Annotated in this window: 53 protein-coding genes and 1 tRNA gene (2 of these 54 cut by a window edge); 24 read left to right on the top strand and 30 right to left on the bottom strand. The window is 36.7% G+C overall.

Annotated features, from left to right (window positions below; translation table 11 throughout):
* The 3 genes from ispG to LK994_RS02950 form a co-directional block, all read left to right on the top strand.
* On the top strand, positions 1 to 1,686 hold the 3' portion of the coding sequence (gene ispG, locus LK994_RS02960) for a (E)-4-hydroxy-3-methylbut-2-enyl-diphosphate synthase (protein WP_229761398.1). Its footprint begins 297 nt before the window's first position; only the last 1,686 of its 1,983 coding nucleotides appear in the window; its start codon lies beyond the left edge, outside the window; the stop codon is at positions 1,684 to 1,686.
* Positions 1,687 to 1,821: 135 nt separating this feature from the next.
* A complete protein-coding gene (nadB, locus tag LK994_RS02955; RefSeq protein ID WP_229761397.1) occupies positions 1,822 to 3,423 on the top strand; it encodes an L-aspartate oxidase in 1,602 nt (533 codons plus the stop codon).
* A 97-nt stretch (positions 3,424 to 3,520) separates the two neighbouring features.
* Positions 3,521 to 4,405, top strand: a complete 885-nt coding sequence (locus tag LK994_RS02950; RefSeq protein WP_262907867.1) for a lysophospholipid acyltransferase family protein — start codon at positions 3,521 to 3,523, stop codon at positions 4,403 to 4,405.
* On the opposite strand, the gene LK994_RS02945 is transcribed toward LK994_RS02950, so the two are convergent.
* From LK994_RS02945 to tsaB, 3 genes are all read right to left on the bottom strand, one after another.
* On the bottom strand, positions 4,402 to 5,805 hold the full coding sequence (locus tag LK994_RS02945; protein ID WP_229761395.1) for an MBL fold metallo-hydrolase: 1,404 nt from the start codon (positions 5,803 to 5,805) through the stop codon (positions 4,402 to 4,404). The two genes, LK994_RS02950 and LK994_RS02945, sit on opposite strands and share 4 nt — an antisense overlap.
* Positions 5,806 to 5,890: 85 nt before the next feature.
* On the bottom strand, positions 5,891 to 6,187 hold the full coding sequence (locus LK994_RS02940; RefSeq protein ID WP_229761394.1) for an ArsR/SmtB family transcription factor: 297 nt from the start codon (positions 6,185 to 6,187) through the stop codon (positions 5,891 to 5,893).
* Positions 6,188 to 6,328: 141 nt separating this feature from the next.
* Complete coding sequence (tsaB, locus tag LK994_RS02935; RefSeq protein ID WP_229761393.1) at positions 6,329 to 7,009, bottom strand: tRNA (adenosine(37)-N6)-threonylcarbamoyltransferase complex dimerization subunit type 1 TsaB; 681 nt, start codon at positions 7,007 to 7,009, stop codon at positions 6,329 to 6,331.
* 72 nt (positions 7,010 to 7,081) lie between these two features.
* Between tsaB and LK994_RS02930 the strand changes: the two genes are divergently transcribed.
* From LK994_RS02930 to LK994_RS02915, 4 genes are all read left to right on the top strand, one after another.
* Positions 7,082 to 7,462 carry a RidA family protein gene (locus LK994_RS02930; protein WP_229761392.1) on the top strand — a complete coding sequence of 127 codons (381 nt, stop codon included), beginning with the start codon at positions 7,082 to 7,084 and terminating at the stop codon, positions 7,460 to 7,462.
* A gap of 2 nt (positions 7,463 to 7,464) precedes the next feature.
* Positions 7,465 to 8,400 (top strand): NAD(P)-dependent oxidoreductase, encoded by a 936-nt coding sequence (locus tag LK994_RS02925; RefSeq protein ID WP_229761391.1) that lies wholly within the window; start codon positions 7,465 to 7,467, stop codon positions 8,398 to 8,400.
* An 89-nt stretch (positions 8,401 to 8,489) separates the two neighbouring features.
* Positions 8,490 to 8,963: a transcription elongation factor GreA gene (gene greA, locus LK994_RS02920; RefSeq protein ID WP_229761390.1), complete on the top strand. Its 474-nt coding sequence runs from the start codon at positions 8,490 to 8,492 to the stop codon at positions 8,961 to 8,963.
* 77 nt (positions 8,964 to 9,040) lie between these two features.
* Entirely contained in the window at positions 9,041 to 9,433 is a 393-nt protein-coding gene (locus LK994_RS02915) for an HIT family protein (RefSeq protein ID WP_229761389.1), read from the top strand.
* Here LK994_RS02915 and LK994_RS02910 read toward each other — a convergent pair.
* From LK994_RS02910 to ruvC, 3 genes are all read right to left on the bottom strand, one after another.
* Positions 9,411 to 10,100, bottom strand: coding sequence for a response regulator transcription factor (locus tag LK994_RS02910; RefSeq protein WP_229761388.1), 690 nt, complete (start codon positions 10,098 to 10,100; stop codon positions 9,411 to 9,413). The genes LK994_RS02915 and LK994_RS02910 overlap by 23 nt on opposite strands.
* 10 nt (positions 10,101 to 10,110) lie before the next feature.
* Positions 10,111 to 11,382 carry a sensor histidine kinase gene (locus LK994_RS02905; protein ID WP_229761387.1) on the bottom strand — a complete coding sequence of 424 codons (1,272 nt, stop codon included), beginning with the start codon at positions 11,380 to 11,382 and terminating at the stop codon, positions 10,111 to 10,113.
* Positions 11,383 to 11,470: 88 nt separating this feature from the next.
* Positions 11,471 to 12,043, bottom strand: a complete 573-nt coding sequence (gene ruvC, locus LK994_RS02900; protein ID WP_229761386.1) for a crossover junction endodeoxyribonuclease RuvC — start codon at positions 12,041 to 12,043, stop codon at positions 11,471 to 11,473.
* A gap of 83 nt (positions 12,044 to 12,126) precedes the next feature.
* Between ruvC and LK994_RS02895 the strand changes: the two genes are divergently transcribed.
* Together LK994_RS02895 and LK994_RS02890 are read left to right on the top strand one after the other, a co-directional pair.
* Positions 12,127 to 13,122, top strand: a complete 996-nt coding sequence (locus tag LK994_RS02895) for a lysylphosphatidylglycerol synthase transmembrane domain-containing protein (protein WP_229761385.1) — start codon at positions 12,127 to 12,129, stop codon at positions 13,120 to 13,122.
* Positions 13,106 to 13,915: a DUF3108 domain-containing protein gene (locus LK994_RS02890; protein WP_229761384.1), complete on the top strand. Its 810-nt coding sequence runs from the start codon at positions 13,106 to 13,108 to the stop codon at positions 13,913 to 13,915. The genes LK994_RS02895 and LK994_RS02890 overlap by 17 nt, the downstream gene beginning before the upstream one ends.
* Positions 13,916 to 13,919: 4 nt before the next feature.
* Here LK994_RS02890 and LK994_RS02885 read toward each other — a convergent pair whose 3' ends face one another.
* From LK994_RS02885 to LK994_RS02860, 6 genes are all read right to left on the bottom strand, one after another.
* Complete coding sequence (locus tag LK994_RS02885; protein ID WP_229761383.1) at positions 13,920 to 14,777, bottom strand: MBL fold metallo-hydrolase; 858 nt, start codon at positions 14,775 to 14,777, stop codon at positions 13,920 to 13,922.
* Between the two features lie 18 nt (positions 14,778 to 14,795).
* Positions 14,796 to 15,683 carry an FkbM family methyltransferase gene (locus LK994_RS02880; RefSeq protein ID WP_229761382.1) on the bottom strand — a complete coding sequence of 296 codons (888 nt, stop codon included), beginning with the start codon at positions 15,681 to 15,683 and terminating at the stop codon, positions 14,796 to 14,798.
* Positions 15,684 to 15,837: 154 nt separating this feature from the next.
* Positions 15,838 to 17,115, bottom strand: coding sequence for an MFS transporter (locus LK994_RS02875; RefSeq protein WP_229761381.1), 1,278 nt, complete (start codon positions 17,113 to 17,115; stop codon positions 15,838 to 15,840).
* Positions 17,116 to 17,169: 54 nt separating this feature from the next.
* Positions 17,170 to 17,961 (bottom strand): undecaprenyl-diphosphate phosphatase, encoded by a 792-nt coding sequence (locus LK994_RS02870; protein ID WP_229761380.1) that lies wholly within the window; start codon positions 17,959 to 17,961, stop codon positions 17,170 to 17,172.
* 82 nt (positions 17,962 to 18,043) lie between these two features.
* A complete protein-coding gene (locus LK994_RS02865; RefSeq protein ID WP_229761379.1) occupies positions 18,044 to 18,295 on the bottom strand; it encodes a DUF3098 domain-containing protein in 252 nt (83 codons plus the stop codon).
* Positions 18,296 to 18,357: 62 nt separating this feature from the next.
* Positions 18,358 to 19,239, bottom strand: coding sequence for a cell division protein FtsX (locus LK994_RS02860; RefSeq protein WP_229761378.1), 882 nt, complete (start codon positions 19,237 to 19,239; stop codon positions 18,358 to 18,360).
* A 249-nt stretch (positions 19,240 to 19,488) separates the two neighbouring features.
* Here LK994_RS02860 and leuS point away from each other — a divergent pair, with 249 nt between their 5' ends.
* The 3 genes from leuS (at position 19,489) to LK994_RS02845 (ending at position 25,518) form a co-directional block, all read left to right on the top strand.
* Positions 19,489 to 22,221, top strand: a complete 2,733-nt coding sequence (gene leuS, locus LK994_RS02855) for a leucine--tRNA ligase (RefSeq protein WP_229761377.1) — start codon at positions 19,489 to 19,491, stop codon at positions 22,219 to 22,221.
* A 252-nt stretch (positions 22,222 to 22,473) separates the two neighbouring features.
* Positions 22,474 to 24,420 (top strand): 1-deoxy-D-xylulose-5-phosphate synthase, encoded by a 1,947-nt coding sequence (gene dxs / locus LK994_RS02850; RefSeq protein WP_229761376.1) that lies wholly within the window; start codon positions 22,474 to 22,476, stop codon positions 24,418 to 24,420.
* 444 nt (positions 24,421 to 24,864) lie between these two features.
* A complete protein-coding gene (locus LK994_RS02845; RefSeq protein ID WP_229761375.1) occupies positions 24,865 to 25,518 on the top strand; it encodes a murein L,D-transpeptidase catalytic domain-containing protein in 654 nt (217 codons plus the stop codon).
* Between the two features lie 4 nt (positions 25,519 to 25,522).
* Here the strand turns inward: LK994_RS02845 and LK994_RS02840 are convergent, their stop codons facing one another.
* From LK994_RS02840 to mscL, 4 genes are all read right to left on the bottom strand, one after another.
* A complete protein-coding gene (locus LK994_RS02840) occupies positions 25,523 to 26,239 on the bottom strand; it encodes a pirin family protein (protein ID WP_229761374.1) in 717 nt (238 codons plus the stop codon).
* Positions 26,240 to 26,338: 99 nt separating this feature from the next.
* Positions 26,339 to 27,136 (bottom strand): segregation and condensation protein A, encoded by a 798-nt coding sequence (locus LK994_RS02835; RefSeq protein WP_229761373.1) that lies wholly within the window; start codon positions 27,134 to 27,136, stop codon positions 26,339 to 26,341.
* A 104-nt stretch (positions 27,137 to 27,240) separates the two neighbouring features.
* Positions 27,241 to 28,122, bottom strand: coding sequence for a DUF3078 domain-containing protein (locus LK994_RS02830; protein ID WP_229761372.1), 882 nt, complete (start codon positions 28,120 to 28,122; stop codon positions 27,241 to 27,243).
* A 76-nt stretch (positions 28,123 to 28,198) separates the two neighbouring features.
* Positions 28,199 to 28,576 (bottom strand): large conductance mechanosensitive channel protein MscL, encoded by a 378-nt coding sequence (mscL, locus tag LK994_RS02825; RefSeq protein WP_229761371.1) that lies wholly within the window; start codon positions 28,574 to 28,576, stop codon positions 28,199 to 28,201.
* Positions 28,577 to 28,710: 134 nt separating this feature from the next.
* Here mscL and LK994_RS02820 point away from each other — a divergent pair, with 134 nt between their 5' ends.
* On the top strand, positions 28,711 to 29,601 hold the full coding sequence (locus LK994_RS02820; RefSeq protein ID WP_229761370.1) for a DMT family transporter: 891 nt from the start codon (positions 28,711 to 28,713) through the stop codon (positions 29,599 to 29,601).
* On the opposite strand, the gene LK994_RS02815 is transcribed toward LK994_RS02820, so the two are convergent.
* The 3 genes from LK994_RS02815 to LK994_RS02805 all read right to left on the bottom strand — a co-directional run bounded on the left by LK994_RS02815 (position 29,596) and on the right by LK994_RS02805 (position 32,473).
* A complete protein-coding gene (locus LK994_RS02815) occupies positions 29,596 to 30,483 on the bottom strand; it encodes a sterol desaturase family protein (protein ID WP_229761369.1) in 888 nt (295 codons plus the stop codon). The two genes, LK994_RS02820 and LK994_RS02815, sit on opposite strands and share 6 nt — an antisense overlap.
* Positions 30,484 to 30,579: 96 nt before the next feature.
* Positions 30,580 to 31,143, bottom strand: coding sequence for a ribosome recycling factor (gene frr, locus LK994_RS02810; RefSeq protein ID WP_229761368.1), 564 nt, complete (start codon positions 31,141 to 31,143; stop codon positions 30,580 to 30,582).
* A gap of 202 nt (positions 31,144 to 31,345) precedes the next feature.
* Complete coding sequence (locus LK994_RS02805) at positions 31,346 to 32,473, bottom strand: glycosyltransferase family 4 protein (protein ID WP_229761367.1); 1,128 nt, start codon at positions 32,471 to 32,473, stop codon at positions 31,346 to 31,348.
* A 280-nt stretch (positions 32,474 to 32,753) separates the two neighbouring features.
* Between LK994_RS02805 and LK994_RS02800 the strand changes: the two genes are divergently transcribed.
* Together LK994_RS02800 and LK994_RS02795 are read left to right on the top strand one after the other, a co-directional pair.
* Positions 32,754 to 33,590, top strand: coding sequence for a transketolase (locus LK994_RS02800; RefSeq protein ID WP_229761366.1), 837 nt, complete (start codon positions 32,754 to 32,756; stop codon positions 33,588 to 33,590).
* A 42-nt stretch (positions 33,591 to 33,632) separates the two neighbouring features.
* Positions 33,633 to 34,982, top strand: a complete 1,350-nt coding sequence (locus LK994_RS02795; protein ID WP_229761365.1) for a thioredoxin family protein — start codon at positions 33,633 to 33,635, stop codon at positions 34,980 to 34,982.
* A gap of 8 nt (positions 34,983 to 34,990) precedes the next feature.
* On the opposite strand, the gene LK994_RS02790 is transcribed toward LK994_RS02795, so the two are convergent.
* The 7 genes from LK994_RS02790 to LK994_RS02760 form a co-directional block, all read right to left on the bottom strand.
* Positions 34,991 to 36,214, bottom strand: coding sequence for an FtsX-like permease family protein (locus tag LK994_RS02790; protein ID WP_229761364.1), 1,224 nt, complete (start codon positions 36,212 to 36,214; stop codon positions 34,991 to 34,993).
* Between the two features lie 95 nt (positions 36,215 to 36,309).
* Positions 36,310 to 36,678 (bottom strand): 30S ribosome-binding factor RbfA, encoded by a 369-nt coding sequence (rbfA, locus tag LK994_RS02785; protein ID WP_229761363.1) that lies wholly within the window; start codon positions 36,676 to 36,678, stop codon positions 36,310 to 36,312.
* A 130-nt stretch (positions 36,679 to 36,808) separates the two neighbouring features.
* Positions 36,809 to 37,660: a TraR/DksA family transcriptional regulator gene (locus LK994_RS02780; RefSeq protein ID WP_229761362.1), complete on the bottom strand. Its 852-nt coding sequence runs from the start codon at positions 37,658 to 37,660 to the stop codon at positions 36,809 to 36,811.
* 1 nt (position 37,661) lies between these two features.
* Positions 37,662 to 41,015 (bottom strand): isoleucine--tRNA ligase, encoded by a 3,354-nt coding sequence (ileS, locus tag LK994_RS02775; protein ID WP_229761361.1) that lies wholly within the window; start codon positions 41,013 to 41,015, stop codon positions 37,662 to 37,664.
* A gap of 549 nt (positions 41,016 to 41,564) precedes the next feature.
* Complete coding sequence (locus LK994_RS02770; RefSeq protein WP_229761360.1) at positions 41,565 to 42,974, bottom strand: bifunctional UDP-3-O-[3-hydroxymyristoyl] N-acetylglucosamine deacetylase/3-hydroxyacyl-ACP dehydratase; 1,410 nt, start codon at positions 42,972 to 42,974, stop codon at positions 41,565 to 41,567.
* A gap of 36 nt (positions 42,975 to 43,010) precedes the next feature.
* Positions 43,011 to 44,054, bottom strand: a complete 1,044-nt coding sequence (gene lpxD, locus LK994_RS02765) for a UDP-3-O-(3-hydroxymyristoyl)glucosamine N-acyltransferase (RefSeq protein ID WP_229761359.1) — start codon at positions 44,052 to 44,054, stop codon at positions 43,011 to 43,013.
* 93 nt (positions 44,055 to 44,147) lie between these two features.
* On the bottom strand, positions 44,148 to 45,335 hold the full coding sequence (locus LK994_RS02760) for an HD domain-containing protein (protein ID WP_229761358.1): 1,188 nt from the start codon (positions 45,333 to 45,335) through the stop codon (positions 44,148 to 44,150).
* A 183-nt stretch (positions 45,336 to 45,518) separates the two neighbouring features.
* On the opposite strand from LK994_RS02760, the gene porX reads away from it, so the two are divergent.
* The 5 genes from porX (at position 45,519) to LK994_RS02735 (ending at position 50,621) form a co-directional block, all read left to right on the top strand.
* A complete protein-coding gene (gene porX, locus LK994_RS02755) occupies positions 45,519 to 47,075 on the top strand; it encodes a T9SS response regulator signal transducer PorX (protein WP_229761357.1) in 1,557 nt (518 codons plus the stop codon).
* Between the two features lie 208 nt (positions 47,076 to 47,283).
* Positions 47,284 to 47,553 carry a hypothetical protein gene (locus LK994_RS02750; RefSeq protein WP_229761356.1) on the top strand — a complete coding sequence of 90 codons (270 nt, stop codon included), beginning with the start codon at positions 47,284 to 47,286 and terminating at the stop codon, positions 47,551 to 47,553.
* A 98-nt stretch (positions 47,554 to 47,651) separates the two neighbouring features.
* Positions 47,652 to 48,431 (top strand): MBL fold metallo-hydrolase, encoded by a 780-nt coding sequence (locus tag LK994_RS02745; protein ID WP_229761355.1) that lies wholly within the window; start codon positions 47,652 to 47,654, stop codon positions 48,429 to 48,431.
* Positions 48,432 to 48,469: 38 nt separating this feature from the next.
* Entirely contained in the window at positions 48,470 to 49,408 is a 939-nt protein-coding gene (locus LK994_RS02740; protein ID WP_229761354.1) for a helix-hairpin-helix domain-containing protein, read from the top strand.
* A 73-nt stretch (positions 49,409 to 49,481) separates the two neighbouring features.
* Positions 49,482 to 50,621 (top strand): acyl-CoA dehydrogenase family protein, encoded by a 1,140-nt coding sequence (locus tag LK994_RS02735; RefSeq protein WP_229761353.1) that lies wholly within the window; start codon positions 49,482 to 49,484, stop codon positions 50,619 to 50,621.
* Between the two features lie 2 nt (positions 50,622 to 50,623).
* Here the strand turns inward: LK994_RS02735 and LK994_RS02730 are convergent, their stop codons facing one another.
* Together LK994_RS02730 and LK994_RS02725 are read right to left on the bottom strand one after the other, a co-directional pair.
* Positions 50,624 to 50,776, bottom strand: coding sequence for a hypothetical protein (locus LK994_RS02730; protein ID WP_229761352.1), 153 nt, complete (start codon positions 50,774 to 50,776; stop codon positions 50,624 to 50,626).
* Between the two features lie 59 nt (positions 50,777 to 50,835).
* On the bottom strand, positions 50,836 to 53,073 hold the full coding sequence (locus LK994_RS02725; RefSeq protein ID WP_229761351.1) for a RelA/SpoT family protein: 2,238 nt from the start codon (positions 53,071 to 53,073) through the stop codon (positions 50,836 to 50,838).
* A 78-nt stretch (positions 53,074 to 53,151) separates the two neighbouring features.
* Between LK994_RS02725 and LK994_RS02720 the strand changes: the two genes are divergently transcribed.
* The 4 genes from LK994_RS02720 to LK994_RS02705 all read left to right on the top strand — a co-directional run bounded on the left by LK994_RS02720 (position 53,152) and on the right by LK994_RS02705 (position 56,366).
* A tRNA-Leu gene (locus tag LK994_RS02720) sits at positions 53,152 to 53,233 on the top strand.
* A gap of 100 nt (positions 53,234 to 53,333) precedes the next feature.
* Positions 53,334 to 54,704 (top strand): trigger factor, encoded by a 1,371-nt coding sequence (gene tig, locus LK994_RS02715; RefSeq protein ID WP_229761350.1) that lies wholly within the window; start codon positions 53,334 to 53,336, stop codon positions 54,702 to 54,704.
* Positions 54,705 to 54,972: 268 nt separating this feature from the next.
* A complete protein-coding gene (locus tag LK994_RS02710) occupies positions 54,973 to 55,665 on the top strand; it encodes a ClpP family protease (protein WP_229761349.1) in 693 nt (230 codons plus the stop codon).
* An 80-nt stretch (positions 55,666 to 55,745) separates the two neighbouring features.
* Complete coding sequence (locus tag LK994_RS02705) at positions 55,746 to 56,366, top strand: ClpP family protease (protein ID WP_229761348.1); 621 nt, start codon at positions 55,746 to 55,748, stop codon at positions 56,364 to 56,366.
* 78 nt (positions 56,367 to 56,444) lie between these two features.
* On the opposite strand, the gene LK994_RS02700 is transcribed toward LK994_RS02705, so the two are convergent.
* Positions 56,445 to 57,413, bottom strand: coding sequence for a zinc metalloprotease (locus LK994_RS02700; RefSeq protein ID WP_229761347.1), 969 nt, complete (start codon positions 57,411 to 57,413; stop codon positions 56,445 to 56,447).
* Positions 57,414 to 57,491: 78 nt separating this feature from the next.
* Positions 57,492 to 57,671: the 3' portion of an ATP-binding cassette domain-containing protein gene (locus LK994_RS02695; protein ID WP_229761346.1), read on the bottom strand. 1,041 nt of this gene lie beyond the right edge of the window; the window shows 180 of its 1,221 coding nt (coding positions 1,042–1,221); the start codon falls outside the window, past its right edge; its stop codon occupies positions 57,492 to 57,494.

Here is a 57,671-nt window from a genome sequence, read left to right as displayed (position 1 = left end):
CCTAATGCTGCAGAGATAGCCGCCACTATTGTAGAGAAGGTGAGAGTAAATCCGGGCAACTATGTTGATAAGAAGAAATTTGAACAAATCGAATATACCGATGCTGAGTACGCTGAAGAAATAGAAAGAATAAGAGAGCGCTTTACTCCATTAGTTAAAATTTGTAAAGAGCATGGTACGGCTATGCGTATTGGCACTAACCATGGAAGCTTGAGCGATAGAATTATGAGCCGCTATGGGGATACTGCTATGGGCATGGTAGAAAGTGCTATGGAATTTTTACGCATTGCCAGAAGCGAAGAGTATCACAATATTATTTTGAGTATGAAAAGCAGTAATCCATTGGTGATGGTACAGGCTTATCGATTGCTCATTAATCATATGATGGAGGAATTTGGAGAATGTTATCCATTACACCTTGGCGTAACCGAGGCCGGAGATGGAGAAGATGGAAGAATAAAAAGTGCGATCGGTATCGGAACATTATTGGAAGATGGTATTGGAGATACAATAAGAGTATCATTAACTGAAGATCCTGAATTTGAAATTCCGGTGTGTAAAGACCTGGTGAAACGATACAATGGCTTTCAACTTGCAACCCCCAACCTCCAACCTCCAACCTCCAACTTGCCTTATTCTCCGTTTGAATACAAAAGAAGAGAAACAACTGTTGTTTCAAATATTGGAGGAAAACATGTGCCGGTGGTGGTGGCAGATTTTATGTTAGCTGAAACGATTGTTCATAAAGACTTACAGGCGATTGGTTATACATATAATGAAATAACAGATAAATGGAATATAGGCGATGCTGCGGCTGATTACATTTATACAGCCAATAAGCTGATAGATTTTGCTTTGCCGGGTACATTGAAAATAATTTGTGATCATGCTACTTGGCTGACTCTTGACGATAAAGAAAAATATTTTCCATTATATCAAGGGGCAGCATTTTTAAAAGCTGATCAAAAATCTTCATTGATAAATTTTGTTGCAATTGATGCTTCAAATTTTGAAGGAGCTGTAACAGATGCAATAAAAAATGATTCAACAGTTGTGTTGTGTATTTATTCTTCAGTTAAAAATGCAATGCAATCTGTAAGAAAGCTGGTTGTGGATTTGATGAAACAAAAAATTAACTGTCCTGTTATATTAACAGTTGAAAGTAATGACACAAGTATTGATGAACAATTGATTCACTTCAGTGCAGAATCGGGTGCATTATTTTTAGATGGGATTGGTGATGGTATCTGGTTAATGAATGACCCGTCTAAACTGGAAGTAAAAAAAGTTTCTGGCAGAACGTATCTGGAAACAAAAAATAATCATCAGTTCATTAACAATACATCTTTCTCAATTCTACAAGCGGTACGTACAAGAATATCCAAAACAGAATATATCAGTTGTCCGAGTTGTGGCAGAACACTATTTGAATTGCAGGAAACAACCGCGAAGATCCGTGCGGTTACCAATCATTTGAAAGGATTGAAAATTGCCATTATGGGGTGTATTGTAAATGGTCCGGGGGAAATGGCAGATGCTGATTTTGGATATGTGGGCAGTGGCGTAGATAAGATCACTTTGTACAGAGGAAAAGAAGTAGTGAAAAGAAATATTGATAGTGCTATTGCGGTGGATGAATTGATAAATTTATTGAAAGAGAGTGGGGTTTGGGTGGAAGCAGGATAAGTTAAAAATCTAAAACAGTCTCTAACACTTTTGTTTTTGAATGTTAACTTTTGACTTTGATGAATAATGGTATACAGTACAAGTGAGTGACACAACGATGCTGAGAAATGGTATTCAGCTGGTAACAAAAAAATTATGAAAACAGACTTTTTAGTAATTGGAAGTGGTATTGCTGGATTGACCTATGCGCTTAAAGTTGCACAGGATTGTCCTGATAAAAAAGTAACCATTCTTACCAAAACACAGAGCGACGAAACTAATACTAAGTATGCTCAAGGTGGAATTGCCGGTGTGATGGATTTTGATAAAGACAGTTTTAATAAACATATTGAAGATACTTTGATTGCAGGCGATGGTTTGTGTAATAGAGAGGTGGTAGAGATCGTTGTTAAAGAAGGTGTAGAAAGAATAAAAGAAATAATAGAATGGGGGGCTCAGTTTGATAAAGAACCAGATGGGGATTTTAAATTAGGTAAAGAAGGAGGGCACAGTGAGTCGAGAATACTGCATCATAAAGATGTGACGGGAAAGGAAATGGAAAGGGCTTTGTTAGCAACGATAGCAAAAAAGAAAAATATAGAACTGATCACACATTGTTTTGTGTTGGATATCATCACTCAGCATCATCTTGGTTATTTGGTTACAAAATCAACTACTGATATAGAATGTTATGGCGTGTATGTATTGAATTTGGTTACCAATAAAATTGAAAAAATACTTTCTTCTACTACATTGTTGGCAACAGGTGGCAACGGCCAGGTTTACAGAACAACCACCAATCCTTCAATTGCTACAGGAGATGGTGTGGCAATGGTTTACAGAGCAAAAGGACGGATCGAGAATATGGAGTTTATTCAATTCCATCCTACAGCATTGTATGAACCGGGCGTGCTTGGACAAAACTTTTTGATCACAGAAGCAGTACGTGGAGATGGAGGGATTTTGCGGAATAATAAAGGTGAAGCTTTTATGGCACGCTATGATGAACGTAAGGATCTGGCTCCTCGTGATATTGTTGCCAGAGCAATCGATAATGAAATGAAAATAAACGGTACCGAATATGTTTATTTGGATTGCCGGCATTTTAGTAAAGAAAAATTTACAGAACACTTTCCTAACATTTATGAAAAATGTTTGAGCCTGGGAATTGATATTACAAAAGATATGATACCAGTAGCGCCGGCAGCTCATTATAGTTGCGGTGGTGTGAAAACAGATGAATGGGCCAGAACTTCCATTAAAAATTTATATGCAGCAGGTGAATGTGCCAGCACCGGATTGCATGGGGCTAATCGCTTAGCCAGCAATAGTTTGCTTGAAGCAATGGTATTTGCACATAGAGCATATCTGGACAGCGTAAAGAATGTTGAAAACAAAAAAACGCTTATAGCAGAAATACCTGACTGGAAAGCTGATGGAACATCTTTTCCAAAGGAGATGATCCTGATCACACAAAGTCTTAAAGAATTGAAGTTACTGATGAGTGATTATGTGGGGATCGTTCGTAATAATGAACGTTTACAAAGAGCAAACAGAAGATTGGATCTGTTGCATGAAGAAACAGAAGCTTTGTATGAAAAAACAGCAGTTTCACCTCAATTATGTGAACTGCGTAATATGATTACAGTTGCATATCTTATTGTAAAATCAGCAGAATTCAGACACGAGAGTGTGGGATTGCATTTTAACACTGATTATCCAGAAAAAAGCGATAAAATACAAAATATTGTATTGTAGTTTTTGTGGCAAATCATTGCTTTGTCGTGTCAGTTTCTGATATATTACTATACAGCATATCTTTGTGCCACAACGCAGCCTTTAATTTCAACGCATCATGTATTATATTGTTTACGGTTTACTTTATTTGATCTCTCTGTTGCCTTTTTTTATCATGTACAAGCTAAGCGACTTTATTGCTTTCTTGTTATACCGTGTTTTTAAATACAGAAAGGCCGTTGTGTTAAATAATTTACTCATAGCATTTCCTGAAAAATCTGATCGGGAAAGAAAAAAAATAGCTAAAGAGTTTTATAGAAATTTCTGCGATACGTTTATTGAAACGATCAAGGTACTGTCTATGAGTGATAAAGTGTATGACGAAAGATGTACAGGCAATTTCGAACTTATAAATGGTATAGTAAAAAAAGGAAAGAATATCCAGATATTTGGAGCACATAAATTTAACTGGGAATATGCCAACCTGGTGATGAGTAAAAATATTTCCATACCTGCTATAGGTATTTATAGCCCCATAGAAAATAAAGCAATGGACAGACTTTTTTTAAAGATCCGTTCAAAATATAATACAATATTGGTACCCACTGTTACTTTTAGAAGACAGATGCCTGAATTGATGAAAGGCCAATATTTGATGTATTTGTTGGCAGATCAGAGTCCATCCAGAATACAGCATGCCTATTGGCTTGATTTTTTTGGAAGAGAGACACCATTTGTAGCAGGTCCCTACAAATCAGCATCAAGGAGCAATACAACAATTATTTTTCTAGACTTCAGAAAAATAAAAAGAGGATACTACAGCTTTGATACCAAACTGGTGGTAGAAGATGCAGGAAATTATTCGCCAGAGCAATTAGCTATTATGTACAGAAATTTTGTACAAGATATCATACGTGAGCAGCCTGATAATTATTTATGGAGCCATCGCAGATGGAAACACACGTATAATGAAGAGTTTAAAAATAACAGAATCGAAGGTTAGTTTAATGCACTGGCTTCCTTTTCAGTTTTGATATTTTTTTCTTCGGATATGGCTTTCCAACCACCCAGAACATTTCTGAGATTGTGTACACCTTGTCTTTTTAACAAAGAGCAGGCAACAACACTTCTGTAGCCCCCGCCACAATGCAGATATAGATTTTGATTATCTTCAAAAGCTGCTATGGTGGCAAGATCCGTTAAATCATTCAACGGCAGATTAAGTGCATCTTTAACGTGGCCTACAGCATATTCTGTTTCTCTTCGTACATCTATTACCTGTAAATTCTTGTCATGTTTGATATCCATAGCTAATTCATCAGGTTCGATGTCGATGATCAGGTCAATTGTTTCTCCTGCATTTAGCCATGTATCAAATCCTCCATCAAGATATCCTTCTACTTTACTAAAACCAACTCTTGCTAATCTGACAACAGTTTCTTCTTCTTTTCCTTTTTCAGTAACAAGGATCATTGTTTTGTCAAATGGCAATAGGCTGCCGGCCCATTCTGCAAATCTTTCTTCAAGACCTATAAAAATGCTTCCGGGGATAAAGCCTTGTGTAAAAACAGCGGCCGGCCTTGTGTCTAAAATAATTGCGTCGCTATTGAATCTATTTTTAAATGTATTGATATCTAATGGTTGCAAAGCTTTATTTTTTATTGATTCAAGGGCTTCGTATCCTTCTTTATTTAATTGTGCGTTCACTGAAAAATATTTTGGTGCAGCTTCCAGGTCTGCTGTTATGGTTTGAATAAATGTTTCTTTGGTTTGTTGTTGTAAAGCGTAGTTTGATTGTTTTTCTTCGCCAATTGTACTGTATTTTTCAACGCCTAAATTTTTACCGCAACTACTTCCTGCCCCATGAGCCGGGTATACCAAAATATCATCAGCCAATGGCATGATCTTATTTTGTAAGGTGTCGTACATAATTCCTGCAAGTTCTTCTTTACTTAGATCTCCGCTGCTCAGATCAGGTCTGCCTACATCTCCTACAAATAGTGTATCTCCTGTAAAAATTGCATGAGCTTTTTTGTTTTCGTCCCGTAATAAATAACAACAACTTTCAATTGTATGGCCCGGGGTATGTAATACTTCTAATGAAATTTTACCCAGTGTAAAAGTTTCACCATCAGTAGCAATATGTACCGAAAATTTTGTTACTGTATTTGGACCGTAAATAATTGGAGCACCTGTTTTTTGATGAAGATCTAAATGTCCACTGACAAAATCTGCATGAAAATGTGTTTCAAAAATATATTTGATCGTGGCATTCCTTTCTTTAGCTAATTCAATATACTGCTCTGTATCTCTTAACGGATCAATGATAGCGGCCTCTCCATCACTTTCAATATAATATGCCGCTTCACTTATACAGCCTGTATATAATTGTTTTATAAACATATAAATTAATTAATCCATCAAAGATAAAAAACAAAAAGCGGATGTCATTATAACATCCGCTTTCAATTTTTTCCTTGCTTTAACACTAGGTAATCAGTTGATTCACAAATTCGTTAATTTCTTCAATACGTTTGTGGTTGATAACGTAGTGAATGAATTTACCCTCTCTTTGTGTATTCACAATACCGGCTTTTCGTAAAATAGCCAAATGTTGTGATGCAACAGATTGTTCCAATCTAAGACGAACATAAATTTCAGTTACGGTAAGTTTTTGTTCTTCATCAATCAATTTGATTAACTGTTGGCGTAACTTGTGGTTAAGTGCTCTCAGCGTTAAAGCTGCTTTTTTGACGTTGTAATAGTCAATTTTGTTAGCGATCATGTACAGATGTTTTAAACTACAACTCCGGTCAAGAGTTACAGTGGTTATAGGAATAAGGTTCTGCAAATATATTAATCATTTAATATCCTACATACTTTTTGTTGCATAAGTTTTGCCCTTTTTATTATATGCATCAAATTATCAAGCATTTGGAGAGAAAAATTCTTTTATATATAAAGGCTCAGAATAAGCAATATCTGCAAATTCTTTTGCTAAATATTTTTTAAAAGACAAATTACTCAATATTTTACTTTGTATTTCAATTTTATGAAATCCAACTGCTTTTGGATTAGCACATAGCCTACCCCATTTTTCGGCACCAGAACCAAAAAATAAAATTGGGTGCCTGTTAAAAAAATCTTCGAATGATAAGGGATTAAGTATTAAGGCACTAGGGTTTAATATAATTTGCAGATTTGAACCATAAATTGCAGTATATACCTCCATGCGTCTTGCATCGATCATCGGACATAGCAATAATTCAGGAATATCTGTTTGTAATTCATTGAGTGCTGATGCTGTTAATGCCTCAAGGGAATTAATAGTTATAAGTGGTTTATTAATAGCGTAGCAAAGTCCTTTTGCGGCAGCCATACCAACTCTAAGTCCGGTATAAGATCCCGGCCCTTCAATGACCGTAACAGCATCAATCTGTTGTATATCAATCTGTAAACTACTCAAAAGCTGTTTAATGGCCACTTGTAAAAAACTACTATGGTCTTTTGGTTCCCTATTTGTAAGTTCTTGCAACAAAGCACCATCCCTAGCAATGCTTACGCAGGCTGTTTCTAATGCAGTGCTAATATTTAATATAAGTGGCATATACTATCTTATGTAAATTTTTACAAAAATACGTCGTAGCAAAAAGATATATTTGTGTTTTATAAATAAAAAATGAGTAAAGAAATTATCAATACAGAAAGAGCTCCGGCACCTATTGGTCCGTACAGCCAGGCTGTAAAAGTGGGAGATCTATTGTTTCTGTCCGGACAAGTAGCCTTGATACCAGGCACTAATGATCTGGCAAATAAAGATATTGAGGAAGAAACGCATCAGGTAATGCAAAATCTGAAGAATGTGTTGGCAGAAGCCGGGATGGATTTGAGCAATGTAGTTAAAACAACGATATTATTAAGTGATATGGATTTGTTTGGCAGTGTAAATACCATCTATGCTCAATATTTTTCCGGCAATTTCCCGGCAAGGGAAACTTATGCTGTAAAGGGTTTACCCAAAAATGCGAATCTTGAAATTAGTATGATAGCCGCACTATAGAGATGAATACAAAAAAAGCAAGGGTGATTATTACAGCCAGTGCACATCAGTATTTGATGGATACGCTGGAACAAAAAGGGTATGAAGTGATGTACCTACCTCAAATCAATTACGAAGAATTGGCTGGATTAATTGCTGAAGCCGAAGGTCTGATCGTAACCACAAGATTACGTATTGATAAAAACATTTTAGATAAAGCAATAAAACTGAAGTGGATAGGTCGTTTGGGAAGTGGTATGGAATTGATTGATACAAATTATGCAGAAAGCAGAGGTGTAATATGTATGAGCAGCCCCGAAGGTAATCGTAATGCAGTAGCAGAGCATGTTTTGGGATTATTGTTGAATCTTACCAATAATATCTCAAAAAGTTTTTTAGAAGTGAAGAATCAGCAATGGCTCAGAGATGTGAACAGAGGCACAGAACTTTTTGGAAAAACGATCGGTATTGTTGGTTATGGTAATACCGGGAGTTCTTTTGCAAAATTACTGGCACCATTTAATGTTACTGTTTTGGCGTATGATAAATACAAGTTTGGTTTTGGAAAGGAGTACATTAAAGAAGCTAATCTGGAAAAAATATGCAAATATGCTGATGTGATCAGTTTTCATGTGCCATTAACAGATGAAACAAGACATATGGCCAATGATGCGTTCTTCACTTCACTACAAAAAAAGCCCTATTTTATCAATGCATGTAGAGGGAAAGTGGTTGATACTGCAGCCCTGATCAAGGCTTTGGAGGCAAAATTCATTGCTGGAGCGGCATTAGATGTTCTGGAAAATGAAAAACTGGAGACCTTAACCTCTATTCAAAAAGAACAAGTAGAATTTTTGATATCGCAGCCAAATGTGGTAATTACTCCACACATAGCCGGTTACAGCCATGAGGCATTTTATAAAATGAGTGCAGTAATTCTGGAAAAGTTGGGAGTTTAAAAAAAATATTATATTTGTGATAATATACAACGCCTTAGGCATTCCTGAGGCGTTGTATTTTTTTTTCTATTTACTATAAACGATTTGTTATGAGTGATACTAATTATGTAAAGAAAGACACTTTTGAAAAAATGAAAGAGGAGTTGCAACATATGAAAGGTGTTGAACGACCTGCAGCCAGCAGAGCTATTGCCGAAGCCAGAGAAAAAGGTGATCTAAAAGAAAATGCTGAGTATGACGCGGCAAAAGAAGCGCAAGGTATGTTGGAGGCCAAGATCAAATATCTGGAAGGTGTAATTGCTACGGCCCGTATTTTGGATGAAACAAATATTGATACCAGCAAAGTGTCTATTCTCACCAAGGTTACGGTAACCAATATGGGAACAAAAAAACAAGTTACCTATCAGATAGTTTCAGAAAAAGAAGCAGACCTGAAATTGGGTAAGATCTCTGTAACCTCTCCAATTGGAAAAGGATTGCTGGGTAAAGTAATTGGCGATATTGCTGAAGTGCAGGTGCCAGCCGGGCAACTTAAATTTAAAGTGGAAAATATTACCATTTAATTGTTATCAAATTTTTAAAAGGCCCTGTTCATTTTGAGTAGGGCTTTTTTGTTTGTAATTTTATAAAAAATATTTGTATGACAATCTTCTCTAAAATAATCGCCGGTCAGATCCCGTCTTATAAGATCGCTGAAGATGAAAATTTCTTTGCCTTTCTGGATATTTTTCCATTGGTACAAGGCCATGTATTGGTAGTGCCTAAAACAGAAACAGATAAATTTTTTGATCTGTCAGATAATTATTTGAGTAAGATGCTGGTATTTGCAAAACCCATTGCACATGCTATAGAAAAAGCATTTGATTGTAATCGTTGCGGAGTAAGTGTTGTAGGGTTAGAGGTGCCACATGCTCATTTGCATTTAATGCCTATCAATTCTGCGGATGATCTGAATTTCACCAATGAAAAACTGGAGTTGTCAGCCGAAAAGTTAAAAGAAGTACAACAGGCTATTCTGGCACATTTAGTCTAAAGCCAACACCATGAATTGTTTCTAAAATAATAGATGGGTCTGCTTTAAGATGCTTACGAAGTTTGGTAATAAATACATCCATACTTCTACCTAAAAAATAATCATCTTTACCCCAAACATTCAGCAATACTTCTTCTCTTTTTAATATCTTGTTGATATGCTTTGCAAAAAAATTCAACAGATCAGCTTCTTTTTGAGTTAAAGAAATTACTTCTTTGTCAATATATATTTTAAGTTCGGCGGTAACAAATCTTAGTTTACCGATAGTGTATTCCAATTGTGTGTCTGAGGACAATTTTTTTGATCGACGTAAAAAAACATCCATACGCATCAACAGTTCCTGCATACTGAAAGGCTTGGTGATATAATCATCGGCACCGGTTTTAAATCCTGTTATTTTATCACTTTCCATACTCTTGGCTGTAATAAATAAGATAGGGACAACATCACTTAACTGCCGGATCTTTTTTGCCAATGAAAAGCCATCTCTCACAGGCATGTTTACATCTAATAAACAAATATCAAATTCTTTTTTTTGAAATTGCTGCCATGCTATTTCTCCGTCCGGGCAATGAGTAACTTCATAGCCGGCGTCTTGTAAATTATCTTTTATTACAAAACTTAATGCCAGATCATCTTCTGCTAAAAGTACTTTTCCTTTACTCATGAAACGATATTTAGGTTGTTGGTAATTTTATAATAAAACAACTTCCTTTGCCCTGCTCACTGATTATTGTAATCTTGCCATTGTGTGCATCTACTACTTTTTTAACAAAATTCAAGCCAAGTCCGAAACCTTTAGTAGTATGCAATTCCCCCTCAGTAACCCGGTAAAAACGATCAAATATTTTTTTATGTTCTTCTTTGCTGATACCTACTCCATTATCTTTTATTGAAATACTGGCAGTATGTTCTTCTATAGATGCTATGATATCTATAGAAGGCTGCCTGGAAAATTTAATGGCATTTTCAATGAGATTTACGAAAGTCAGCAGTAAATAGGATTTATCCGCCGAAATAATACATTCTCCTGTAGGGAAACTAGTATTAATGATTGCCCTTTTTTCTTCTATCAGTGGTTGCAGGTCATTAATTGATTGTGCGATCAGTTCATTGATATTGACTTTTTCTTTTTGCAGCGGCAGGCTACTTCTGTCTGTATATGCTATTTCGAGTAGGCGTTGTACCTGCGCCTGCAAATGCGTTGTTTGATCATTGATGATATTGGCATAGGTCTTTAGTTTGTCCGGTTTATTGTTGATATCAGATTGTTGTAATACTTCAGATGCAATTTTCATTACCGCTAAAGGAGTTTTGAACTCATGTGTGAAATTGTTTACAAAATCCTTTTGTATTTCGTTTAAAAATTTCTGACGGTATAAATAAAAAATACTTATTCCAAAACCGATCAATACAATTAAAAGCGTGCCACTTGATACGATCCAGAAAAACATCTGTTTCAAAATGTACTGACTCCTGTGAGGAAAAAGATACATGATATAGTCATAGTTTCTTGAAAAGACCGGTAAACTTTTAGGGATGCCTTTTTTGTTGTAAGCATCCGGCAGGTCGATATAATTCTCAAAAATATATGCTTGCTTATGATTGTTGTAGACGCCTATTTTGCAGTCGGTGTATACATCAAAATCGGTGAATTCAGATTTGATGCTCATCCAAAGTGTATCAAGGCTTGGGATACAATCTACTCTGAATAAATAGATATCCGGGCTGGGATTTTCAATGATCGTTTGTTTATTATCAGAAACATCATTTACCAATTCCATATCATCATATAAACCACGTATGCTTTTTGAAACATTAATGTTGAATTGCTTCTCTTCATATAAATAAACCTTTTGCAGCCAGAATAATTGCACTGCAATGATCACGGCTATCAAAAGGGTGCTCACGAGCAGCACTAACCGTAATGTTTTGGAACGAATTGTCATAAAATGTATTCTGCAAAGTTTTTATTTAATTTCATCTCAACGCTGTTAATCTATGTTAAGTGGAAGTTAATAAAAAAGCAACGGTTAATTACTTTACGCTTTTACCAGACTTAATTCTTTCGGGATTTTTTTTCAGAAAATCATCCCATCCTTTTGATTTGCCTGCTCCGGATACTGATACAGTCTTTTCCTGAAAATAATGACACACAGCTACGGCTAATGCATCTGATGCATCTAAATAGGTTGGATTTTCTTCAAATTGTAGCAATCGTTGAAGCATCTTTAATACCTGCTCTTTATTCGCATTTCCATTGCCAGTAATTGATTGTTTAACTTTTTTGGGAGAATACTCAGTTACATCTAAACCATGTCTCATGGCGGCTGCAATAGCTACTCCCTGGGCCCGGCCCAGCTTAAGCATACTCTGTACATTCTTTCCAAAGAAAGGAGCTTCAATGGCAAATACATCCGGTTTGTATTTAACAATGAGACCACTAACTGTGTTATAGATCAATTGTAGTTTTTTATACGGATCTTCAACTTTGCCTGGTTTTAAAACCCCCATTTCTACTAATTTTATAGTGCTTCCTGTAATTCTTATCAAGCCATAGCCCATGACAACTGTGCCGGGATCAATGCCTAGAATTGTTTTTGATGTCATGTATAAGAGAAATTTTGTTTTTAGGTTTACTGAATTGCCCCTTTTTTAAACTATACTTGTAGTATAAAAGTAATCAAATCGGGTTGAACAGGTATATCAAAATATTAATCAATTATTTTTTAGGTCCTCTATTATTTATCATACTTTCATGGAGTTTGTATCGGCAGATAGTTAATCAGCCCGATCTGCCAAACAGATGGCACGAAATAAAAGATAGTTGGCTTAATTGGAAATTTTGGCTGGTGATTTTTTTAATGTTTGTGAATTGGGGAATTGAGGCAAAAAAGTGGCAGCTACTCATTCATCATTTGCAGCGTTTTTCTTTTATTAAGGCTTATAAGGCAGTGTTGTCTGGCTGTAGTGTTACAATGCTTACGCCTAACAGGGTTGGGGAGTATGGAGGTAGAATTTTGTATGTTGAAAATGAAAATAGAATAAAAGCAATATCATTGACTATTGTTGGAAGTATCAGTCAATTGTTGATTACTTTGATCATGGGATGCCTTGGTTTATTGTTTTTAAGATTTTTTTCACAAAACAATAGCAACGCATTAAATGTTTTACCAGACTTTTGGAGTAATGTTCTAATTTATTTGAGTGTTGGCGTGACTGTTTTTTTGTTGCTGTTTTATTTACGTTTAGGCTGGCTGGTTAGAATGATGGAAAAAGTACCGGCTCTGCAAAAAGTAGTACGTCATATAAGTGTGTTGGATGAATTTAGCGATAAGCAGTTATTTACGATCTTGCTTTTATCGTTTGTGCGATTTCTGGTATTTGTTTTGCAATACGTTCTTTTATTACAGGTAATGCATGTTGGTATAGGAGGCTGGTTATGTTTTTGGTTAATGACGGTATTTTATTTAGTGATGGCAGTTGCACCAACATTAGGTTTTGTAGAATTGCCTGTAAGGGCAAAAGCCAGTTGGGAGATTTTGAAATTTTACACCGGAAATGAATTAGGCGTAGGTGCAGCAGCATTAGGTATTTGGTTGATTAATTTAGTGGTACCGGCAATCATCGGTAGTTTGCTGATTTTGAGTATAAAAATTCTAAAAGAAAAAGATGAGAAACTTAATTAAAATATTTGTTCTGATAACAGGTCTTATGGCGTTTGCGCCAAAACAAGTACCGGGTGATGATTTTTGCGGAATTAAAAACACCGCATTTAAAGAAGGAGAAAGTGTTACTCTGAAAGTTTTTTATAATGCACTGGGGATGTATGTAGGTGCCGGCGAAGCCACTTTTGTTACTACACTGGAAAGGTTTAACGGTAAAACAGTTTACCATTGTGTGGGAGATGGAAAGTCGTATTCATTCTTTGATAATTTCTTCAGGGTAAGAGATCGTTATGAAACTTATATTGATACTTCAACAATGCTGCCGGTAAAATTTATTCGTAATGTAGATGAAGGCGGACACAAAATTTATAATAACGTAACGTTCAATCAGGGAGCTGGTACAGCGGTGAGTACAAATGGTATTTTCAAAACACCTAATTGCATTCAGGATGTGGTAAGTTCTATTTATTATGCTCGTAATATAAATTTCAGTAAGTATAACCCCGGAGATAAAATTCCATTCGACATGTTTTTAGACGATGAAGTGTATCACTTGTACATACGGTATCTTGGAAAAGAAAATGTAAAGACCCGCTACGGAAAATTCAGAGCTATAAAATTCAAACCTTTGTTGATAAAGGGAACTATGTTTGAAGGTGGGGAGAAAATGACGGCATGGGTAAGTGATGATCCCAATCATTTACTATTAAGAGTAGAAAGTCCGATCAGTGTTGGGACTGTAAAAATTGATATGTATGGGTATAAGAATTTAAGATACCCATTAACGTCATTGCAAAGTGTAAGAGGGCAATAGTTTGTTACAGGTCACTTAGTGTAAACGTATTGTTTGCTCTGATTCCTTTTTCAGTTTGATGAACTGTGCAGCATTCAATCAAAGGGTCATGTTCAAAAAAAAGTATATACTCCTTTTCTACCGCTGTTTGTAAAAATCGTTTCTTTTCTTCCAATGTTTTTATTGGAAACATATCGTACCCCATAATATAAGGTAATGGTATATGTGCAACAGACGGAAGCAGATCGGCCATAAATACAATTGTTTTGCCCTTGTAATTGATTATCGGTAGCATCATTGCTTCAGTGTGGCCGTTTGCAATAAAAAAAGATAGCTGAGGGATGCGTTCATCTGTTGCTAATTGTTTATTGTTATCCGAAACTTCAATAAATTTCAAGAAGCCGCTTTCCCGAATAGGCAAAATATTTTCTTTTAAAAAACTAGCTTTTTCTCTTTCGTTTGGTTCCGTGGCCCATTTCCAATGTTTTTTGTTGCTCCAGTAAACAGCATTGTTGAAAGCAGGAACAAGCTTGTCATTATCTTTTATGATAGCCCCGCCACAATGATCAAAATGTAAATGAGTTAAGACCACATCTGTAATGTCATCTTTTGTAAAACCATGTTTCGCTAATGATTTATCTAACGTGTTGTCACCATGCAGATAGTAATAACTAAAAAATTTTGCATCCTGTTTATCCCCCATGCCGGTATCGATCAGGATCAACCTATCACCGTCTTCAATTAATAAACATCGCAGTGCCCAGCTACACATATTATTTTCATCTGCTGGATTTAATTTGTTCCAGATACTTTTGGGTACTACGCCAAACATAGCCCCTCCATCTAATTTAAAGTAACCGGTATTGATAGAATACAATTTCATTTTACTGTATGCTGTAATTTATTTATTTATCCATGCTTTTTTATATTCCAAAATCGCATTTTTTACAAATGAATGATTTTTTTCAGTTACGGCCAGTATGTCTGTATAATAAATTGTTCTGGTGCAATTATTTTTTTTCATACTATACACGTAAGCATTGATGTCTTTCAGTACTTCAAAAGTTGATTCTTCCACCATTAAGTTACCAAAATTATCAAATATATAAATGTATTTGTACCCCTTTTTGATCAGGAGTGTGTACAGAGTTTCAAAACCCTCGTATTGAAAATCTTCGGATATTTCATTTTCCCAAAATAAGATCGGTTCAGAATTTGATAATATTTTTTCTGCAGATTTGATTACATCGAAATCAAACCCATCAGTATCCACTTTTAATAATATCACATTGCTGCTATCATCAATCAATTTATCTAACGGTATATGCGTAATAGTTGTCTGGCTTTCACTGAGCTGCAATGTAGCAGTTCCTGCAGCATGATGGTTCAACCCTCCTGAAAGATTGCCTGTTCCAACAAGTTGCTTAAAAGTATCCACTCTGCCTGCATCTGTAGGCGATAACTTGTTTAAGTTTCTTTTCAAATAATCGAAAAATATATCAGATGGCTCAAAGCACACTATTGGATTTGTGCAATTTTGTAACATGCTGATAGTGGTATCTCCAATATTTGCTCCAACATCAATAATAAGTTTATCATGGGATAAATTTTTAGCTAAAACCGGTAAAAATCTATCATACAATCTATGTGCTTTTTGAATAGCGGGTAAAGCAAAATTCGGAGGGATATCAATTTCATATTTGCCAATTTTATACCTGCCAGCTTTAGTGGATCGTATTTTCTTATAGATGTTAAAAATTATCGGAGGTATAAATTGTGAAACTTTCATTATTAATGTTGATCTTTTTCTTTATTACAAGAGAGGTTGATATTGCTTGTGTCTGTTAAATCTAACAGAAAAAAGTGATACAACACCTAATCAGTAATAATAAGACACATTACTTTAGATAAGCCCTATTTATAACAGGAAAAAACATGAAGCATTAAACTGTTATTCTCCTTTGTTTACGAGCAGTTAACAGCAACAAAATAAAGCCAATCAGAAAAAATACAACCAACGATAAAATGGATTGTCGTATACTGCTGATTCCTTCTATCAAGCCAAATGTAAATAGGCCAATAACGATAGCCAGTTTTTCAGTAACATCATAAAAGCTGAAGAAAGAAGCGGTGTCTTTGGTTTCAGGCATTAGTTTGGAATAGGTAGAACGACTAAGAGATTGTATACCACCCATTACTAAACCAACTAAAGAAGCGATGATATAAAAATGTATTTCAGTCGTAATAAAATAACCTGTAATACAAACGCCTATCCATAATAACACAGTAAAAAGCAAAACTTTTATATTGCCATATTTTTCTGAAAGTTTGGACATAGCTACTGCTCCGGCTATAGCAACCAATTGAATGATCACAGCGGTGATGATCAATTTGTCATCTGCTAACTTTAGTTCTTTGATACCAAAGTCGATTGCTACCAGCATTACAGTTTGAACCCCCATGCTATAAAAGAAAAATGCACTCAAGAATCTTTTTAAGACGGGCATATGTGTGATCTGTTGCCAAACTAATTTTAATTCATGAAAACCATTCACCAGTACATGTTTCTTTGCTTTTCTTTCGCTTGCAGAACTCATAGGAAGTCTACTGAAAGTGATCTGTGCAAAGCCTACCCACCATATTCCTACTAATAAAAAAGTAATGGTCAATGCCAACCCTTTGTCTTTCATTGTCATCACTAAGGCAAAACCAATTAGTTGCATCAATACACTGCCGATATATCCCATTGTGTATCCTTTAGCACTTACTCTATCCATATCTTTTTCGGCAGCAATTTCTGGCAAATAAGAATTATAAAAGACCTGGCTGCCATAAAAACCAATACCGGCAAACATAAAACACATTAAACCAAGAGTCACATGATCTTTATCAAAGAAAAAAAGTAGGGAGCAACTTGCTGCACCCAGATAGCAGAAGAACCGCATAAAATTTTTCTTATTGCCTTTATAATCGGCAATTGAGGATAGTATAGGAGAGATCAGAGCGATCACTAAGAATCCAAATGCTAAAACATAATCCTTCAACTCGGTGTTTACAAAACGACGTCCTAAAAATGTAACACCATTTGGGAAATTATGTAGGCCTGTAATAGCGGCATAATATGCAGGAAAAAAAGTGGTGGTAATTACAAGATTATATACCGAGTTGGCCCAATCGTACATAGCCCAACCATTGACAACCTTTTTTGAAGCAGTTTGCATTTGTAATAATTAAGAATGAAAAATTAATAATTAATCATGTAAACAAACAATAAATTATTGAATAAAACCACTCCAGATAAGAATCAGCAGAATAATTCCAACAATGATCCTATAAATACCCCAGATACGGAAACCGTATTTTTGAACGAAGCCGATAAAAAATTTGATCGCTAACAAAGCAACAATGAATGCTACCACATTGCCGATAGCCAATTGTTTTATTTCTTCAGATGAAAAACCTCCGGCTTCTTTATAGTATTTTAATAATTTGTAGCCCGTTGCTGCCAGCATGGTTGGTACAGCTAAAAAGAAAGAGAATTCTGCGGCTACTGTACGAGTTAAATTTTGCTGCATCCCACCAATAATGGAAGCCGCACTGCGACTCACTCCCGGTATCATGGCAATACATTGCCAGCAACCGATCATGATGGCTTTTGGGAAAGATATTTTTTCTTCAGAATCAATAGTATGTATTTTAAATAGCTTATCTACAAATAATAAGATAATACCTCCTGCTAAAAGAGTGATGGCAACTGTTAAAGAACTTTCTAATAATGCATCTATCTTTTTTGAAAATAAAAAGCCTAATACCAATGCAGGTACTACCGCCGCTGCCAATTTGAAATAAAAATTCAGATTTTTAAAATTCAGGAATTTTTTTCTGTATAAAACCACCACTGCAAGTATGGCGCCTAGTTGTATAGCTACAGTAAAAACTTTAATAAAATCGGTTTCTACAATGTGTAATAATTTTTCTGTAATGATCATATGTCCGGTAGATGACACAGGTAAAAATTCTGTCAGCCCTTCTACAATGGCAATGATGATAGATTCGATGGTGTTCATGCAGTAGTTTTGTAAATATTGTAAATAAAAATTGCGAAGCAATATACTTCGCAAAAAATTATCAATTATTAATTATCCATTATCAATTAGTCTTAGGTTTTTTCATTATCGCAACGATCTCAATAATAAAACCAATCACGATCAACAAAGGAGCAACCGTAATACGAGTGGTGCTATAGATCTCAGCATCGTTGAATTTAGTTGGATCAGGACTTTTTCCGCCTGCCATTAAGAAAAATCCAAGCGCCAGTACGATTAACCCTCCAAGCATAAGCATATAATTTTCTTTACCAAATAAACTGGCTGGAGTGGGTTGTTTTACATTCTTATTCATTGTTCAATACTTTATAAAGTTGCAAGTTAATGTTTTTTAATACTTCTCTTTAGGAGAAGGTATTAATACAGGTCATCGAGTTTCATTTTAAGGTATTTCAATACCGAGCGATGTGTGCTGGCATAGGAAATAGTAACTCCGGCAATGATAATACCAGTAATAATAATTGCCATATTTCTTCCGTCTCTTAACAATTTTAGCCACGGTACAAATTTTTCTACCAGTAAAATAAAACAAAATACAGCTAAAATGGCTATCCCCGAAGCGATCAATCCATTGATCACGGCTCTTACATTTAATGGCCGGGCAATAAAACTACGGGTAGCACCAACCATTTGCATTGTTTTAATTAAGAAACGGTTGCTGTACATGGCTAACCTGATAGTATTGTCGATGGAAATAATTACAATGATTGATAGAATGATAGCAAACAGCAAGATGCCGGCTGCAATATATTTAGTGTAGCTGCTTACATAGCCAACTGTTTCAGTAGGATATTGAAACTCTGACATTACCCGGCCGCCAAAATTTGCTTCCAACTCACTTTGTAGAGAAGCGATACTGTCTTTGTTCATATAATCTGACTTAACATAAAAATCCATGCTTTCAGGCAGAGGGGAATTGTCTAAAAATTTCTTCCAGGTAGTATCATTTTCTGCATTCCATTTTGCGGTAGCTTTTTCCTTGGTGATATATTCCAGATTTTTTACATAAGGGATCGCTTCAATATATTTTTGCAGACTGTCAATTTGTTTTTTTGTAGCAGAACGCTGTATATACGCATGCACCTGGATGTTCTCCCTGAACATTTCGCCGGATTTTTTCAGGTTAAGAAATAACCAACCTACTATTCCGAAAAGAAACAAGATCAATGAAACACCAATAATAGCGTATAAATAAGAGGGTTTGCTTCGCTTAGCAGATGATTTTCCGAATTGAGACATGTGTTAGCTAATTGTTTATCCTTGATAATTAATGGGTTGTTGGCAGCAGCCGTATTCAAAACAGGTCAAAAATAAAGGTTTTTACTTGCTTTAATGTACTTTTGCCACCTGCAAAACAGCTTATTTGCAAATATATTTTTATTGGATGATACAAAGGCAATAAGGTACTGTTAAAATTGCTATTTAGCAGAGGAAAGTACAATCAGATTCAGAAATATTAAATAGTCAATAGACAATATTAAATACAAAATGGAATATAAGTTTAACGAGATCGAGAAAAAATGGCAGGACAAATGGAATGCTGACAAAGTGTACAAGGTTAACAACGAAAGCGACAAGCCAAAGTTTTATGTGTTGGATATGTTTCCTTACCCAAGTGGTGCAGGGTTGCATGTGGGGCATCCGCTAGGGTATATAGCTTCGGATATTTATGCCCGTTATAAGAGATTGAAAGGATTTAATGTGTTGCATCCGATGGGTTTTGATAGTTTTGGCTTGCCGGCCGAACAATATGCGTTGGAAACAGGGCAGCATCCTGCAGAAACAACGAAGAAAAATATTGCTACGTTTAAAAGTCAGTTGGATAAAATTGGTTTTTGTTATGATTGGGATAGAGAGATACAGACAAGTAATCCAAATTATTATAAGTGGACACAAAAGATATTCTTAGAATTATTCAATAGCTATTTCTGTAATACACACAAAAAAGCCAGGCCAATTGCTGAGCTGATAAAAAAATACGAAACAAAAGGTTGTAACAAATTTACTGCTGAGCAATGGAATGGGTACAGTAAAAAAGAGCAGGAAGATATTTTAATGAACCGTCGGTTGGCTTTTAGTAAATACGGCGAAGTAAATTGGTGTGAGGCATTGGGAACGGTATTGGCAAATGATGAAGTGGTGAATGGCGTGAGTGAACGTGGTGGACATCCGGTAGTTAAAAAGAAAATGCGTCAATGGTATTTACGCATTACATCGTATGCCGATAGATTGCTGGAAGGACTGGAAACAGTGGATTTCAGCGAAAGCATGAAAGAGATGCAACGCAACTGGATCGGTAGAAGTGAAGGAGCCGAAATGGATTTTGCCATTAAAGGAACGGATAAAAATTTACGAGTTTATACCACCAGACCTGATACTATCTTCGGTGTTGACTTTATGGTGGTAGCACCGGAACATGAATTGGTAAACGAAATAAAATCTGTGGAACAAGCTACTGCTGTTGACGAATACATTGCTTATGTAAAAAGTAGGAGCGATGTAGATAGAATGGCGGAGAAAAAGATCACCGGTTGTTTTACAGGTGCATATGCCATCAATCCTTTTGATGGAAAAGAAATTCCAATCTATATCAGTGAGTATGTATTAGCAGGATATGGTACAGGGGCTATTATGGCTGTGCCTTGCGGTGATGAAAGAGATTTTAAATTCGCCAAACATTTTAATATTCCTATTACCAATATCATCGGAGATTTTTATAATGGCGAAGAAGCGAACCCTACTAAAGAAGCTACTTTACAAAATAGTGGTTTTTTAAATGGTTTGTTGATGAAAGATGCTATAAGCGTTGCCGTTAGTAAGATAGAGGAAATGGGGATTGGGGTAAAGAAGGTGAATTATAAAATGAGAGATGCAGGCTTTAGTCGCCAGCGTTATTGGGGGGAACCTTTTCCAATTATCTGGCAGGGAGAAACGGCTGTTGCACTAGAAGAAAAAGACCTGCCATTGGAGTTGCCGCATGTAGATAAATATGGTCCGGGGAGAGAAGGCGAAGGCCCGTTGGGTAATTTGGAAGATTGGGTGAATACCCCTGAAGGAAGAAGAGAAACCTCTACCATGCCTGGTTATGCAGGTTCTTCCTGGTATTTTTTACGTTACATGGATCCAAATAATGCAACAACATTTTGCGATAAAAAAGCAAGTGATTACTGGAACCAGGTGGATGTATATGTAGGTGGTACAGAGCATGCCGTAGGGCATTTGTTGTATAGCCGTATGTGGACGAAAGTGTTGTACGACTTAGGTTATATCAGTTTTGATGAACCATTTAAGAAATTGGTGAATCAAGGTATGATACAGGGGAGTAGTAGGTTTGTCTTTAGGGTTGTTGGAACAAATCAATTTGTGTCAGCTGGACTAAAAGATAAATACGAGACAAGCCCTTTGCATGTTGATGTCAATTTTGTTGATGGAGTAGAACTAAACACCGAAGAATTCAAAAGATGGAAAAATGGTGAATATACAAATGCAGAATTTATTTTTGAAGATGGTAAATACATCTGCGGAGCAGAAGTAGAAAAAATGTCCAAATCAAAATACAACACGGTTAATCCAGATGAGTTGTGTAACAGATATGGTGCCGATACTTTCCGCATGTACGAAATGTTCCTCGGCCCTGTAGAAATGAGTAAACCGTGGGATACCAAAGGCATTGAAGGGGTTCATCGTTTCTTACGCAAACTATGGCGCTTGTTCTTTGATGATATCAAAGGCAAAGTATGGACAGATTCCCCAGCAACTGATGCAGAATTGAAAGTGCTGCATAAAACCATTAAGAAGATCGATGGTGATACTGCCAACTTCAGTTACAATACAGCTGTAAGTGCTTTTATGGTTTGTGTAAATGAATTGGGAGAATTGAAATGCCACAAGAAAGAAATTCTTGAAAAATTATTGATCATCTTGACGCCGTATGCACCGCATATAGCAGAAGAACTTTGGTATGCTTTAGGTAATACGACTACTATTTTAGATGCTGCTTATCCTACAGTGGAAGAAAAATATCTGATAGAATCTTCTAAAGAATATCCGGTGTCTATCAATGGTAAAATGCGTACTACGATTGATATGGCGTTGGATATCACTCAAGAAGAAGCAGAAAAAATTGTGCTGGCCAATGAAGTGGTACAGAAGTGGTTAGAAGGGAAAGCGCCTAAAAAGGTCATTTACGTGAAGAATAAAATGGTGAATGTGGTGGTGTAGGTATTTCACGGAGGTCTCAGAGCATGCACAGAAGTACACAAAGAGATTATTTGTTTTAATGAAGCAATTCACCAAACGATAATTCTAACAAATTCCAGACTGTCTTTGTGCAACTTCGAGACTACTTAGTGTACTTTGTGTTAAGTATCTGAGTGTATAGGGCTCTAATTCCGAACAATTATCGTTAAAAACTGTTTAAAACCATGTAGCGAAGCACCAAAAAACTTACCTTCGTTACGTTAAATACACTGAATGAATAGTCAACCAGGCCCACTTTTAGGCAAAATAAACTCTCCTGAAGATCTTAAAAAGATCAGCAGGGAAGATTTGCATAAGGTTTGTGATGAGTTGCGTCAGTATATTATTGACGTGGTAAGTGTTCATGGAGGCCATTTCGCCGCATCTTTAGGTGTGGTTGAATTGACGGTTGCATTACATTATATCTACAATACTCCTTACGATCAGCTGGTATGGGATGTAGGCCATCAGGCTTATGGCCATAAAATATTAACCGGCAGAAGAGATAATTTTTACACGAACAGAAAATATCACGGACTAAGCGGCTTCCCTAAAAGAAGCGAAAGCGAATATGATACATTCGGTGTAGGGCATTCCTCTACTTCCATCAGTGCGGCATTGGGGATGGCCATTGCTGCTAAATTAAAGAATGAAGACAGGAAAAGTGTGGCCATCATTGGCGACGGTTCTATGACAGCAGGTATTGCATTTGAAGCCATGAACCATGCCGGTGTTTCGGATGCGGATATGTTGATCGTATTGAATGATAATGGCATTGGTATCGATCCGAATGTGGGAGCGTTGAAAGAATATTTAACTGATATAACGACGTCGCCTACTTACAATAAAGTAAAAGATGATGTTTGGAATTTGCTTGGAAAATTACCGGTAGGTAAGCAATTCACCAGGGCAATGGGGCAGAAGTTAACCGAAGGGTTGAAGGGAATGGTGAACGGGCATGCTAATTTATTTGAAGCATTGAAGTTGAGATACTTCGGTCCTATCGATGGACATAATATCAGTAAGCTGGTAGATACATTACAGGATCTTAAAAAAATCCCCGGCCCTAAAATTTTACACATAGTAACGGTGAAGGGTAAAGGATATTCTCTGGCAGAAAAAGATCAAACCAAATGGCATGCTCCCGGCTTATTTGATAAAGTAACCGGAGAGATCCAGAAAAAACATTTCGATCTGCCGCAACCTCAAAAATATCAGGATGTTTTTGGACATACTATTATTGAGTTGGCAGAAAAGAATGAGAAGATCATGGGTATTACACCGGCAATGCCTAGTGGCTCATCTTTAAAATATATGATGGAGAAAATGCCGCACAGGGCTTTTGATGTAGGCATTTGCGAACAACATGCGGTAACATTAAGTGCCGGCCTGGCTACACAGGGTATGAAAGTTTTCTGCAATATTTATTCTTCTTTCATGCAGAGAGCTTACGATATGGTGGTGCATGATATTGCTATACAAAATTTACCGGTGGTGTTATGTTTAGACAGGGCAGGGCTGGTGGGTGAGGATGGACCAACGCATCATGGTTGTTATGACATCGCTTATATGCGTTGTATCCCTAACATGATCGTTAGTGCGCCGATGAATGAAAGAGAATTGCGTAACCTCATGTATACGGCACAGTTAGCAACTACAAAAAATCCAATTGTGATCCGTTACCCTCGTGGCGAAGGTGTAATAGCCGATTGTCAGAAAGATAATATGGCTCAAAAATATCCTTTCGAAGAAATACAAATTGGTAAAGGAAGAAAATTAAAAGATGGTAAAGAAATTGCAATACTGTCTTTCGGTCATGTAGGAAATTTTGCAGCAGCAGCCATTCGTGATGTAAAAGCAGATGGAATCAATCCGGCGCATTACGATATGCGTTTTGCAAAGCCATTGGATGAAGAAATGTTACATGAAATATTTGCTTCTTATAATAAAGTAATTACTATCGAAGATGGAACCATCAAAGGAGGTTTTGGCAGCGCCATATTAGAATTCATGAGCGAACATAATTACAAAGCCGATGTGCATATTATGGGTATTCCCGATAGATTGGTAGAACACGGTACCCCCAAGCAACTCTACGAAGAGATTGGTTTAGACGCCAATCATATTGCACAAACATTAAGAGATATGATCTCCATAAATGTAGAGCAGTTGATCAAATAAAAGTTCCCGGGCTTTCAGCAATAAACATATTTCAACTACGGTTCCGGCTGTACGTTGCAAGTCCGCACACTTGTCCCGAAGGAAAAGCCATTCGGGAAAGCCTCCGCACCATCCCTCACCGTGCTTTACACTTCCATCCGGCAGCCATTCAGCTAAAAATCTATATTCAACCAATACTTCCAGTTTTTTTATTTTTCAAATAAAAATTAATCGACAATGAAGCTAAGAGTAGAGAACAAATGTCGAGGTCACAGTAGTACAACTGATGCACATAGCTATACGGCAGGAATGTGCTGTAATCGTTCCTGCCTTGACTTTTTTGTTACTTTTTGCGTCAAGGCAAAAAGTAAATAAGAAATAATTAGATAGAAGCTTTTGATTTTGTTTAACATTTTTTTCTGTGGAAATAATTTGCCCAAGTATCTAATTGGCAATATTACTTTCATGAAACTCTTAATAAAACTTATCTCCACTGTATTGTTGCTCGCTATGAGTATAACAGCATTAGCATATTTCTTTTGGTATAAAACAAAGTTTGTACCCAAGAAAAATAAAGCTTCATTTACAATCCCCAAAAAGGAGATTGATAAAACCGTTGCAGCAAGACTGCATTTAAAGTCAGCGGGTATCACTGATTACATCAGAAAGCATCATTACAACAGCACCTATTGTTTCATGATAGACATGAAAATGGAATCCGGTAAAAAAAGATTCTTTGTATACAATCTGGATAAGGATTCTATAGAATTGGCTGGCTTAGTAGCACATGGTAGCGGCGATGATCATTCCACTGAAATAAAATTCTCCAATCAACCCGGAAGCTTGTGTTCTTCATTAGGAAAATATAAAATATGCAAATCATATTTTGGAAAATTCGGACTGGCTTACAAATTATATGGACTGGATAAAACCAACAGCAATGCTTTGAATCGCTTTGTGGTATTGCATTCGCATTCCTGTGTTCCTGCTGATGAAACCTCACCATTTCCTATATGTGAAAGTTGGGGCTGCCCTACAGTAGCCCCAACTTTTTTAAATGAACTAAAAAAATATATTAACAGATCTGATAAACCGATCTTACTAAATATGTATTACTGAAATATTAAGCAAAATCCATCGGTACTTCAATCACTAATAACTCAGCATCCTCACTGGCGGTAACAGTAAAATTATCTGTTTCTGAAATACCTATGGCATCTCTTCTGCCTAGTGTGGTATCGCCAACTTTTACACTACCATTGATCACCACTAAAAAAACACCATTGCCTTTAAATGCATTTGAGTAGGAGATTGCTTTGCCAGCGCTTAAATTGGTCAGAGCAAAACGAGCATCCTGATTTATCCATAAACCATTATCTGCTTCATTTGGGCTCACCACATATTGCCATTTATTCGTTCTGTCTGAAACATCAAATTTTCTCTGATCATACCTCGGCTTGATATTTTCAACTTTAGGATATACCCATATCTGAAACAAAGTAACAGGTTCAGTAGCAGAAGCATTTGCTTCGCTATGCTGTATACCACTACCGGCGCTCATGATCTGTACATCACCGGCATTGATAACACCATGTCCGCCTGTGCTGTCTTTATGCACTAATGCACCGGTAAATGGAATGGTAACAATTTCCATATTATCATGAGGATGCGTAGGAAAAGCGCCACCACCACTAATAAAATCATCATTTAATACTCGTAGTAAACCAAAGTGTACTTTTCCCGGGTTATGATATTGGCTAAAACTAAAATAGTAATTTGGTTTCAGCCATCCGTAATCTGCTGTGCCTCTGTCGGCAGCTTTAAATAATATCGTGTTCATAATAGTAATTTTAAAATTCAATGTTTAAACATCAAATTTAATGCCATTTAATGAACTGACAAAATAGCAAAAAAAATCCTCCGAAAGGAGGATAATTATTTAATTCCAGGCTTCATCTCCGGGGAGCAGACCAACAGTATCTTCTTCTCTGTTTTCATTCCATTCAATAATGAAATTATTTCTGCCTTCGCCGGTGATCAGTGTCATATAGCGTTGTTGTGTTAATTCCAACAATGAAAGGAATAAGAAAATGGCATGTATGCGGTTTTCGCACACATCAAATATTTTTTCAAACGTAACGGTCTTTTCTCTACGACAAGCTTCCAGCATATATTCTCTGCTACCTTCCATAGTGTAGTTATACTGCACAACGGTATGTACCGGCTTATGATTTCTTTCCTGTAATTTCAGAATTACTTTTTCGAATGCCTTCATCAATTTAAACAAAGTAACTGCTTGTATCTCTGTTCCTTCTCCGGCTTCTTCACCAATTTGCGCCAATTCTTTCTGCAGATTACCTCTTTTGATCATGAACATACGATCAGCTTCCAATTCTGCCATCTTTAAAGAAACTTCTTTAAAGCGTTTGTATTCTAATATCTTGTTGATCAATTCCTGCCTTGGATCAATTTCATTACCTTGTTCATCCACTTCTTTACGTGGTATCAGCATTTTAGCTTTGATACGCATCAATGTGCTGATGAATAAGATGAACTCACTGCTCAGCTCAATATTTAATTTTTCTGTTTGATGAATAAAATCCAGGAAGTCGTTTGTTATCTTGGTAATGGGAATATTGTAAATATCCAATTCATCTCTTTCAATGAAGAAAAGTAATAAATCAAACGGACCTTCAAATTGGTCAAGTTTTATCTGATAAGAAGTATTATTCGCCATAAGTATAAAAATAAAAGCCCCCAAGTGGTTGGGGGCAAATGTATTAAAACTTGGGGTAGTTTATGCCTAAAAAAGGGTCGAAAAATGCAATGTGTATAAATCGCTTATAATTTATAGCTTAAACCTACGCCAATACTATGTTGTAACTGTAAACGGCCTACTTCAAAGTCGTTATAACGGGCATTTATGCTGACAGTTGCGCCAATTAATTTATTTACTGTAAGGGTGAACAAATTAGACCAATCAAGTACCATATTGCCGGGATGATCCAAATAATTAGAATAAACAGTGGCCACGGATTTGTAATTAATGCCTTTATCAATATCCTTGTTGCATTTGGCCTGAACAAAGGCTCCGAGTCCAAGTGCCAGCGTTTTTCCTGAATCTACCCCAAATGCATTAACGGGTTTGAGTGACGGAGCTAATTTAGTAGTAAGGTTTACCATTGCCGGTGAAATCAGCAGGTTAAAACTTTCATTTGGTTTGTATAGTATACCAGGCCCCAATTTGATATAACCTGGAGTAAGAAAGTATTGTTCAAATTGACTTTCCAAACTAAGAAAGCCTGCATAACTCCAGCTTTTTTTAAACTCAGAGCCAAAAGTTGAACTGAAGTTCAGATAATCATCATTCTTTAAAAATTTTTTGCCGGTGGATGTTGCCCTGGTAACACCGTACCTTGCTCTAAAAGAGTTCAGCCAACTTGCTTTTCCTTTTTTTCTATCAAAATTATAATCAAGGATTCCCTTTATTCCAATCGCAAATTGTTCCCCACCCTTTATCCAGTAGTCATTTCTACCCGATTCATTGACGGCGACATTGATCGTTCCGCCTTTTGTCCAACCGTCTTTCAATTCAGTTTTGTTTTTAGTAAGATTTGCTGTGACCTCCCCGGTAAATTTAATCGCATTATCAGTAGTTCCCTGCGATCTTGCTGCGTTCATTAATAATGTACAGATAATGAACAGCCTAGTTGTTTTTTTCATTGATATAATTTTGATTTTAAATAAAAAACGGTTTCAACTTTTCAGCTAAAACCGGCGCAAAATTATAAAAATATATTTATTTTCTTAATGCATCTCTGATTTCTGTAAGTAACTTATCAGTTGATGATGGTTCCGGAGCGGCGGCAGGAGCTTCGGCTTCTTTCTTTTTTAATCCGTTCATTACTTTTATAATGGCAAAAAGAACAATGGCGATCAAAATAAAATTGATCACTTCCTGGAAAAATATACCCACAGGAAAAATTGTTTTTCCAATAGAAAAACTAAGGTCTTTTACTCCTTCTTTTCCCAGAACCATACTTATTAAAGGCATGATCAATGAATCGGTAAGTCCTGTAACGATCTTACCAAATGCCCCACCTATAATTACTGCAACGGCAAGGTCAACAATATTGCCTTTCATTGCAAATTCTTTAAATTCTTTAATTAGTCCCATAATAGTATTTTTTAATTATTTAAAAGAAGATAAAAATAAAAATTAAAAATCATTTGTCAAAAATTAATAATAAATACAAGTCTATTTTAGATATGTTGTATTTTAACTGCATCTTTGTTTGAATAAAATATATAGTGAGTAGAACTTTAGTTAATTGGTTGATCTTTATTTTCCTGGCAATTGTTTGGGGAAGCAGTTTTGTGTTGATGAAGGTAGGCCTTGAAAAACTTAACTCTCTTCAGGTATCTGCTTTACGTATTGCATCCGGCGGATTGTTTTTTTTGCCATTGGCTATCAAGTATGTTAGAGAGATACCCAAAAATAAATTGTTTCTTGTCTGTATCAGCGGTACCATCGGAAATTTAATACCGGCATTATTGTTTTGCATGGCAGAAGAGGGAATTGATAGTGCATTAACAGGAATGTTGAATTCTCTAACACCGATCTTTGTTATTATAACCGGCGCAATCTTTTTCAGCATAAATACTACTGTCAATAAAATAATAGGAATTTGCATTGCCTTTTTAGGATGTATATTATTGTTATTGAGTAGTGGAGAAAGTTTTCAGCAACAATACAAACATATTGGCTTTGCACTTTACGTAGTACTTGCTACTATTTTGTATGGTTATAATGTAAATCTGGTGGCAAAAAAATTGCATGAGATCGGGTCGCTAAAAATTGCTTCTGTGGCATTGTCATTTAATGGGATCATCGCATCAATTGTATTGATCTCAACCGGGTATTTTTCTTTACCATTGAGCAATCATGATATGCTGATTTCTACCGGAGCCGGTATTGTATTGGGGGTGGTGGGAACAGCTATCGCTACTGCATTGTTTTATATGCTTGTAAAACGAGCAGGGGGTATTTTTGCCAGTATGGTTACTTACGGAATGCCTTTTGTGGCTATCGGTTGGGGACTAATCTACGGAGAGAAATTTGGATTACTGCAGGTTGGTTGTTTAGTCATTATATTGATAGGAGTATACATTACCAACAGAAAAAAGCCTGAGAGTTTATAACTCTTTTCTCATCTCCTTTGCCGTCTTACTACTACCATCATGGCTCCATCCCGGTGGCATAAAAAGATATTTTAACTTGGTAAAAAAAGATGTTTTCTTTTTCAGGTCTTTACCAATACTTTGCCACTCGTGAAAAATAATTTTCAACGGATGATACGGGTTGCTAATAGGTTTTGTAAGTCCATATTTTACCGGCTCGTCGGGTATTTCTTCCTGAAAAGTGCCAAACATTTTATCCCAGATAATTAAACACATTCCCATATTCTTATCCAGATACAAAACATTGCTTGCATGATGTACCCTGTGATGACTGGGACTTACAAATAGTATCTCAAACCATTTAGGCATTTTTTTTATTGCCTGTGTATGCACAAGGATACCATATATCTGCGTAATCGAATACATAAATACAATATCGATTGGGTCAAAACCAAGTAAGGCTAATGGGATAAAGTAAATGAAACGATACAGGGGTTGGAATACTGATGAACGGAATCCTGTTGTAAGATTGTATTCTTCCGAAGAATGATGCGTAACATGTACTGCCCAGAAAACTCGGCAATAATGATCGACCCTATGCTCCACATAAAATGCCAGATCTTCTAAAATAAAAAGCATCAGCCAATATACCCACCCAAATGGCTTGAATGAATAGAAGGCATGCGTATAAAACCATTGGAGGATAATAAAAAGATATATCGACCTGAATAACAGATCTATGCCTGCATTTATTAATGACAGATATATGTTCTGAATGACACCTTTAAAACTATAATATTTTTTTACGTGAAGATGGCTGAATAATATTTCTCCTCCGATAACTAAAATGTATAGGGGAGTAGTTATAAGTATTAAAGCAGTTTCATCAAACTTAAAAGGCATCTTATTTAGTTAAAAACTAAAAACTAAAAATGAAAAATTAATCTCAGGTTCATGGAAACCTATTTTTAATTTTTCATTATTCATTTTTAATTATGATTACACCACCATAATTTCTTTTTCTTTTGCTTCCAGGTGCTTTTCTACCAGCCCGATAAATTTATTGGTAAGCTCCTGTATCTCTGCTTCAGCATCTTTTGCGGCATCTTCGCTTAATCCGTCTTTTTGTAATTTTTTTATTTGTTCGATGGCATCTCTTCTGATACTGCGAATGGATACCTTGCCCGTTTCGCCTTCACCATTACATCTCTTCACTAATTCTTTACGTCTTTCTTCGGTTAACGGAGGTAAAAATAGTCTGATAAAATTACCATCATTCTGAGGGTTAATGCCAATGTTAGCAGCAATGATCGCTCTTTCAATTGGTTGAAGCATATTTTTTTCCCAGGGCTGAACAGAAATGGTACGGGCATCTAATACCATTATATTAGCAATTTGTGCCAAAGGAGTAGGGGAACCATAATATTCCGCCACAATTCCATCCAGCATATTGGGATTGGCTTTACCTGCACGAATTTTTGTCAATTCTGTTTCCAAATGGCTTATTGCCTTTCTCATTGTAGACTCAGCGTCCATTTTGATTAAATCTAACTCTTCTGACATAAAATAAAAAATTACTTGGCTGCAAAGCTAAAGAAAAGAATGATGCGGCGGATAGTGAAATTTGCAAAGGAAGAGTAAAATCATTCACGTTTTGAACTAGTGGATTTACGATTTCATTAAATTTAACGAACTTACTATTTTTATTTACTTTTCAAAACTTGAAAGTTAGTAGTAGATCGTACATCCAAAATCGTACATAGGGTCAGTCCGCTTCTACAGCCTCTGACGCAAGGGTAAATAGTTTGCGTGGTTTTAAAATAGACTCTTCACGTTTTAATTTAGCTGACGCTTGCAATAAATTATTTTTTGACCGTAAGTAGTAAATAAGGCCGATCATAGCCAATGCACTTAACAGGACTATTCCCAATACAGTAGTAGTTCCGAGATCACGTAAAAAGAATGCCAATAAGATGAATCCAATATTTACTCCTATACACACAAAAGTTATTTTTTTGTGGTTCAGCCCCATATCTAATAAAAAATGATGAACATGAGTTCTGTCAGGGCTAAACGGAGAGCGTCTGTCTAAAATACGTAATCCAAAAACACGAAGTGTATCAAATAATGGTACAATCAGTATTGCAAAGCCTATTGCAGGCGAAGCATGAAGAGGAATAGCACTAGCAGGGTTACCGGCAACACCAATGAATTTAATGACCAATACAGCATTTACTAGTCCTAATAGTAAAGAACCGGTATCACCCATAAATATTTTAGCCGGAGAAAAATTATAGATAAGGAATGCAATGATACTACCTGATAAAGCAAACGCCATTACAGCGTACATGCCTTCTCCGGCAAAAAAGAAATAAGTGCCGAATACGAGGGTGGTCAGTAACCCTAAACTACCAGCCAAACCATCCACGCCATCTATTAAATTGAAAGAATTGATGATAACAAGTGCAGTGAAGAATGTAAGTGCAAGGCTGGCTGTTTGAGGCAGCCCATGAATACCGAAAATGCCATGCATGTCAGTTATCTGCAATTTGCCAAACCAAATAATTATACCTGCAGCGATTATCTGACCAAGAAATTTTTTGGCAGCGGACAAAACAAGAATATCATCTTTGATACCCAAAAAGAAAATGACTATAGTAGCAGCTGCAACAAATTGCAATTCTCTTCCTCCTGTTGGAGCGCCAATCAAAGTAGCTAAAATGAAGCCTGCGAATATACCCAGACCACCTAACGTAGGGATAACAACCTTGTGTACCTTTCTTTCGTCCGGTTCATCAAATAATTTTTTGTCACGAGCAACCTGAATGATTATTGGGATTGCAAAAAATGTAATCAAAAACGCCAACGCAGCACTGAGAAAAATATGATCCATGCCTAAAAGGGTATTACGTAAACAAATTGGGAGCAAAACTACAAATTAGTTTGATAGTTTCAATCCAAGCGAACTAGTTTCGGGAACACAACTTACCAAAAATAGCTCGGTTAAAAAAATTTTAACCTGAAATTCTTGACAAATCTGATGTTTTTTTGTTCTTCCTCTCAATGAAATAATGAAATAATAATACATCTTTTTCAAGTATTGCTAAAAAACGTCGTTTTTACTTTGCTGGTGTGCCTATTTAAAGTAGGTTTGCAACCTCTAAAATTAATATATGAGTAACTTGAAAGATACTGCAACACAAATACGCAGAGATATTGTAAGAATGGTGCATGCAGTGCAAAGTGGGCACCCGGGTGGTTCTTTGGGCTGTACCGAGTTTTTAACAGCCTTGTATTTTAAGGTAATGAAGCATAATCCTGCCTTTAATATGGATGGTGTTGGAGAAGATGTGTTTTTCCTGAGTAATGGCCACATTTCTCCTGTTTTTTATAGCGTTTTGTCACGTAGCGGGTATTTTCCTACCAAAGAGTTAAATACCTTCAGAAAAATCAATAGCCGCTTACAGGGGCATCCTACTACCCACGAGCATTTGCCGGGGGTGCGTATGGCCAGCGGATCTTTAGGACAAGGGCTTAGCGTAGCTGCAGGAGCCGCTTTAGCAAAAAAATTGAATAACGACAATAGCCTTGTTTTCTCTTTACATGGTGATGGTGAATTGGATGAGGGGCAAAACTGGGAAGCTATTTTATTTGCTGCCCATAAAAAAATCGATAATTTGATCGCCACTGTTGACTGGAATGGTCAACAGATCGATGGACCTACAGATAAAGTATTGGGTTTGGGCAACTTAGCTGCAAAATTTGATGCTTTTGGCTGGGAAGTAATTCATCTTGATAAAGGAAATGATATTGATGAAGTGGTAGCTACATTGGAAAAGGCTAAAACTTTGACCGGTAAAGGTAAACCAGTTGTTATTTTGATGAGAACTGAAATGGGAGCAGGAATCGATTTTATGGTTGGTAGCCACGAATGGCATGGTATTGCCCCAAATGACGAACAACTGGCAAAAGCATTGGCTCAATTGCCGGAGACTTTAGGCGATTATTAATATTGGCTTTTCTCTGATCGGGATAAATACCTAACCACTTATATGAGACTAACAAAAGTTGCTTGTTTTATCGCATTGATTTTGACCTATCCTTTTTTTGTAAACGGTCAAGTGAAATTCAAGAACTTACAATATCAGGCAGCTCTTCAAAAAGCTGCAAAAGATGGTAAATTACTTTTTGTTTTTGTTCCAACTCCGGATTGTGTAGTATGTAAGGACATAACACTTAAAAATTTTTCGGATGCAGCCCTGAGCGATAAAATAGCAAAGGATTTTATTGCTATTACTTTATCAACAAAAGATATTTCTTACACAACGTTAACCGATCATTTTGACAGAGCCAATACCGGAGGTATTTTATTTATTGGTCCCAAAGGAAATGTACTGCATCAATTGGCGTATAACAGCTCAACTTCAAAAGAATATATAAAAGCCTGCGATAAAGCAATATCAAATAAGGCAGGGATGGACAGTTTGGAAGTGCTGACAAAAGAATACAATGCAGGGAATACAGATATTACTTTTTTAGAAACATATATTAATAAAAGAATTGACCTGGGATTAGATATTGATGATCTTCTTGATGAATATGCAACACTTGTTCCAAAAGATTCATTAATGTCTTCTTACAGAATAAACTCATTTATCATGGAGCATGTTTCTATATACGGATCAAGTGCTGATGATGCATGGCATACCAGCAAGTCTATGTACAAAGAAGTATGGTATAGAACCGATCGAAAAGTTCGTTCAGCGGTAAATAAAAGGGTTCGTATCAAATCGATGGCCAAAGCAGTTAAAGAGAAAAATGATAATTATGCATTACGTGTGATCCGTGCATTTACTGAGGGGAATTCTATTAAAAAATCTAAAACAGCACAAAAGAATTATTCACTTTATTGTGCAGATTATTACTGGGCTGTAAGAGATACCCAGTCATATATTTATAATGCCAAAATTTATATAGATCAATATATTAATAATGTTTTGTTGGATTCTATCAGGGCCTGGGATAAAAGACAGATAGAAAAGACAACTGCGAATGTTGATTCTTTAAATGATAGTGTGGAGGTCCCGACACAAACATTTGCAAAGTTTTATGCTTCAACGCTTAACCAGCATGCCTGGAATTTTTATAAGGCAGCAAAAAAATCTACCGATCTTAGAAATGCCAGTTATTGGAGTTTGAAATCACTTGAGCTGGAGGAAAATGAAGGATTGTATTGGGATACATACGCAAGACTTTTATATGTGCTCGGCGATAAGATCAAGGCAATCGATGCAGAAAAGAAAGCAATTGACCTGGTAACAAAAAAAGGGTACAGCTATACGGCCGAAGATTTCAAAAAAGTATTGAAAAATATGCAGTCAAATAAAACTACGATTGATTAGGTTTCTGATCAACGCAATTCAATCGGTTGATTAGCAGCTTTTCGTGCAGGTAGCCATGATGCAAAAAATGTAATGAGTAATACGGTAATGGTAACCAGTGCAAAATCTGTTACCTGCAGTTTCACCGGAAAATAATCGATCAGAAAAGAACCTCCCTGTAATTTTACCAGTTTGTATTTCATTTGTAGCATACAAATAATACTGGCCAAAATAACGCCTGTAACAGCCCCTATAACACCTAGTAATAATCCTTCACTAAGAAAGATCTTGTAGATCATTTGTTTATTGGCGCCCATACTTTGCAACACACTAATGTCTTTTTGTTTTTCAAGAACGAGCATTGTTAAAGCACTGATCATATTAAAAGCAGCAATGATCAATATCAAAGTAAGTACGCCGTAGATGAACCATTTTTCCAATCTCATGGTAGTATATAAACTAGTGTTCTGCTGATATTTTGTTTGTACAGTATACTTACTCCCTAATAAGTTTGATAGATCTTGTTGTGCTTGCTTTGGATCAACTTTGCTATTAAGCCTGACTTCAGCTGCACTGAATTCATTTTCAGTAAAACCCATTTGTTGTTTTACAAAATCAATATTGGTAATAGCATATTTACTATCAAAATCCTGCTGGATCATAAATACACCGGTTGCTGTAACATTTCCTTCGCTTAACGCCTGCAATGGGTCAGTAACCTGCGTAACGCCTTTTTTAGGTAAGATGAGGGTAAGTACAGATGGCGCAAATGCCCCGTCAACATTAATTGCAGCGGCATTTTGTACGCCATAACCAACTATCAGTCCGGGATCTTCTGCAGTACCGGTATTAAATTTACCCTGCACTGTTTTACCCGGTACACCACTAACGTTTAAAAAATTATTATCTACACCTTTCAGGTAAACAATTGCCTGGGCATCTTCATTCTTTATTAATGCTTTTTCTTCGGCAATCAGTGAAACTGCGTTTATTCCTTTACGTTGTTTGATGGATGATATCTGCTCGGGAGTAAGTGTAAATGTTTTGCCTTTGGCAGGAATTATTTTTACATCTGCATAAAAAGATGCGTAGAGCGATTTTACCAGGTCTTCAAATCCATTAAAAACGCTTAATACTAAAATCTGGCAGGTAGTGGCAAAAGCAATTACGCCTACTGTAACCCAGGCGATGATGTTGATAGCGTTGGCACTTTTTTTTGCTTTAAAATATCTCCAGGCGAAACGTAAATACATTCGTAGTTATTAGTTGGAGGTTTGAGGTTGGAGGTAGGAAGTATGTTTCTAAGTTAAAGGTCCCTAACCTCCAACCTCAAACTTCCAACTTCCAACTATTTGTCTTTTTCTTCTTTCTTTATCTTTTCAAACAATTCTTCCATTTTGAAAACATAATCCAATGTATCATCAATAAAGAATTTTAATTCCGGAATACTTCTTAATTGATGACGAACACGGGTACCGAGTTCTTTTCGGATCTCTTTATTTTTTTCTTCAAATTTCAATAGTGCAGCCTGAGTATCTTTTACCTGAAACATGCTCAGGTATACTCTTGCCTCAAAGAGGTCGGGAGTGATTTTTACGTTTGCAATAGAGATCATTCCACCATCCATCATATTTAATCCCATACGGCGAAAAATATCATTCAACTCTTCATTGATCAGGCCTGCTACTTGTTTCTGACGTTTGGTTTCTGCTTGCATTGTATTGTGTTTGTACTTGTAAAGTTATACAGTTTATTGCTATAAACCGATTACTGAAATTTGCCTGCACATTAAAATAAAAGTGGAGAACTGCTTTCACAATTCTCCACTATCAATTATCAGTGATCAATTATTTTACTGCTCCCATTTTAGCTTCTATGCTTAATGTTGCATGAGGTACTGCACGTAAACGGGCTTTGTCAATTAATTTGCCTGTTACACGGCAGATGCCGTAAGTTTTATTTTCGATACGCATGATCGCTTTTTCCAGATGGTCGATGAAAGTGATCTGACGACTGGCCATTTGGCTCAATTGTTCTCTTTCCATGCTTAAACTGCCATCTTCCATGGTCATGTAGCGATTATCTGTATCATCACCACCCATTTCATCTTTACGGGTAATTAGTCCGTGTAAGTATGAAAGTTCTTTTTTCGCAGCTTCCAGCTTGCGCAATATAAGCTCCTTAAACTCAGCCAATTCAGGATCGCTGTAACGCTGAGAAGGAGCGCCTGGATCTTTCGGAGCCTTATCCAAAACAGATTTAGTAAAATCTGGCTGGTAGGTACGTACTGTTTTAGTAGATATTTTTGGAATAACTACAGGCTTTGGCGCAGGCACTTTAATGTCCTTTGCTTTAACCGGCGCAGTTACTTTAGCCGGAGCAGCCGGCTTAGGCGTTGCTTTTGCTTCAACTTTTTTTGTCATAGGTTTTGGTGCTGCCTTTTCGGGACTTTTTTTAACTACCGTTACTTTTTTAGGGGCCGGTGCTGCAGCTTTTTTTGCAGGAGCCGGTGCCGCCTTTTTAGGAGCAACTTTTTTGGGCAGTGGTTTAGCGGATTTTGGAGTAGGTTTTGCCACCTTTTTAGGGGTAGGTTTAGCAGCCTTTTTAGGGGCAACTTTTTTAACAGGCACAGCTTTTTTAATGGGTTTAGCCGTTTTTTTTGCAGCAGGCTTGGCTGCTACTTTCTTTTTAGTTGCCATACTACTCTCCTTTTTTATAAACGTTGACTTTTAATATGGCTTCGTTCACTTCTACCTCAGATCCACCGGTTAAAGTGGGTAAAAAGACAAGCGAATCTGCCAAAATTTCGCCGCAAATATAATCTTTAAATTGAATTAAAGATGCTTGCAGCCCTTGATTTTCCAATACTTCTACAATTATTTTATCCGTTAGTTCAAATCCACTGTCTTTACGGATATTCTGAATCTTGTTTACAAATTCTCTTGCATCACCCTCTTTTTTCAGCAATTCAGTAATAACTACGTCCAAAGCTACGGTTAATGATCCTTTAGAAGCCACTTCATAACCCGGTATTTCATCTGTTGAAACCTCCAGATCTTCACTGGTGATATAAATTGCGTCTACCCCCTGGGTCTGGTAATCCGGATTCAGCAAATATTCACCTTCCTGTACCTTATCAATGGTCGCATTATCAAATGTAGCGATTTGTTCCGCAGCCCATTTCATTTTTTGTCCTAATTTTTTACCCAATGTTTTAAAATTGGCTTTTGCCTTTTTCTGGATAAAGTCGTTATCTGCATTCAGAACATCTACTTCCTTGATATTTGTTTCTGCTTTAATGATGTCTTCCACCTGTTTTATCCTGGCAGCCATTTCACTATCCATTGCAGGAATAAATACTTTTTGCAGTGGTTGACGAACTTTGATATTTACCTTTTTTCTTAATGATAAGATAAGCGATGAAGCATCCTGCGCCAGTAACATTCTTTTTTCTAGATCAGTATCTATAACAGTATCGTTTGCTACAGGGTAATCGGTATGGTGTACCGATTCGTTGGTAAATCTGTTAGAAACCTCATTCAGGTTATTGAATAACCAATCTGCAAAGAATGGGGCAATAGGTGCCATTAATTTGCTCAGTGTTTCTAAACATTCATACAAAGTTTGATACGCACAAATTTTATCATGTTCGTATTCTCCTTTCCAAAAGCGACGACGACAAAGACGCACATACCAGTTGCTTAACAACGAATCTACAAACTCCTCAATAGCACGGCCAGCCTGGGTTGGTTCGTATTCATCAAAACTTTTCTGTGTCGTTTTTATCAGGGTGTTTAAAGAAGATAATATCCAGCGATCAATTTCCGGTCGGTCTTTTACAGGGATGTATGCTTCTTTAAAAGTAAACCCATCAACATTTGCATACAGTGCAAAAAACTGATAGGTGTTGTATAATGTTCCGAAGAATTTTCTTTGTACTTCTTTGATGCCTTCTGTATCAAATTTTAAACTATCCCATGGGGATGCGTTGGTGATCAGATACCATCTTGTGGCATCAGCACCATAACTGTTAATCGTTTCGAAAGGATCAACAACATTCCCTAAACGCTTACTCATCTTATTGCCATTCTTATCCAGCACCAAACCGTTACTGACAACCGTTTTGTAAGCCACAGAATCAAATAATAACACACCTAAAACGTGTAAAGTATAAAACCAGCCACGGGTTTGATCAACACCTTCTGCAATAAAATCTGCCGGGAAATTTTGTTTGAATGTTTCTTTATTTTCAAAAGGGAAATGCCATTGTGCGTAAGGCATTGCACCGCTATCAAACCAAACATCTACCAGATCAGAAACTCTTTTCATTGGTAAGCCTTTATCACTTACCAATACAATGTCATCTACATAAGGCTTGTGCAGATCGAGTATGCCTTCATGTAAGTAATGCTTGTTTGTTTCGCCACCTAAAATTGCAGAGGCTTTTTTTATTTCATTGTTCAGTTCTTCAATTGATCCAATGCATTTTTGTTCTTCTCCATCTTCTGTTTTCCAGATGGGCAAAGGAGTGCCCCAATAACGGCTACGGCTCAAATTCCAATCCACCATATTTTCTAACCAGTTACCAAAACGGCCGGTACCGGTAGCAGCGGGTTTCCAATTGATGGTTTTATTCAACTCAACCATTCTGTCTTTTACTGCTGTGGTTTTGATGAACCATGCATCCAGCGGATAATAAATAATGGGCTTATCAGTACGCCAGCAATGAGGATAATTATGTTCGTATTTTTCTACTTTAAAAGCCCTGTTCTCTAATTTTAATTTTACGGCGATATCTACATTGACATCTACATAATCTTTTTCGTCTTTATAATTTTTTACATAACGGCCGCTGAATTCACCCACACCATCTACAAATTTCCCTTCTCTATCCACTAAGGTTAAAATACCCAGGTTATTTTTCTTTCCAACTTTAAAATCATCTGCGCCAAAAGCAGGAGCAGTATGTACTATACCAGTACCATCTTCTGTAGTAACAAAACTATCTGTGATAACTTTAAATGGTTCTGCACCCGGAGTTATTTCCTGAATCTTTTCCAAAGTATTTGCTTCAGAAGGAAGAAGTTGTTCGTATTGAACACCCTCCAGATCTTTTCCTTTGAATTCACTCAAAATTTTCCAGGGCAATAATTTTACTGTTGCATTGTAATTTTCGAAATCACCATTTTCTCCTTCTGCTTTAAAGTATTTGCCAACCAAAGGTTTTGCCAAAATCACATCGATAGGAAGATGAGTATAAGGATTGAAGGTTTTAACCAGGACATAATCTATGGCAGGTCCAACAGTTAGGCCAAGGTTAGAGGGTAATGTCCACGGTGTTGTCGTCCAGGCCATCAAGAATACATCTCCATTCACATTATGAATGTTGAATTTTGAGTTTTGAATTACCCGGAACATTACTGTTGCGCTTGTATCCTTCACATCTTTATAAGTACCCGGCTGATTTAGTTCATGAGAAGATAATCCAGTGCCAGCTGCAGGAGAGTAGGGCTGGATGCTTACACTTTCGTATAGATATCCTTTTTTATATAATTCTGATAAACACCACCATAAGGTTTCAACATAATTATTTTCAAAAGTTACATAAGGGCTGTTCAGGTCAACCCAATAACCCATCTTTTTGGTAATATCGTCCCATTTGTCTTTAAATTTTAATACTTCTCTACGACAGGTGGCATTGTATTCTTCTACAGATATTTTTTTACCGATATCTTCTTTGGTAATGCCCAATAATTTTTCAACGCCTAATTCTACTGGCAAGCCATGAGTGTCCCATCCGCCTTTACGTTTTACCTGAAAACCCTGCATGGTTTTGTATCGGCAAACCAGGTCTTTCAGCGTCCTGCTGATCACATGGTGAATACCCGGCATACCATTCGCACTTGGGGGGCCTTCGTAAAAAACATAAGGAGTTTTGCCTTCTCTCAGGTCAACGCTTTTTTCGAAAGCACTATGCTCTTTCCATTTGGCCAATATCTCTTCTCCTATATTGGGTAAGTTAAGCTGTTGGAATTCTTTGTATTTGGTACTCATATAATTATTCCGGGCATCGGGTCCGACCTATGGTCTGACCAGTTAAAAATGGCTGCAAAGGTAGTGAAATAGCGTTGTTTATGGCAAATAATAGCAATGCTTTGTTTGCAAGGAGTTGGTTCGCAGGAGTATGCACTTTTTGTAGAAAATTATTTTCCTGAATTTTCCACAAAAATAGTTTTTGGCATAGTATTGGCTAAGTATTATTATAGAGGAACGCAATAAAAATACTATTCGAAATTATTATATGAGGCGGAGAGAAAAGTGAGCAAGTAAGTTTTTGCTAGTTTAGGGTTTTATTAAGGTAAAGACGGGGATAGTCTTATTCCCGTCATTTTTATAGGCCCTTTAAAAATTTTTAAGTTTCGTTTTAAGGTCCGATATCTACCAACCATTTCCAATCCAATATTCATTAAAAGCTACATGTATCTACAGACGTTGTTTGGTAAAGCTATTTAAGATTTTCAAAAATCCTTTGAAATTAAAAAATCCACCATATGGTGGATTTTTTAATTTCTGTCTATTTAGTAAACGATATAATAATGGGAACTATGTACTGCGTTTAACTAACTGAGCAGTCAGGTCGCCTTCGGTACAAAGTTTATTGCCTACAAAAACGCTTCCTCTCATTACACAAATACCCCTGCGAATCGGCTCTAATAGTTCCATTTTTAATAACATGGTATCTCCGGGGATTACTTTTTGCTTGAATTTGCAGTTTTCTATCTTGATGAAATAAGTGTCATACTCACCTTCTGGCATTGCATTTATACAAAGAATACCGCCAGTTTGGGCCAGCGCCTCAATTTGCAATACCCCCGGCATAACCGGATTACCCGGAAAATGTCCCTGAAAGAAAAATTCATTAAAGGTTACATTCTTAATGCCTACTATATGCTTTTCAGAAAGTTCCACTATTTTATCTACCAACAAAAAAGGATACCTGTGCGGCAGTGTTTTCTCTATTTGCTGTAACGTATATACAGCCGGCTGGTTAGGGTCATAAACAGGAATATCTTTAGTATGCCTGTTCTTTTTAATGTATTGTTTTATTTGTTTGGCAAAAGCCACATTGCTGCTATGTCCTGGTCTGTTAGCAATAATATGCGCTTTGATTGGGAAGCCAATCAAGGCAAGGTCTCCGACAATATCCAGTAATTTATGACGGGCAGGTTCATTTGGAAAACGCAATTCCAGATTATTCAAATAACCGCCGCTCTTAACTTCTACTTTCTCTTTACCAAAGGCTTTTGCCAATCTTGCCATTTCTTCGTCAGTAATGGGTTTATCAACCACTACTATGGCATTATTGATATCACCACCTTTGATCAGGTTATGCTCGAGCAACAACTCTAATTCATGCAAAAAGCAGAATGTTCTGCAAGGAGCGATCTCAGTTTTAAAATCTTTGATAGATTTAAGTCCGGCATGCTGTGTACCCAACACAGGAGAATTAAAATCTATCAACGTAGTTATTTTAAATTCAGTAGCAGGAAGCGCTGTTATTTCTACTCTTTTATCTTCATCGTAATAAGAAATATTGGTATCAATGGTGTACCATATCTTAGCCGCGTCTTGTTCGGCTACTCCTGCTTCTTCGATGATTTCTATAAAAGGCTGGCTGCTACCGTCAATGATAGGTACTTCTGGCCCATTTAATTCGATCAGGCAATTATCTACGCCCATTCCTACCAATGCTGCTAAAATGTGTTCTACAGTGCTTACTTTAACATTACCGGATTCCAGTGTCGTGCCTCTTGAGGTATCAGTAACCAGGTCACAATCGGCTTTGATGATGGGCATGCCAGGAAGATCAACTCTTTGAAATTGAAAACCAAAGCCAACATTGGCTGGTTTTAGTACCATATCTACATTTATACCCGTATGTAGGCCTGTGCCCGAAATGCTGGTAGATGCAGATAATGTATGTTGTTTATCTATATTGAAATTTGAGGTCATGCTTATTTTTTTTATGTAAGAGGTGCAAAGGTACTTTTATTTTTTTTCTGTCAAATCCTTTACCAATTGTTCCAGTTCTTTTAGTCTTTTTTCCATCTCAGGCAATTTCCTGGCGATGGCCTGGCTTCTTAATGCTGCCGTGTAATCATAAGCAGGAGAACCAGTTACAGCGGTATTGGGCGTTTTGATAGATTTACTTACACCGCTTTGTGCATTTATTTTAGTGCCATCGGCAATTTGTATATGGCCTACGATACCCACCTGTCCGCCAATCATGGCATTTTTTCCGATTTTTGTGCTGCCGCTAATACCAGATTGAGCTGCAATAACTGAGTTGCTGCCAACTTCTACATTGTGGGCAATTTGTAAAAGATTATCCAGTTTAGCCCCAGATCGTATAATGGTACTTCCGATTGTAGCCCTGTCAATAGTGGAGTTGGATCCGATCTCAACATTATCTTCTATGATTACATTACCAATTTGTGGTACTTTTCTAAAACTACCATCTGCTTGCGGGGCAAATCCAAATCCGTCTCCGCCAATTACGGTACCGGCATGAATGGTTACATTTTTTCCTATAATACAATTGTGATAGATCTTCACTCCGGGATGAATGATAGAATTGTCTCCGATAACAACATTATTGCCAACATATGCATTAGGGAATATCTTAACACCGCTGCCAACAATTGCTTTTTCACCAATATAAGCGAATGCACCGATAAATACATTCTCCCCAATTTTTGATGTGGCATCTATATAAGCAGGTTGTTGTATACCGCTTAACTGTTGTGTTTGAATCTGCTGGTATTTGTCTAACAATGTAGCGAAGGCTGTATATGCATCCGGCACACGAATAAGTGTTGCTTTAACAGTTTCTTTTAATTCCTGAGCATCGTTTATAATAACAATAGAAGCTTTGGTGGTATATAAAAATTCTTCGTATTTAGGGTTAGCTAAAAAAGCTAACTGACCTTCAATGGCTTCCTCAATTTTGCCAAAGGATGCCACAGAAGCTTCCGGATTACCTTCTACTTTGCCATTGATCATCATGGCTATTTGTGCTGCGGAAAATTGCATATTTCTGGTTCGTAGTTTTTAGTTATTAGTTCATAGTTTTTAGTTTGGTGTATTTCTGTTAATTCGAAACTGTAAACTAAAAACAACAAACTATTATCTGCAATAACAAATGTAATATTTTTTCATCTTGCCCCTAAGATTTTGATTGATAAGTGCATTATCAACTTCTGAAATGTCTTTTACAGTACCATCTTTAAATAATATATGAATATGTTCGTCTTCAAAATTGTATGTACTGCTGGAAGCTTCACCTGTAAATACCAGCCAACTTGCTTCCTCCGTTGAGAGGTGCAGTTTATCGGCGGCTTCTTTAGTTTTTTCTTTCAAAAAGTCCTCATTCACAGGCTCTGCAAAGTATTTTACTTTTAACAGGTCACGGTTTATAATGCCTTTACACAAAAAAGATAAAATTTTGTCCGGATGTGTACTCCATTCTTTAATAGCGGTCAGCACATCATTGTCATCAATATTACAGAATTCTTCCAGTGTGATCTTTTTTGTAGTACCCGGTTCATTAATGAATTTAAGCAGGATGGTCTTTGTGTCGGCTTTAATATACTTGGCTCTCTTGATGATGCGTTGTAACATTTGCTCTGCACACAAAACAGTTTTATGCAGGTATACCTGCCAGTACATCAATCGTCGGGATACTAAAAATTTTTCGATAGAGTAAATACCTTTTTCTTCTACCATTAATTCACCGTTGTGAACTGTGAGCATTTTTAAAATTCTGTCATATCCTATCACTCCTTCACTTACACCACTAAAAAAACTATCTCTGGTTAGATAATCCATTCGGTCAACATCCAGTTGTCCGCTGATCAATTGGTATAAATATTTTTTATGATAAGTGTTGGTGAAAATATCAATAGCCAATTGTAGTTTACCATCAAACTGTTTGTTCAATTCCTTCATGATCAATAAAGAAATTTCTTCATGATGCATACCTTCTATCAACACATTTTCCAATGCATGGCTGAATGGTCCGTGGCCAATATCATGTAACAGAATGGCGATTTTAGCAGCCTGCTCTTCTTCTTTTGTAATATCAACCCCTTTACTTTTAAGTTCATTTAGTGCATTGTACATTAAATGGTAAGCCCCTAATGAATGATGCAGCCTGGTGTGTACCGCACCGGGATATACCAGGTGTGCCATCGCCATTTGGTGTATCCGGCGAAGCCGCTGATAATAGGGATGAGCAATGATTGTAAAAATCAACTCATCATCAATAGTAATGAATCCGTAAACGGGGTCGTTAATTATTTTTCGGAAAGGCATCAATAAGTTTACAGTTTATAGTTTCTGGTTGTATCTTCAAGTTGAACATATATAATGTTAAAAGATTTACAAAGCTAAATAAACCTTATCAGCATAAATATAAAAATTTAGATTTGTACAACTTTGCCTTCATAAAGTAAGGCTTGCCTGCAAAAGCACCTGAATAAATACTAAAATACACACATGAGCATAGCGAAAATTCTTTGGGTAGATGATGAGATCGATAGCCTTAATTCTCAGATCATGTTTTTGGAGAATAAAGGCTATGAGGTAGCAACCAAAACAAATGGTTTTGATGCGGTTGAATATGTAAAAGAAAATATTGTAGATGTTGTTTTGCTGGATGAGACCATGCCCGGCATTACCGGTTTGCAAACGTTACAGCAGATAAAAGAATTGAAAAATAATTTGCCTGTGGTGCTGATCACCAAAAATGAAGCAGAGAATTTGATGGATGAAGCCATCGGCTCCCAGATCAGTGATTATCTGATAAAGCCTGTAAATCCAAATCAGGTATGGCTGAGTTTGAAAAAATTGATTGATAATAAAAGGTTGGTTGCGGAGAAAACAACTTCAGCTTATCAGCAGGAGTTTAGAAGTTTGTTTATGGCATTGAATGACAATCCTGATTATAATCAATGGATGGATATTTATAAAAAACTGGTGTATTGGGAATTAGAGATGCAGAAAAGCGACAGTCCGGAAATGCAGGAAGTTTTTCAATCCCAAAAATCCGAGGCCAATACAGAGTTCTTTAAATTTATTTCTAAAAATTACTCCAGCTGGGTTGGCCCTAAAAGTACTGATGCGCCTATTATGAGCAATACGTTGATGAAATATAAAGTGTTGCCACATCTTGAAAAAGGAACGCCATTGTTTTTTGTATTGATAGATAATTTGCGATACGATCAATGGAAAACCATTCAGCCGATCTTCGCAGAGAGTTTTCGCATTCAGGAAGAGGAAACTTTTTATTCGATATTGCCCACAGCAACTCAGTATGCCCGTAATGCAATATTTGCTGGTATGTTACCTATAGATATTGAAAAACAATTTCCGGTACAATGGAAAAATGATGATGAAGAGGGGGGAAAGAATATGTTTGAAGAAGACTTTTTTAAAGCTCAACTGAAAAAATTGGGTAAAGGAGACCTGAAATATTCTTATACAAAGATCACTAATAATCAAGACGGGCAGAAACTGGTAGATAACATACACAATATGATGCAAAATGACATCAATGTCATTGTTTACAATTTTGTTGATATGTTGAGTCATGCCCGTACCGAAATGGAGGTATTAAAAGAGCTGGCCGGCGATGAGACAAGTTATAGAAGTATAACACATAGTTGGTTCGAACATTCCCCACTGCATCAGGCACTTAAAAAAATTGCAGATAAAAAAATAACATTGATAGTTGGTACAGATCATGGAAGCGTAAGGGTAAAAACACCTGCTAAAGTGATTGGAGATAAGCAAACAACAGCTAATTTACGATATAAACATGGCAGAAACTTGAATTATGAGGCAAGAGATGTATTGGTTTTCAGGGATCCGAGAGAGGCCGGTTTGCCGGTTCCGAACGTAAATTCTTCCTTCATTTTTGGCAAAAGTGATGTGTTTCTTTGTTATCCAAACAATTACAATCATTTTGTAAACTACTACCGCAACACTTTTCAGCACGGGGGTGTTAGTTTGGAAGAGATGATCGTTCCTGTTGTGAGGATGACAAATAAATAACCCCCTTCGCTCCCTAAAGGGGGAACTTTTAGGAGTTATTTAGAATGAAGTATTTTTGGAATATTAGTAAGATAAAAAATGGCTTTAGAAGAAGTAAGTAAAATTTAATCCACAATTTGTGGAGAATCTTTTTTTTTATTACTCTTATTATAGAGGAAGTTGCATTGAAATTAAAAGAGCTAAAAGCCCCTTTAGGGGTTGGGGTACTATGAAATACACACAAACTACATTAGACAAAATAGAAAAGATTGCTGAGGAATGCGGTTATGTAATTCGTTACGAAAGAGGCAATTTTCAAAGTGGCTATTGCATTTTACAGGCTAAAAAAGTGGTGGTATTAAATAAGTTTTTTCAAACAGAAGGAAGGATCAATACCCTCATAGACCTTATGCCACAACTGGAAATTAATTTCGATGCGTTGACTCACGAAAGTCAGAAAATGTATGACGAAATAATGAGTCTAGAAGCACATAAATAAGCAATACGCTTTTGCAATAAACTAATTGTACCAACTTTTCCTATTAGTTTGAAATTCTTAATTGTCAATTGTCTATTGCCAATTGTTTATTTTTGCTCATGCACTGCCCTCCACTTAAAATAACTTTTCTAGGTACCGGCACCAGCACTGGTGTTCCAATGATCGCATGCGATTGTGAAGTTTGTACCTCTGCAAACAAAAAGGACACTCGTTTACGTAGCAGTATTTTAGTAGAAAGCAGCAATACTTCTTTTGTAATAGATACTACACCTGATTTTCGATATCAGATGTTAAGAGAAAAGGTAAAAAAGCTTGATGCAGTTTTATTTACCCATCCTCATAAAGATCATGTAGCAGGATTGGATGATGTAAAAGCATTCAGTTATTTTTCCGGGAAGGAAATGCAGGTATACGCTAATTCATTAACTGAAGAAGCGTTGAAGAGAGAGTTTGCTTATGTTTTTGCGGATAAAAAATATCCCGGTATACCGCAGATCAATTTAAATACGATTGACATTACTCCTTTTTATATTGGAGATATTCCCATTGTTCCTATTCTGGTGTGGCACTTAAAAATGCCGGTACTTGGCTTCAGGTTAGGAAAGTTTACCTACATAACCGATGCCAATAGGATAGAAGAAACTGAAAAAGAAAAAATCAAGGGAAGCGAGGTAATGGTGATAAATGCCTTACGTCACAAAGAACATATTTCTCATTATAATGTGGAAGAAGCTATTGCGTTGGTAAAAGAGGTAGAAGTGCCGGCAGCATATTTTACCCATATTAGTCATCAATTGGGCAAACATGATGATATTAACAGAGAATTGCCGGATGGTATAGCACTTGCTTATGATGGCTTGCAACTATTATTCGATTGATTGCGTCAATAAGGTAATTATCACTGATACATTACTTTATGATAAAACAATTCATTTCCGAATACCTGACCTTCACAAAAAAAGAACGTGTTGGGATACTTATTTTACTTTTTCTTATTTTATTGGTTACAGTTAGCCCCTTTGTATTTCACTTTTTTATCAAACAGGATAAAAATGATTATGCTGCATTTAAAAAAGAAATTGCAGCATTACAGGTCAAACAAGTTGATAGTGTTGGTAAATATGCATCAAGGGATTTCAATGAAGACGATCATCAAAACTTTTATCAACCTTCTGAAAAAAAATATCCAACAAAGGGAGAGTTGTTTTACTTCGATCCAAACTCATTGGATGAATCTGGTTGGAAAAGATTAGGACTCAGGGATAAGACAATTGCCACAATAAAAAATTTCACCACCAAAGGCGGTAGGTTTCGTGTACCGGAAGATATTGGCAAAATATGGGGCTTACATGAAGATGAAGTAGAACGGTTGTTGCCATATGTGCAGATCCAACAGGTTGCATCTGCACCAAAGTATGAAAGTAAAAAATTTGAGAAGACCACCTATTCTCCATCTATAGTAGATATAAACCAGGGCGACACCACCGCCTTCATTGCACTGCCCGGCATTGGGAATAGCCTGGCCCGACGCATAGTTGCTTTTAGAGAAAAATTGGGTGGATTTTATAGAATAGAACAGGTAGGAGAAACCTTTGGGTTGCCTGATTCTACCTTTCAAAAAATAAAACCAAGATTAGTGCTTAAAACAGCAGCCATTAAAAAATTAAATATCAATACAGCTACTCTCGAAGAGTTAAAAGCGCATCCTTACTTGCGGTACCTAATAGGGAATGCGATTTTTCAGTACCGAATGCAACACGGAAAATATGCTTCGGTACAAGATATTAAAAAGATCATGTTAGTTACAGAAGAAGTATACAATAAAGCGGTACCTTATTTAACTGTTACTGAATAATAACTCGGCTTCATAATTGCTGTGTTATAAATAGAATAAATAATTCTAAATTTGGTAAACAACGATCAGCATTATGAATTTTGAACCCGATGAAGTCACCTTACACGTAGCGCAAACAGCCAGAGATTTTGCTGCACAGTATATTAAACCGCATTTGATGGAGTGGGACGAGGCACAGGAGTTTCCTTTACACATCTTTAAAGAATTGGGTAAATTAGGAATGATGGGAATATTAGTGCCGGAAAAGTATGGTGGAGCAGGGTTGGGCTATTTTGAGTACAATGTTATTCTCCAGGAAATTTCTAAAGTTTGCGGTTCTATAGGTTTATCAGTGGCCGCACATAATTCTCTTTGTACCGGCCATATGATGACTTTTGGAAACGAAGAACAAAAACAAAAATATCTTCCTAAGCTAGCTACGGCTGAATTTATAGGCTCATGGGGGCTAACTGAACCCAACTCAGGCAGCGATGCCGGTAACATGAAAACAACAGCCGTTAAAGATGGAGATGATTGGATATTGAACGGTACTAAATGCTGGATCACTCATGGCAAAAGCAGTGATCTGATGGTAGTGATCTGCAGGACCGGGGAACCGAGAGCCAAGGACAGTTCAACTGCGTTTATAGTTGACCGTGGTACACCGGGTTTTAATGCCGGTAAAAAAGAAAATAAGTTGGGAATGAGGGCCAGCGAAACAACAGAAGTGATATTTGATAACTGCCGCATTTCGGATAGTAATAGAATAGGTGAAGTGGGAGAAGGGTTTAAGCAGGCAATGAAAGTATTGGATGGAGGACGTATTTCTATTGCAGCCTTGGCTCTTGGGATTGCAAAAGGAGCATATGAGGCATCTATAAAATATTCAAAAGAACGATATCAGTTTGATCAGCCTATAAGCAATTTTCAAGGCGTAAGTTTTAAACTTGCAGATATGGCTACAGAGATTGCAGCTGCAGAACTGTTAATTGATCTGGCTTGTGATATGAAGAACCGAGGAGTACCCATGACAAAAGAAGCTGCTATGGCAAAATATTATGCCAGCGAAGTTGCTGTAAAAGTGAGTACAGATGCTGTTCAGATCTTTGGTGGTTATGGATATACAAAAGACTTCCCCGTAGAAAAATTTTACAGAGATAGTAAGCTTTGCACCATAGGAGAGGGTACCAGCGAAATTCAAAAGATTGTGATCAGCAGAGAGGTGTTGAAATAAGATCAGCTGTCAGCAGATCCAAACAAATTATCAACCGCACCCGCCATCATCGGAAATTTTTCTTTTACAAAATCTTTAATGGTTTCAACAGCTTTTACTGCTTGTTCGGGAGTGATACCTGCGTTTTCTGTCAGGCGTGTAATTAATTCTTGCATAATATTTTTATTTTGATAATGTTATAAATAATCTCCAATCTTCAACTTCCAACCTCCAACTATTCAGTATCATATCTCTCCACTTTTTCAATTCCGGGCAAAGAAAGTAAGCGGTTGCATAGTGCATCTAGTTCTTCTTTGTCATGCACAAATATTTTCAGGTTGCCATTGAATATACCTTCCTTCGCTTCAATCGTCATTGCTGAAATATTAAATTTCATTTCGCCGCTGATGAGGTTGGTTATTTTATGAATAACGCCTACATCATCTAATCCAACAATTTTTAAACCGGTGAGGAAAGATATCTCTTTATTTTTAGCCCATTTCGTTTTTACTACACGATGTCCGTAATTAGCCATTAGTCTGGCGGCATTAGGGCAATTGGTACGATGAATTTTCAAGCCCTCGCCTGTTGTAACAAAACCAAATACATCATCACCCGGAATTGGTTTACAGCAATTGGCAAGCGTATACATAATTTTATCGCTGCTCTCTCCGAAAATGATAAGTTCTGCATCCTTTTTATTGTATGCTCTATCACCGGTGTCATGTTCATGTTTTTCTTCTACTTCATGCTTTACAGGCTTAGGCAAAAACAATCTGTCGCCAGATGCGGTAAAGTCTTTTAATTCTTTCAGATCGATCTTCTTGATCGCAATATCATATAGCAGATCAAGCGAAGAATGTACTTTATAAAAAACAGCTAATTCTTCCAGATTATGCTGAGTGATCATTCCTCCGATGGCATCTAATTTTTTCTGTAAAATATATCTGCCATCTTCTGCCACTTTTCTTTTCTCTTCTTTTAGGGTATCTTTTATTTTTTGTTTCGCCTTGCTGGTTACAACGAGGTTCAGCCATTCCTGGTTAGGCTTTTGTTTGGCGCTGGTAATAATTTCTATCTGATCACCGCTGCGTAGTTTATGTCCTATCGGAACCAATTTGTGATTCACTTTAGCGCCAATACATCTGCTGCCCACTGCTGTATGCACATTAAATGCAAAGTCTAATGCAGTAGCTCCAACCGGTAACATTTTTACATCACCTTTAGGTGTGTACACATAAATTTCCTCTGCTAAAAAAGAAGTTTTGAAGTCCTGTAAGAAGTCGAGAGAGTTTGCGTCGTTGTTGCTCAATGCTTCTCTGATCTGTCCGAACCATTTGTCAAATCTACTTTCGTCATTGGTTCCTTCTTTATATTTCCAGTGAGCTGCCAGACCTTTTTCGGCAATATCATTGGTACGCTGTGTACGTATTTGTATCTCTACCCACTTACCTTGTGGTCCCATAACGGTGGTGTGTAACGCTTCATAACCATTGCTTTTTGGATTACTCAGCCAATCTCTTAATCTTTCCGGAGAAGGGTTATATTCATCAGTAATCATGCTATACACTTTCCAGCAATCTTCTTTTTCTTTTTCCGGAGCTGCATTTACAATGATCCTGATGGCAAAGAGATCATACACTTCTTCAAAACTCACTCCTTTCTTTTTCATCTTATTCCAGATGGAGTGAATACTTTTTGGTCTGCCGAATATCTCAAAATCGATATCGCTTTTTTCTAATTTATCTTTTATCGGACGAATAAAATCATTGATATACCTGGTACGCTCTCTCCTGGTCTCTTGTAATTTTTGAGCGATCATCTTATACGTATCCGGCTCCAGATACTTCATCGACAGATCTTCCAGTTCTGTCTTGATCGCATATAACCCCATTCTATGGGCTAATGGAGCATATACATAAACAGTTTCACTACTGATCTTTAACTGTTTCTCTCTTTTCATGCTATCCATCGTACGCATGTTGTGCAAACGGTCGGCAAGTTTGATCAGTATTACCCTGGGGTCATCGGTAAGCGTTAATAAGATCTTTTTAAAATTTTCGGCTTGCTGGCTGGTGTTGGCATCCATTACCGAACTTATTTTGGTAAGTCCATCTACGATTTTGGCAATTTCTGCACCAAATTCCCGCTGAACATCTTCCAGATTGATATCTGTATCTTCCACGGTATCGTGTAAAAGTGCACAAATAGTACTACGTACACCCAGTCCGATCTCTTCCACACATATCCTGGCAACTGCCAAAGGATGCAGAATGTATGGCTCACCACTCTTTCTACGCATGGTTTTATGTGCCTCTACAGCCATTTCAAAGGCTGTTCGAAGCAATTCTTTGTCGCCAGTCTTGAGTTTGGGCTTTAATTCTCTGAGCAGACCCCTGTATTGGCGGAGAATTTCCTTTTTTTCTTCCTCATCGTTGAGATTATATTTGGCTATTGGGGCTGTAGTTTCCATTTAGTGTTACGAATTTACGAAAAACAACAATGTAGTTTTAATCTTTTACCAAAAATCCCTACTTTTGCAATCCCAAAACCGGATGTGGCGAAATTGGCAGACGCACCAGACTTAGGATCTGGCGGAGTGATCCATGTAGGTTCGACCCCTATCATCCGGACAAAAGACAGAACCCTCTCTTTAACTGAGGGGGTTTTGTTTTAAAAAGATTAGTTAACAAATATAAAACACAAACATCCTTTTATGGATGTCCACACATTATGGCAACAGTAGCAAGAGAGAACATTGGCTTACTAAATGACAAGATCGTTATTAAAGTTAGTAAAGAAGATTATCTACCAACTTTCGAAAAGAAAATAAAAGATTATACAAAAACTGCCAATATTCCCGGTTTTAGAAAAGGAATGGTTCCGATAGGGATGGTTAAAAAAATGTACGGTGCTGCCATCTATACTGATGAAGTTTTAAAAACTGTAGAGAAAGAACTATACACTTACCTGGATACTGAAAAGCCGGATATTTTTGCACAACCCCTTGCATTAGATGCTGATATCCGCAGCATGGACTTTAATAATCCATCTGAATACGAATTTGGTTTTGAGATTGGTTTAAAACCAGCTTTCGAATTAGCTTCTTTAAGCAAAGCAAAATTGACCTTACACAAAGTAAAAGCTACCGACGAACAAGTACAGGAAGAAATTGTGCGTATGCAAATTAAAGGTGGTAAAATGACTGAACCTGAAACCATCGATAATGAAGAAAATGTATTGAATGTTTTATTTACTGAAAGTGATAAAGATGGTAATGCAATAGAAGGCGGTATCGAAAAAGAAAACTCTGTTATCTTAAAATATTTTACTCCGGCTATTCAAAAACAATTGATGGGTAAAAAGAAAGACGATACAGTTGTTTTTCAATTATCTAAAAGTTTTGATGCAGATAAATTAGAAATGATGTTGCAGGATCTTGGTTTTGCAAAAGATAATAAAGAAGCTGCTGATAAATTTTTCAAACTAACAATTGTAAAAATTGGATTGGTTGAAAAAAGAGAATTGAACGAAGAATTCTTCAATGAGGTTTTTCCCGGGGCATCTATCGCAACTGAAGAAGAATTCAGAAAGAAATTAAAAGAAGAAATTGAACAATACTGGGCAGCTCAAAGTCGTAACCAGCTTCAGGATCAGATCTATCACTTTTTGTTGGATGAAACAAAAATGGAATTTCCTGCAGAATTTTTAAAACGTTGGTTACAAACAGGAAATGCTGAACAACGTAAGACTGCTGAAGAAGCAGAAGCAGAATTCCCAATGTTCAGTAATCAATTAAAATGGACATTGATCAGCGATAAAATTATCAAAGACAATAAATTAGAAGTTACAGCCGACGAATTGAAAGAATCTATGAAGGCTGAAGTAATGCGTTATTTTGGTACAATGAATCTGGGAGATGATATCAGCTGGTTAGATAGTTATATCGACAGAATGATGAAAGATGAAAAGCAAGTAGATGCCAGCTATCGTCGTTTAGTTACAGAAAAGCTGTTTAGTTGGGCTGAAAGCCAGGTTAAACCAACGGAAAAAGAAGTAACTGGAGAAGAGTTGACGGCAATGCAACACAATCATCAGCATTAAATTCCTTCCCCTTAAAGGGAAGCCCGAAAATATCATATTAACCGAAGCAAAAAATGCTTCGGTTTTTTTATTTGTCTGAGTCTGGATTTATAGGATTTTTGGAATGAACAGGATCAGGAGATTTTTGAGTAAGAAATATATTGGGTTTTAGTAGAGTCAAAATTCTATCATATTGTAAATCCTTATTCAGACAAAAAGGCATATTTTTTTTCCAGCACAATATTTGGGTTAATCAATCAACTATATTTGTCATACTAAATTATATCAAATGAATTTTGGAAAAGAATTTGAAAAATACGCTGTAAAGCATCGCAATATCAGCAGTAATACATTGGATAGTTATATCAAACACAATGTAACCAACCTGACTCCTAACATTATTGAAGAAAGACCTATGAACGTAGCCGTAATGGACGTGTATAGTCGTTTAATGATGGACAGGATCATTTTTATGGGATATCCTGTAACGGATGAAGTAGCTAATATCATTACAGCACAATTTTTATTTTTAGAAAGTACCGATCGTACAAAAGATATTCAAATGTATATCAATAGCCCAGGAGGCAGTGTGTATGCAGGTTTAGGGATGTATGATACCATGCAATTCGTAACGCCGGATGTATCTACAATTTGTACGGGTATGGCTGCAAGCATGGCCGCTGTGTTAATGTGCGCAGGTGCAAAAGGGAAAAGAACGGCGTTAAAACATAGTCGTATTATGTTGCATCAACCAAGCGGCGGAGCAGGTGGGCAAGCCAGTGATATTGAGATCACTGTTAGTGAAATTAAAAAATTAAAACAGGAATTATATGCGGTGATAGCCAATCATACCGGTCAGCCGATAGATAAAGTGGCAACAGATTGCAGCAGAGATTATTGGCTTACTTCTACCGAGGCTAAAGAATATGGCCTGGTGGATGAAGTGTTGACCATCAATCCCCGGAAAGCTAAAAAAGATTAAAATTATTTACAATTGATGATTTGGGATTTACGATTTAAAACTAAACTCCTAAACTTCTAAACATTCTAAACTAAATAACAATGAACATACATAGCAAAATCATACGTTTCGACGAAGAGGAAAATCCGAAAGAATTACCGGAAAATCCGATGGAAAAAATGATGAGCGGATGGCAATTCGACAAAAAATTTATTGAACAACGTAAAATATTTTTATGGGGTGTGGTGGATGATAAATCCTGTAAAGACATTACGGCTCGTTTATTATACCTGGAGGCGATCGATCCGGGAAAAGAAATTACTTTTTATATCAATAGTCCGGGTGGTGTAGTAACCAGCGGAATGGTGGTATATGATACTATGCAAATGATATCTAGCCCTATCAGTACAGTATGTATGGGGATGGCAGCCAGTATGGGTAGTATTTTACTAAGTGGTGGTACTAAGGGCAGACGTTTTATTTTTCCTAGTGGAGAAGTGATGATACATCAGCCAAGCGGTGGCGGACAAGGCGTTAGTGCTGATCTGGAAATTATGGCGGAACAAATTTTAAAGACTAAAAAAATGTTGAATGAAATTTTGGCCAAAAATTGCAATCAACCTTATGAAACTGTTGTAAAAAATAGTGACCGTGATTTTTGGATGGATGCAAAAGAAAGTGTTGCCTTTGGAATAGTAGATGGCGTGTTGGATAAATTGTAATCAATATAATAGCTTACTTAATCAAAGAGCCCCGTAAAATTTTACGGGGCTCTTTATATTTCTTTATAATGTTATTTTTTATTGTCCCATTACGGCTCTTGGTCCACCGGCTGCAAATATTGCCAGCATTCTTGATTTTTGTCCGTTGGTAAACATGTACATACAGGCATCATCAGTATAATCCATATAGTTCATGGTCATTTCAGCTTTTTTACCTGTACAAGTGGTTAATTTCGGATAAGAAGGGCAGCCATAATTAGCTGTAGCAGCCACAGGGGTATCATCTACCAGATCGTTGCCACAACTTGCATCACCCCAGATATGACGAAGGTTCATCCAATGTCCTACTTCATGTGTGGCAGTTCTTCCTTTGTTATAAGTAGGGATCAAAGTACCAGTTCTTCCAAAAGCAGAGTATAAAATTACAACTCCGTCTGTTGCAAGATTTCCGCCAGGAAATTGAGCATACCCCAATATACCATTACCTAAATTACAAGACCATATATTCAGATTATGTGTTGGATCAGTAGGATTGATACCTCCCTGAGAGCTCTTCTTCATAGCATCATTAGTACCCCAACTTTTTTTAGTGGTAGATTTTCTTACAACTGAAGCAAGTACAAAACGTACCCCAACAGTAGCATCTACGCTTGAAAACTCTGCAGGAACTTTTGTTCTATCTGCATTCTGATTGTTAAAATCTTCATTCAACACATCAATTTGAGATTGAATTTGAGCCAGTGAAATATTTTCAGCGGTAGTTTTATACAAAACGTTTACTACCACAGGGATCTCTATAACACCATTTACCAACCTAAATCTCAGGGTTCTGGTGAGTGACCTTTTGGTAAATTCTTCAATTTTATTCATTCTGTCTCTGAGGGTGGGGTCGGCTTTCAATTGTTCTTCCAATACATCGTTAGATGCACATTTTCTTTTTATAATTGAATTGTCGGTAGCAGACAAGTCATTTTCGGTTGTGCTAACTTTAGTGCAACTAAATAATAGCATGACCAATGCAAGGGATGCAAAAGCTGTTTTTTTCATTTCAGTAAGTAGTATTAGTGTATGAGTAAAAAAATCGAATCGCACAAAATACACATCTTTTTAGAAAAAACAAATGAATTAACTAATTGGGCCTTTTTTTCCGGTAGAGCCGTTCTTGCCGGGCATTAGCTCAAAAACGAATTTTGGAAGTAATCCGGCTTCTTTTCTATGCGATACATATATTATGGCTGTAGTGCTTTCAATAGCAATTTTATTTACCAATGCTACAAATAAAGCAGTGTCATCATCATCCAATCC

The organism is Ferruginibacter lapsinanis, from assembly GCF_020783315.1.
GTDB classification, from domain to species: domain Bacteria; phylum Bacteroidota; class Bacteroidia; order Chitinophagales; family Chitinophagaceae; genus Ferruginibacter; species Ferruginibacter lapsinanis.
This window is presented reverse-complemented; position numbering and strand designations above follow the sequence as displayed.

Bases quoted from the DNA above. Each gene is read 5' to 3' on its own strand.
- LK994_RS02950 (WP_262907867.1), top strand. From the start codon at position 3,521: ATGTATTATATTGTTTACGGTTTACTTTATTTGATCTCTCTGTTGCCT.
- nadB (WP_229761397.1), top strand. From the start codon at position 1,822: ATGAAAACAGACTTTTTAGTAATTGGAAGTGGTATTGCTGGATTGACC.
- LK994_RS02845 (WP_229761375.1), top strand. From the start codon at position 24,865: ATGAAACTCTTAATAAAACTTATCTCCACTGTATTGTTGCTCGCTATG.
- LK994_RS02940 (WP_229761394.1), bottom strand. From the start codon at position 6,187: ATGATCGCTAACAAAATTGACTATTACAACGTCAAAAAAGCAGCTTTA.
- leuS (WP_229761377.1), top strand. From the start codon at position 19,489: ATGGAATATAAGTTTAACGAGATCGAGAAAAAATGGCAGGACAAATGG.
- LK994_RS02710 (WP_229761349.1), top strand. From the start codon at position 54,973: ATGAATTTTGGAAAAGAATTTGAAAAATACGCTGTAAAGCATCGCAAT.
- LK994_RS02870 (WP_229761380.1), bottom strand. From the start codon at position 17,961: ATGAACACCATCGAATCTATCATCATTGCCATTGTAGAAGGGCTGACA.
- LK994_RS02840 (WP_229761374.1), bottom strand. From the start codon at position 26,239: ATGAACACGATATTATTTAAAGCTGCCGACAGAGGCACAGCAGATTAC.
- LK994_RS02735 (WP_229761353.1), top strand. From the start codon at position 49,482: ATGAATTTTGAACCCGATGAAGTCACCTTACACGTAGCGCAAACAGCC.
- LK994_RS02830 (WP_229761372.1), bottom strand. From the start codon at position 28,122: ATGAAAAAAACAACTAGGCTGTTCATTATCTGTACATTATTAATGAAC.
- LK994_RS02865 (WP_229761379.1), bottom strand. From the start codon at position 18,295: ATGAATAAGAATGTAAAACAACCCACTCCAGCCAGTTTATTTGGTAAA.
- LK994_RS02795 (WP_229761365.1), top strand. From the start codon at position 33,633: ATGAGACTAACAAAAGTTGCTTGTTTTATCGCATTGATTTTGACCTAT.
- LK994_RS02880 (WP_229761382.1), bottom strand. From the start codon at position 15,683: ATGAAAGTTTCACAATTTATACCTCCGATAATTTTTAACATCTATAAG.
- LK994_RS02725 (WP_229761351.1), bottom strand. From the start codon at position 53,073: ATGGAAACTACAGCCCCAATAGCCAAATATAATCTCAACGATGAGGAA.
- LK994_RS02700 (WP_229761347.1), bottom strand. From the start codon at position 57,413: ATGAAAAAAACAGCTTTTGCATCCCTTGCATTGGTCATGCTATTATTT.
- LK994_RS02905 (WP_229761387.1), bottom strand. From the start codon at position 11,382: ATGACAATTCGTTCCAAAACATTACGGTTAGTGCTGCTCGTGAGCACC.
- LK994_RS02925 (WP_229761391.1), top strand. From the start codon at position 7,465: ATGAATACAAAAAAAGCAAGGGTGATTATTACAGCCAGTGCACATCAG.
- greA (WP_229761390.1), top strand. From the start codon at position 8,490: ATGAGTGATACTAATTATGTAAAGAAAGACACTTTTGAAAAAATGAAA.
- LK994_RS02885 (WP_229761383.1), bottom strand. From the start codon at position 14,777: ATGAAATTGTATTCTATCAATACCGGTTACTTTAAATTAGATGGAGGG.
- mscL (WP_229761371.1), bottom strand. From the start codon at position 28,576: ATGGGACTAATTAAAGAATTTAAAGAATTTGCAATGAAAGGCAATATT.
- LK994_RS02945 (WP_229761395.1), bottom strand. From the start codon at position 5,805: ATGTTTATAAAACAATTATATACAGGCTGTATAAGTGAAGCGGCATAT.
- LK994_RS02930 (WP_229761392.1), top strand. From the start codon at position 7,082: ATGAGTAAAGAAATTATCAATACAGAAAGAGCTCCGGCACCTATTGGT.
- LK994_RS02805 (WP_229761367.1), bottom strand. From the start codon at position 32,473: ATGGATCATATTTTTCTCAGTGCTGCGTTGGCGTTTTTGATTACATTT.
- dxs (WP_229761376.1), top strand. From the start codon at position 22,474: ATGAATAGTCAACCAGGCCCACTTTTAGGCAAAATAAACTCTCCTGAA.
- ruvC (WP_229761386.1), bottom strand. From the start codon at position 12,043: ATGACATCAAAAACAATTCTAGGCATTGATCCCGGCACAGTTGTCATG.
- LK994_RS02860 (WP_229761378.1), bottom strand. From the start codon at position 19,239: ATGTCTCAATTCGGAAAATCATCTGCTAAGCGAAGCAAACCCTCTTAT.
- porX (WP_229761357.1), top strand. From the start codon at position 45,519: ATGAGCATAGCGAAAATTCTTTGGGTAGATGATGAGATCGATAGCCTT.
- LK994_RS02815 (WP_229761369.1), bottom strand. From the start codon at position 30,483: ATGCCTTTTAAGTTTGATGAAACTGCTTTAATACTTATAACTACTCCC.
- LK994_RS02890 (WP_229761384.1), top strand. From the start codon at position 13,106: ATGAGAAACTTAATTAAAATATTTGTTCTGATAACAGGTCTTATGGCG.
- LK994_RS02750 (WP_229761356.1), top strand. From the start codon at position 47,284: ATGAAATACACACAAACTACATTAGACAAAATAGAAAAGATTGCTGAG.
- LK994_RS02760 (WP_229761358.1), bottom strand. From the start codon at position 45,335: ATGCCTTTCCGAAAAATAATTAACGACCCCGTTTACGGATTCATTACT.
- LK994_RS02835 (WP_229761373.1), bottom strand. From the start codon at position 27,136: ATGGCGAATAATACTTCTTATCAGATAAAACTTGACCAATTTGAAGGT.
- LK994_RS02770 (WP_229761360.1), bottom strand. From the start codon at position 42,974: ATGACCTCAAATTTCAATATAGATAAACAACATACATTATCTGCATCT.
- lpxD (WP_229761359.1), bottom strand. From the start codon at position 44,054: ATGCAATTTTCCGCAGCACAAATAGCCATGATGATCAATGGCAAAGTA.
- LK994_RS02910 (WP_229761388.1), bottom strand. From the start codon at position 10,100: ATGAGTAAAGGAAAAGTACTTTTAGCAGAAGATGATCTGGCATTAAGT.
- tig (WP_229761350.1), top strand. From the start codon at position 53,334: ATGGCAACAGTAGCAAGAGAGAACATTGGCTTACTAAATGACAAGATC.
- rbfA (WP_229761363.1), bottom strand. From the start codon at position 36,678: ATGCAAGCAGAAACCAAACGTCAGAAACAAGTAGCAGGCCTGATCAAT.
- LK994_RS02790 (WP_229761364.1), bottom strand. From the start codon at position 36,214: ATGTATTTACGTTTCGCCTGGAGATATTTTAAAGCAAAAAAAAGTGCC.
- LK994_RS02705 (WP_229761348.1), top strand. From the start codon at position 55,746: ATGAACATACATAGCAAAATCATACGTTTCGACGAAGAGGAAAATCCG.
- frr (WP_229761368.1), bottom strand. From the start codon at position 31,143: ATGTCAGAAGAGTTAGATTTAATCAAAATGGACGCTGAGTCTACAATG.
- LK994_RS02800 (WP_229761366.1), top strand. From the start codon at position 32,754: ATGAGTAACTTGAAAGATACTGCAACACAAATACGCAGAGATATTGTA.
- LK994_RS02915 (WP_229761389.1), top strand. From the start codon at position 9,041: ATGACAATCTTCTCTAAAATAATCGCCGGTCAGATCCCGTCTTATAAG.
- tsaB (WP_229761393.1), bottom strand. From the start codon at position 7,009: ATGCCACTTATATTAAATATTAGCACTGCATTAGAAACAGCCTGCGTA.
- LK994_RS02730 (WP_229761352.1), bottom strand. From the start codon at position 50,776: ATGCAAGAATTAATTACACGCCTGACAGAAAACGCAGGTATCACTCCC.
- ileS (WP_229761361.1), bottom strand. From the start codon at position 41,015: ATGAGTACCAAATACAAAGAATTCCAACAGCTTAACTTACCCAATATA.
- LK994_RS02780 (WP_229761362.1), bottom strand. From the start codon at position 37,660: ATGGCAACTAAAAAGAAAGTAGCAGCCAAGCCTGCTGCAAAAAAAACG.
- LK994_RS02875 (WP_229761381.1), bottom strand. From the start codon at position 17,115: ATGCAAACTGCTTCAAAAAAGGTTGTCAATGGTTGGGCTATGTACGAT.
- LK994_RS02745 (WP_229761355.1), top strand. From the start codon at position 47,652: ATGCACTGCCCTCCACTTAAAATAACTTTTCTAGGTACCGGCACCAGC.
- LK994_RS02740 (WP_229761354.1), top strand. From the start codon at position 48,470: ATGATAAAACAATTCATTTCCGAATACCTGACCTTCACAAAAAAAGAA.